Source organism: Silanimonas sp. (genome assembly GCF_027530345.1).
In the GTDB taxonomy this organism is placed as follows: domain Bacteria; phylum Pseudomonadota; class Gammaproteobacteria; order Xanthomonadales; family Xanthomonadaceae; genus Silanimonas.
The window spans coordinates 111,652-169,322 of record NZ_JAPZQK010000008.1; the positions used below are offsets into that span (position 1 = coordinate 111,652).

Annotated in this window: 43 protein-coding genes (2 of these 43 only partly in view); 22 read left to right on the top strand and 21 right to left on the bottom strand. The window is 70.3% G+C overall.

The features are described from left to right. Positions 1–270: the final stretch of a glycosyltransferase gene (locus O9255_RS05110; RefSeq protein ID WP_297865764.1), read on the top strand. 897 nt of this gene lie to the left of the window's left edge; the window shows 270 of its 1,167 coding nt (coding positions 898–1,167); the start codon falls outside the window, past its left edge; the stop codon is at positions 268–270. A 52-nt stretch (positions 271–322) separates the two neighbouring features. Here O9255_RS05110 and O9255_RS05115 read toward each other — a convergent pair whose 3' ends face one another. The 4 genes from O9255_RS05115 to O9255_RS05130 all read right to left on the bottom strand — a co-directional run bounded on the left by O9255_RS05115 (position 323) and on the right by O9255_RS05130 (position 5,305). Further along, on the bottom strand, positions 323–2,284 hold the full coding sequence (locus tag O9255_RS05115; RefSeq protein WP_297865765.1) for a hypothetical protein: 1,962 nt from the start codon (positions 2,282–2,284) through the stop codon (positions 323–325). Next, positions 2,281–4,164, bottom strand: a complete 1,884-nt coding sequence (locus tag O9255_RS05120; protein ID WP_297865766.1) for a hypothetical protein — start codon at positions 4,162–4,164, stop codon at positions 2,281–2,283. Before O9255_RS05120 ends, O9255_RS05115 begins: the two co-directional genes overlap by 4 nt. Before the next feature lie 54 nt (positions 4,165–4,218). Further along, positions 4,219–4,656: a pilin gene (locus O9255_RS05125; protein ID WP_297865767.1), complete on the bottom strand. Its 438-nt coding sequence runs from the start codon at positions 4,654–4,656 to the stop codon at positions 4,219–4,221. A gap of 217 nt (positions 4,657–4,873) precedes the next feature. Continuing rightward, complete coding sequence (locus O9255_RS05130) at positions 4,874–5,305, bottom strand: pilin (protein WP_297865768.1); 432 nt, start codon at positions 5,303–5,305, stop codon at positions 4,874–4,876. 125 nt (positions 5,306–5,430) lie between these two features. Here O9255_RS05130 and O9255_RS05135 point away from each other — a divergent pair, with 125 nt between their 5' ends. After that, positions 5,431–8,472, top strand: a complete 3,042-nt coding sequence (locus tag O9255_RS05135; protein ID WP_297865769.1) for a fused MFS/spermidine synthase — start codon at positions 5,431–5,433, stop codon at positions 8,470–8,472. Here O9255_RS05135 and O9255_RS05140 read toward each other — a convergent pair. The 3 genes from O9255_RS05140 to O9255_RS05150 are packed head-to-tail and all read right to left on the bottom strand — an operon-like array spanning position 8,429 to position 12,188. After that, positions 8,429–9,127, bottom strand: coding sequence for a hypothetical protein (locus O9255_RS05140; RefSeq protein ID WP_297865770.1), 699 nt, complete (start codon positions 9,125–9,127; stop codon positions 8,429–8,431). The genes O9255_RS05135 and O9255_RS05140 overlap by 44 nt on opposite strands. A gap of 8 nt (positions 9,128–9,135) precedes the next feature. Then, positions 9,136–10,557, bottom strand: a complete 1,422-nt coding sequence (locus O9255_RS05145; protein WP_297865771.1) for a sigma-54 dependent transcriptional regulator — start codon at positions 10,555–10,557, stop codon at positions 9,136–9,138. Continuing rightward, the gene (locus O9255_RS05150) at positions 10,554–12,188 is read right to left on the bottom strand and encodes a HAMP domain-containing sensor histidine kinase (protein WP_297865772.1); all 1,635 of its coding nucleotides are present in this window, start codon (positions 12,186–12,188) and stop codon (positions 10,554–10,556) included. The genes O9255_RS05145 and O9255_RS05150 overlap by 4 nt, the downstream gene beginning before the upstream one ends. A gap of 169 nt (positions 12,189–12,357) precedes the next feature. Between O9255_RS05150 and sucC the strand changes: the two genes are divergently transcribed. The 3 genes from sucC (at position 12,358) to O9255_RS05165 (ending at position 16,201) form a co-directional block, all read left to right on the top strand. Further along, positions 12,358–13,518, top strand: a complete 1,161-nt coding sequence (gene sucC, locus O9255_RS05155) for an ADP-forming succinate--CoA ligase subunit beta (protein WP_297865773.1) — start codon at positions 12,358–12,360, stop codon at positions 13,516–13,518. A 22-nt stretch (positions 13,519–13,540) separates the two neighbouring features. Then, a complete protein-coding gene (gene sucD, locus O9255_RS05160) occupies positions 13,541–14,416 on the top strand; it encodes a succinate--CoA ligase subunit alpha (RefSeq protein ID WP_297865774.1) in 876 nt (291 codons plus the stop codon). A gap of 147 nt (positions 14,417–14,563) precedes the next feature. Continuing rightward, positions 14,564–16,201 carry an NAD+ synthase gene (locus O9255_RS05165; RefSeq protein ID WP_297865775.1) on the top strand — a complete coding sequence of 546 codons (1,638 nt, stop codon included), beginning with the start codon at positions 14,564–14,566 and terminating at the stop codon, positions 16,199–16,201. Positions 16,202–16,268: 67 nt separating this feature from the next. Here O9255_RS05165 and O9255_RS05170 read toward each other — a convergent pair whose 3' ends face one another. Further along, entirely contained in the window at positions 16,269–17,108 is an 840-nt protein-coding gene (locus O9255_RS05170; RefSeq protein ID WP_297865776.1) for an outer membrane protein assembly factor BamD, read from the bottom strand. Between the two features lie 84 nt (positions 17,109–17,192). Here O9255_RS05170 and rluD point away from each other — a divergent pair, with 84 nt between their 5' ends. From rluD to clpB, 5 genes are all read left to right on the top strand, one after another. Beyond that, on the top strand, positions 17,193–18,215 hold the full coding sequence (gene rluD, locus O9255_RS05175) for a 23S rRNA pseudouridine(1911/1915/1917) synthase RluD (RefSeq protein ID WP_297865777.1): 1,023 nt from the start codon (positions 17,193–17,195) through the stop codon (positions 18,213–18,215). Between the two features lie 28 nt (positions 18,216–18,243). Beyond that, a complete protein-coding gene (pgeF, locus tag O9255_RS05180; RefSeq protein WP_297865778.1) occupies positions 18,244–19,032 on the top strand; it encodes a peptidoglycan editing factor PgeF in 789 nt (262 codons plus the stop codon). 170 nt (positions 19,033–19,202) lie between these two features. Beyond that, positions 19,203–21,311 (top strand): S8 family serine peptidase, encoded by a 2,109-nt coding sequence (locus tag O9255_RS05185; RefSeq protein WP_297865779.1) that lies wholly within the window; start codon positions 19,203–19,205, stop codon positions 21,309–21,311. A gap of 115 nt (positions 21,312–21,426) precedes the next feature. Further along, positions 21,427–22,404 (top strand): tetratricopeptide repeat protein, encoded by a 978-nt coding sequence (locus O9255_RS05190; RefSeq protein WP_297865780.1) that lies wholly within the window; start codon positions 21,427–21,429, stop codon positions 22,402–22,404. Between the two features lie 161 nt (positions 22,405–22,565). Further along, on the top strand, positions 22,566–25,148 hold the full coding sequence (gene clpB, locus O9255_RS05195) for an ATP-dependent chaperone ClpB (protein ID WP_297865781.1): 2,583 nt from the start codon (positions 22,566–22,568) through the stop codon (positions 25,146–25,148). 18 nt (positions 25,149–25,166) lie between these two features. Here clpB and O9255_RS05200 read toward each other — a convergent pair whose 3' ends face one another. After that, positions 25,167–26,903 carry a 3-hydroxybutyrate oligomer hydrolase family protein gene (locus O9255_RS05200; RefSeq protein WP_297865782.1) on the bottom strand — a complete coding sequence of 579 codons (1,737 nt, stop codon included), beginning with the start codon at positions 26,901–26,903 and terminating at the stop codon, positions 25,167–25,169. Between the two features lie 85 nt (positions 26,904–26,988). On the opposite strand from O9255_RS05200, the gene O9255_RS05205 reads away from it, so the two are divergent. Both O9255_RS05205 and O9255_RS05210 read left to right on the top strand, forming a co-directional pair. Beyond that, positions 26,989–27,783 carry a 3-hydroxybutyrate dehydrogenase gene (locus O9255_RS05205; protein WP_297865783.1) on the top strand — a complete coding sequence of 265 codons (795 nt, stop codon included), beginning with the start codon at positions 26,989–26,991 and terminating at the stop codon, positions 27,781–27,783. A 17-nt stretch (positions 27,784–27,800) separates the two neighbouring features. After that, entirely contained in the window at positions 27,801–28,442 is a 642-nt protein-coding gene (locus O9255_RS05210) for a response regulator transcription factor (protein ID WP_297865784.1), read from the top strand. 7 nt (positions 28,443–28,449) lie between these two features. Here the strand turns inward: O9255_RS05210 and O9255_RS05215 are convergent, their stop codons facing one another. From O9255_RS05215 to O9255_RS05225, 3 genes are read right to left on the bottom strand one after another with little or no spacing between them, the layout of a single operon-like run. Then, positions 28,450–31,770 (bottom strand): PAS-domain containing protein, encoded by a 3,321-nt coding sequence (locus tag O9255_RS05215; protein WP_297865785.1) that lies wholly within the window; start codon positions 31,768–31,770, stop codon positions 28,450–28,452. 37 nt (positions 31,771–31,807) lie between these two features. Then, positions 31,808–32,830 carry a PHB depolymerase family esterase gene (locus O9255_RS05220; RefSeq protein ID WP_297865786.1) on the bottom strand — a complete coding sequence of 341 codons (1,023 nt, stop codon included), beginning with the start codon at positions 32,828–32,830 and terminating at the stop codon, positions 31,808–31,810. An 8-nt stretch (positions 32,831–32,838) separates the two neighbouring features. After that, positions 32,839–35,106: a TonB-dependent receptor gene (locus O9255_RS05225; protein ID WP_297865787.1), complete on the bottom strand. Its 2,268-nt coding sequence runs from the start codon at positions 35,104–35,106 to the stop codon at positions 32,839–32,841. Positions 35,107–35,258: 152 nt separating this feature from the next. Here O9255_RS05225 and O9255_RS05230 point away from each other — a divergent pair, with 152 nt between their 5' ends. After that, positions 35,259–36,572: a hypothetical protein gene (locus O9255_RS05230; protein ID WP_297865788.1), complete on the top strand. Its 1,314-nt coding sequence runs from the start codon at positions 35,259–35,261 to the stop codon at positions 36,570–36,572. 316 nt (positions 36,573–36,888) lie between these two features. Here the strand turns inward: O9255_RS05230 and O9255_RS05235 are convergent, their stop codons facing one another. Together O9255_RS05235 and O9255_RS05240 are read right to left on the bottom strand one after the other, a co-directional pair. Then, on the bottom strand, positions 36,889–38,199 hold the full coding sequence (locus O9255_RS05235) for an amidohydrolase family protein (RefSeq protein WP_297865789.1): 1,311 nt from the start codon (positions 38,197–38,199) through the stop codon (positions 36,889–36,891). Then, the gene (locus O9255_RS05240) at positions 38,199–39,560 is read right to left on the bottom strand and encodes an amidohydrolase (protein ID WP_297865790.1); all 1,362 of its coding nucleotides are present in this window, start codon (positions 39,558–39,560) and stop codon (positions 38,199–38,201) included. Before O9255_RS05240 ends, O9255_RS05235 begins: the two co-directional genes overlap by 1 nt. 139 nt (positions 39,561–39,699) lie before the next feature. Here O9255_RS05240 and O9255_RS05245 point away from each other — a divergent pair, with 139 nt between their 5' ends. Further along, complete coding sequence (locus O9255_RS05245) at positions 39,700–40,473, top strand: AMP nucleosidase (protein ID WP_297865791.1); 774 nt, start codon at positions 39,700–39,702, stop codon at positions 40,471–40,473. 39 nt (positions 40,474–40,512) lie between these two features. On the opposite strand, the gene O9255_RS05250 is transcribed toward O9255_RS05245, so the two are convergent. The 4 genes from O9255_RS05250 to gltB form a co-directional block, all read right to left on the bottom strand. After that, complete coding sequence (locus O9255_RS05250; RefSeq protein WP_297865792.1) at positions 40,513–40,818, bottom strand: hypothetical protein; 306 nt, start codon at positions 40,816–40,818, stop codon at positions 40,513–40,515. A 198-nt stretch (positions 40,819–41,016) separates the two neighbouring features. Next, complete coding sequence (gene grxD / locus O9255_RS05255) at positions 41,017–41,943, bottom strand: Grx4 family monothiol glutaredoxin (protein WP_297865793.1); 927 nt, start codon at positions 41,941–41,943, stop codon at positions 41,017–41,019. 51 nt (positions 41,944–41,994) lie between these two features. Further along, positions 41,995–43,410 (bottom strand): FAD-dependent oxidoreductase, encoded by a 1,416-nt coding sequence (locus tag O9255_RS05260; RefSeq protein WP_297865794.1) that lies wholly within the window; start codon positions 43,408–43,410, stop codon positions 41,995–41,997. Beyond that, positions 43,410–47,882: a glutamate synthase large subunit gene (gltB, locus tag O9255_RS05265; RefSeq protein ID WP_297865795.1), complete on the bottom strand. Its 4,473-nt coding sequence runs from the start codon at positions 47,880–47,882 to the stop codon at positions 43,410–43,412. Before gltB ends, O9255_RS05260 begins: the two co-directional genes overlap by 1 nt. Before the next feature lie 194 nt (positions 47,883–48,076). Between gltB and O9255_RS05270 the strand changes: the two genes are divergently transcribed. Continuing rightward, entirely contained in the window at positions 48,077–48,643 is a 567-nt protein-coding gene (locus tag O9255_RS05270) for a GNAT family N-acetyltransferase (protein WP_297865796.1), read from the top strand. A gap of 10 nt (positions 48,644–48,653) precedes the next feature. On the opposite strand, the gene O9255_RS05275 is transcribed toward O9255_RS05270, so the two are convergent. Both O9255_RS05275 and O9255_RS05280 read right to left on the bottom strand, forming a co-directional pair. Continuing rightward, a complete protein-coding gene (locus O9255_RS05275) occupies positions 48,654–49,280 on the bottom strand; it encodes a GDSL-type esterase/lipase family protein (RefSeq protein WP_297865797.1) in 627 nt (208 codons plus the stop codon). Between the two features lie 4 nt (positions 49,281–49,284). Then, the gene (locus tag O9255_RS05280; protein ID WP_297865798.1) at positions 49,285–50,529 is read right to left on the bottom strand and encodes an aminotransferase class I/II-fold pyridoxal phosphate-dependent enzyme; all 1,245 of its coding nucleotides are present in this window, start codon (positions 50,527–50,529) and stop codon (positions 49,285–49,287) included. Between the two features lie 237 nt (positions 50,530–50,766). Here O9255_RS05280 and O9255_RS05285 point away from each other — a divergent pair, with 237 nt between their 5' ends. Both O9255_RS05285 and O9255_RS05290 read left to right on the top strand, forming a co-directional pair. Continuing rightward, positions 50,767–50,952, top strand: coding sequence for a hypothetical protein (locus O9255_RS05285; protein ID WP_297865799.1), 186 nt, complete (start codon positions 50,767–50,769; stop codon positions 50,950–50,952). A gap of 104 nt (positions 50,953–51,056) precedes the next feature. Then, positions 51,057–51,941, top strand: a complete 885-nt coding sequence (locus O9255_RS05290; protein WP_297865800.1) for a hypothetical protein — start codon at positions 51,057–51,059, stop codon at positions 51,939–51,941. 10 nt (positions 51,942–51,951) lie between these two features. Here O9255_RS05290 and O9255_RS05295 read toward each other — a convergent pair whose 3' ends face one another. Further along, on the bottom strand, positions 51,952–52,362 hold the full coding sequence (locus O9255_RS05295; RefSeq protein WP_297865801.1) for a DUF4345 domain-containing protein: 411 nt from the start codon (positions 52,360–52,362) through the stop codon (positions 51,952–51,954). A 37-nt stretch (positions 52,363–52,399) separates the two neighbouring features. Here O9255_RS05295 and rsgA point away from each other — a divergent pair, with 37 nt between their 5' ends. From rsgA to aspS, 5 genes are all read left to right on the top strand, one after another. Further along, positions 52,400–53,482, top strand: a complete 1,083-nt coding sequence (gene rsgA / locus O9255_RS05300; protein WP_297865802.1) for a ribosome small subunit-dependent GTPase A — start codon at positions 52,400–52,402, stop codon at positions 53,480–53,482. A gap of 394 nt (positions 53,483–53,876) precedes the next feature. Beyond that, complete coding sequence (locus O9255_RS05305; protein WP_297865803.1) at positions 53,877–55,799, top strand: ABC-F family ATP-binding cassette domain-containing protein; 1,923 nt, start codon at positions 53,877–53,879, stop codon at positions 55,797–55,799. An 80-nt stretch (positions 55,800–55,879) separates the two neighbouring features. Next, complete coding sequence (locus tag O9255_RS05310; protein WP_297865804.1) at positions 55,880–56,170, top strand: zinc ribbon domain-containing protein; 291 nt, start codon at positions 55,880–55,882, stop codon at positions 56,168–56,170. Beyond that, a complete protein-coding gene (locus tag O9255_RS05315) occupies positions 56,167–56,721 on the top strand; it encodes a hypothetical protein (protein WP_297865805.1) in 555 nt (184 codons plus the stop codon). Before O9255_RS05310 ends, O9255_RS05315 begins: the two co-directional genes overlap by 4 nt. Before the next feature lie 66 nt (positions 56,722–56,787). Beyond that, a protein-coding gene (gene aspS / locus O9255_RS05320) for an aspartate--tRNA ligase (protein ID WP_297865806.1) crosses the window boundary here: on the top strand, positions 56,788–57,671 show its 5' portion. Its footprint extends 880 nt past the window's final position; only the first 884 of its 1,764 coding nucleotides appear in the window; the start codon lies at positions 56,788–56,790; its stop codon lies beyond the right edge, outside the window.

Below are 57,671 nucleotides of genomic sequence, written 5' to 3' on the forward strand. Positions count from 1 at the left end.
GCATTCGCTGCGTGTCGTGCGGTCGTCACACAGGACGATATGGGCTCGCCCGTACTCGAGCGAGCTCCGGTCATAACGAGTCCCAGTGATGGCACGTCTCTTGCTGAGCGTCTTCGATCTTTGGCCAGTGAACCAGAGATGGTTTCGGCATTTGCTCTTGCCGGTCGAGATTTTTTCCAGAGGAACCTGTCAAGCGTGGCTGTTTCGAATGCGTGGTCAGATCTTTGGGTTAAGGTTGAGGCCGTTGAGAGGGTTTCTCGCTCTCCGTAAATGCATTTCCACTTTTCCGATCGCTTCGACTCAGGTTTATTGCAATCATTGGTCAGAGTCTTGGCACTACTGAGGCGCCCTGATTTCGATGCTCTGCTGAGTGGGGGGTGCAATGTCGGGCTTCATCTTCCAGCATTCGTACGCTCTGGCGCTCCCCTTCGGGCATGTCGAGTTCCGCGAGTGTGCTGATGAGTTCAGTTGCTTCGTGGACTCGACATTGTTCCGTTAGTAGCGCCAGTAATGCGAAACGTGAGGCATATTCGGTTTGGCCCTCGTTATTGATTCCACGCCTGTAAGCGGCTTCCGCCGCATCAAGGTCACCGAACACCCGCCAGTGCAAATCGCCCATGGCGCGGTGCACCTCGGAGGGCGCTGAGCGCAGTGCGGCCGTGCGTTCGGCCACGCGCTGCAGGGGCGCATCGTCGATGGGGCAGCGCTGCTCCAGCCGGCAGCGGGCCAGCGTGGTGAGCGCCGTGGCTGACGCGGGGAACATCGGGTCGCGCACGCCGGCTTCGAGCTTCTGCCACCACAGCCCCACCTGCCCGGTGCCGCCGCGCGAGTGCAGGATCACGCCCGCTTGCGCCGGCAGCAGGCTGCCGCGCGGCAGGGCGGCGCAGCGGGCCAGCTCACGGTCAGCCGCGACGAAGGCAGGGTGGGTGGGGTCGAAGCCGCTGGCCACGGTGTAGAGCAGGGCGCGGTCGTAGCAGGCGCGGGGTGAGCCGGGTGCGCGCTCGGCATGCAGCTCGGCGAGGCGCACGGGAGAGCCCCAGTGCCCGGCACGCAGCAGGGCCTGCCCGGCCGAGAGCAGCAGCCAGGCGCCCAGCGCCCAGGGCAGGGCGCGGGCTGCTGCGGGCGGCGTCTGCCGCAGCAGCGCGGCGGCAGCGAACAGCAGGCCGAAAGCCGGCAGGTAGTTGCGGTGCTCGAACACGGGCTCCAGCGGCAGGTAGCTGCTGGTGATCAGGTGCCCGGCAAGGAAGAACAGCACGCCCGCGGCCAGCCCGGGCTGGCTGCGGCGCAAAGCCAGCGCCGCAGAGGCGGCCACCAGCCCGGCCAGGAGCGGCAGCACCGCACCCATCGGGTGGGCGAGGGTCTGCGCCACCGGCCAGTCGTCGTAGTAGAAAACCATCGTCGACTCGCGCGGCAGTAGCACCCAGCCCACGTAATGCCACAGGGCACCGGGCTGGCTGAGCAGGCGTTCGGCCGCGCCGTAGTCGCGGACGGCGTAGGCCTCGCTGCTGAAGTAGGCCGGCGCCAGCCCAATGGCCAGTGCCAAGGCGCCCAGTGCGCCGGCGATGGCCATGCCGCGCAGCCACCGGGCATCGCGCGGATTCGCGGTGTCGAAACGGTACAGCGTGGCTTCGGCCACCAGCACGTAGGCGAAGAACAGGGCCGCACTTTCCTTCGCGCCCACACCCGCCAGCGCGATGCCCCCGGCGCCCACCAGCCAGGCCCAGCCGCGCGCGTCGCCGGCGTTCAGGCCCTCGCGGCCGCGGTGGTAGGCCAACAGGCCCAGCAGCACGGCGGTGGCGGCCATCAGCTCCATCCGCTGCACCACGTAGAGCACGCTGGAGACCTGCAAGGGCAGGGTGGCCCAAGCCAGGGCCAGCAGAACGGCGGCGGTGGCGTGGTCGCGTCCGGGCAGGGCCAGCGCCAGCCAGCGGCGGGCCAACAGGGCGACCAACACGGTGTTCAGCAGGTGCCAGAGCAGGCTGTGCAGCTTCCAGCCCAGCGGGTGCCAGTCGAACAACAGGCGGTCGAGCATGAAGCTGGCCATGGCCAATGGGCGGGCGAAGTCACTGGCTTGCGACGAGAACAGCACCTCATGCCACTGCGCGCCCAGCGTCGCCCACGAGAGCGCGCGCAGGGCCGGGTTGTCGACCAGGTTGGGGAAGTCATCGAACAGGAAGCCGCCTCGCACGCCCGGGGCGAACACGGCGGCCACCACCAGCAGGGCGATGGCGAGCAGGGCGGCGGGCGAGCTGCTGGTGGCAGTGTGCGGAGCGGTAGCACTCATCCGCGGATCATCGCCTCGAGCGCGTCGCGCTCGCGAGCGTCCACGCCCAGCCGATGCCGCAGCCAGCGGTGCACTCGGGGCATGCCTGCCGGGGCGGCAGCGGCCTCGCAGCCCGGGAAGCGGTCGTCGAGCCACGCGAGGGCTTCGGCCTTGGCGCCGTGCTCGGCCAACAGCGCGGCGCCCCGCAGCACCGGGCCGCAAGGCAGAGGTGCAGGCAGGGCATCGAGCGCTGCGGCGGCGGCCTCGATGTGCCCTTGCCTTGCGTGCCAGGCCGCTTGGCTGAAGGCGAGGTCGCGGCGCGCTGCTTCCCTTTGCCAATGGGGGTTGGCCGCCGCGGCCTTCAACATCGTCGACGCACTCGGCGCGCTTTCGCTGCAGCGGGCATAGCGCTGGTCGTGATGATCGATGGCGCCGAGGCTGATCTCCAAACCGCGCTTGTCGGCGCCCATGGCTTTCGGAACGGCCGCGCGCACCTCGGTGGATACCGCGCCCATCGCGCACTCCAAGTCGAGCAGGGTCAGGGCGAGTTGGGTGCTGCTGGCCATGTTTTCTCGCCACGAAGCGAGCCGAGCGAGCCCGCGCGCCGGGTCTTCGTACCAGAGGTCCCAGGTGGCGGCGTTCACCTGCGCCCGCTCCGAGGCCGGGCTGCGTTGGGCCCACACCTCGGCCAGCAGGCGCGGCTGTCCCCACAGCCGCGCTTCGCTGTGGAGCACGAGAGCGACGACAGCTACTGCGCCGATGCTGATGGCCGCGCGCAGCGTGGCGGCCAGCGGCAGCCGGGCCAGGCCCACCGCCACCGGCAGGAAGAGCAGGGCGCTGGGCAGGTAGTTGCGGTGGGCGAAGGCCAGTTCGAGGTTCACCGGGCCGGCTTCGATCAGGTGCCCGCCCAGGTAGAACAGGCTCGCGCTGGCCAGCACCGGCGCCCGGTGGCCGAGGGTCACGGCTGCGAGGAGAGCGCCTCCCAGCAGGCCGGCAGGTGCCCAGAAGCGCGGGTCGGCCAGCCCGTCGGGCACCGCGGGCGGGTTGAACATGAGGTCGCCCGAGTGCGGGGCGACGGTGAGCAGGTCGCCCAGGTAGCCCACGAGGATGCCGGGCTGCGCCAGCAGGCGTCCGGCCAGACTGAAGTCGCGGAACTGCTCGGCGCCGGCCATGGCGCCCGGGACCTGCAGGGCCAGCAGCAGCACGAGGCCCAGGGCCGGCAGGGCAGCCAGCGCCGCCACCCATGGTGCTGGCGCGCCGTGCGGCAGGTTTTCGCGCCGCAGCAGGGGCAGCAGCGCCAGGGCCAGCATGGGCAGCAGCAGGCCATTGAGTTTGCAGGCCACGGCCGCGGCGCCGGCCATCAGGTACAGGGCGGCGAACACGGGGCGCCGCTCGGGCGCGGCGCGCCACAGGGCCACGAAAGCGAGCAGGCCCAGCAGGCAGAAGGTGGCGGCCAGCAGGGCGTGACGCTGCACGATGTAGAGCGCGGTGGTGCCCTGCATGGGGTGCAGGGCCCAGAGGGCGGCCGCAACGAACGGCGCCCAGCGCAGGGGGCCGGCCTCGGCGCGCAGCAGGCGCGCGCCCAGCAGGGCCACCAGCACGGCGTTCAGGCCGTGGATGAGCATATTGGTGCGCAGGAACGGGCCGGGCGCGGCCGGCCAGCCTTGTGCATCGATCAAAAAGCTCGCCATGGCGAGCGGCCGGCCCACTGGGTCGGCGATGCCGCTCGTGAGGTAGAGCAGCAGCGGTTGCCAGCCGTCGATGGGGCCGAAGGCGCCCAAGGCCGGCAGGTTGGCGTAGTCGTCGAACAGGAAATCGCCGCTGAGTCCCGGCCTGAGCGCGGCCCCGACCAGCAAGGGCAGAAAAACAAAGGCCGCCCAGAGGGCGGCCTTTGTTGACATCCAATGACGCATGCGAGGGACCGTGCCGCGGGGCCCGCGGCCCGGCGCCTACGCTTAGCGGCAGGAGGTCGGCAGGTACTTGGCGTCGACGGTGCTGGTATTGAGGCAGGTCCACTGAATGGCGCCGCCGTTGTCGCTGGGGGAGAGGATCAGCGTCTCAGTGTCGATGGCTTTGTTGGCCGTGAACGGAGCGGTGGAGGAGAAAGTTGCCGTGATCACGCCAGCGTCAACTTCAACCGACTCGACGTACGTGCCCGCAATGCTGGCCGGGGCAGAAAGGCCGGCCTCTGTGTTGTCGGCCGGGAAATCACCGCGGTTCGCGAAGAACTCCGCCACGGCGGTGCGCGAACCCGAGGCGAGGCTGAGGCCTTCCGAGACCTGGCCGCGGATGGTGTAGTCCTGGTAGGCCGGCAGGGCGATGGCGGCGAGGATGGCGATGATCGCGACGACGATCATCAGTTCGATGAGGGTGAAGCCTTTCTGCTGCGTCATGACGGTGTTCCTTGTTGCGAGGGTGGATAAAGAGGCGCCGGAGGGCGCGTGTGGATGGGGCTAGCCTTCCACGGCCACAGGCCTGTTTCCGGCCCGGGGATTAAAGCACGTGGCGTGCCAGCCCAGCGAGGTGAAGCCGTGTCAACGCCTGTGACGCAGGTCCGGTTGGTGGGGCGGTTTACGCCCGCCGCACCGCTGCTAGGGCAATTTGTGACGCTTAGCGGCAGATGGTGGCGCGGTAGCGGGGCGGCAGGTCGCCGCCGGTGCAGGTCCAGCGCACCGAGCCTTGACCCGCGGCGAAGCTGGGCTCCACCACCACGGTCTTGCCCTGCAGCAGCACATTGGCCTTGCCGCCGTAGGTGATCTCGATGCCCACCGGGATGACCTCGACCTGCGTCACGTATTGGCCAGCGATGCTCGTCTCGGCAGGCAGGCCGGCCGAGGCGTTCGAGGTCGGCAGGCGCCCATAGTTCGCCACGAACTCCCATACGGCGGCGCGGGCGCCCGAGGAAAGCGACAGCCCCTCGGCCGCCTGACTGCGGATGGTGTAGTCCTGGTAGGCCGGCAGGGCAATGGCGGCGAGGATGGCGATGATCGCCACGACGATCATCAGCTCGATCAAGGTGAAGCCGGCGCGGCGATTGGGCATGTCGGTTGATCGCGAAGAAAGCCGAGGCGGCTCAAGCAAGATTGATGCCGATGCCGCCCCCGCGCAACCCGTGCCGAGCGATCCGCTACGCTGCGCGCACTCTTTCAATGCTTGGACGCCGACCCATGCTGGACCGCCGGTGGTTTTCGCCCGCCCTTCTCGGGCTCTTCGTGCTCTCAGGCTTTGCCGGCCTGATCTACCAGTCGATCTGGTCGCACTATCTTGGGTTGACCCTGGGCCACGCGGCCTACGCACAGACGCTGGTGCTGGCCATGTTCATGGGCGGCATGGCGCTAGGTGCCTGGCTGGTGAGCCGCTACGCGCACCGGCTGAAGCGATTGATCCTTGGCTACGCGGTGATCGAGGGTGTGATCGGTGTGATGGGGCTGGTGTTCCATCCGCTCTTCCTCGCCTACACCGGCGTCTCGCAGGAATCGGCCCTGCCTTTCTTCGGCGGGCTGGGCATGGCGTGGCTGTGGCAGTGGGGCTCGGCGGCGGCGCTCATCGCCCCGCAAACGATTCTGTTGGGCGCCACCTTCCCGCTGATGAGCGCCGGTCTGATGCGCGCACGTCTCGGTGAGGACGGCGAGGTCCTCGGCGGGCTGTATTTCACCAACAGCATCGGCGCGGCCTTGGGCGTGCTGGCTGCCACCTTTGTGCTGCTGCCGAGCATTGGCATGCCGGGGGCCATGGCGCTGGCCGGCGGCCTGAACCTGCTGGTGGCTGTGCTGGCTTGGGCCTTGGCCCGCGGCTTGCGCGAAGAGACCCTGCCGCCGCTGCCAGCGCCGGCCGCCGCGACTGAGGCGGGCGGACACGCCACGCCGGAGCTGGCCCATCTTTACCGCGTGCTGCTGGGCGCGACCTTCCTGTCCAGTGCGGCCTCGTTCGTCTACGAGATCGGCTGGGTGCGCCTGCTCAACCAGGCCCTGGGCACCACCCTGCACAGCTTCGAGCTGATGCTGGCCACCTTCATCGCCGGCCTCGCCTTCGGTGGCCTGTGGGTGCGGAAGCGCGCCAAAGCCGTGAAAGACGTGGTGCAGTACGCCGGCTTCGTGCAGGTGCTGATGGGCGTGGCGGCTCTGGTGTCGGTGCCCTTGCTGTCGTCCAGCTTCGAGTGGGTGGGCTGGACGATGCGCGCGCTGGCCCGCACCGAGGAGGGCTACACGCTCTACACGCTGGCCACGGCCGGCATCGCCATGCTGATCATGTTCCCGGCGGCGTTCTTCGCCGGCATGACCCTGCCGCTCTTCACTTCGGCCCTGCTGCGCAAGGGTAGTGGCGAGGCGGCCATCGGCCGGGTGTACGCCGCCAATACCCTGGGCGCCATCGTGGGCGTGATGCTGGCGGTGCACGTGCTCATCCCGATCATCGGCATCCGCCTGACGGTAACGACGGCCGCGCTGGTCGACGCCCTCATCGGCCTCTACCTGCTGCGTGCCGTGAGCCCGGGGGTGTGGATGCCGCGGGTGGCCGTGGCCGGCGTGGCCACGCTGGCCTTCTTCGCGGCCAGCGTGCAGTTCGGCCAGCTTGACCCGCGCGAGCAGATGGCCGGGGTGTTCCGTACCGGCAACGTCAGCGTGCCGGAGTCGGCCGAGGTGACCTTCCTGCGCGACGGTTCCACCGCAACGATCGGCGTCATGGTGGACGGCTCAACGAAGATGATCTCCACCAACGGCAAGCCGGACGCGTCGCTGACGCCCGCCGACCAGGCCCCGACGATGGACGAGATCACCATGCTGATGGCCGCAGCCCTGCCGCTGGCCACGCACCCGGCGCCGGAGCGCGTGGCCATCATCGGCTGGGGCTCGGGCCTGACCACCCACACCATGCTGGGCAGCTCGGTGCCGAAGGTGGTCGACAACATCGAGATCGAGCACGCCATGTGGGAGGGGGCGAAGTTCTTCGCCGAGCGAGTGGACCGCGCCTACCTCGACCCGCGCTCGGAGGTGCACTTCGACGACGCGCGCACCTTCTTCGCGGCCGGCGGGCGTCGCTACGACGTGATCATCTCCGAGCCCTCGAACCCCTGGGTGAGCGGCGTGGCCAGCCTGTTCACCAAGGAGTTCTACCGCTTCCTGCACGGGCACCTCGAGGACGACGGCCAGCTGGTGCAGTGGATCCAGAGCTACGAGATCGACGACCCGATGGTGGCCACCATGGTATCGGCCCTGCTGGAGGTCTTCCCGCAGTCGGAGCTCTACGTGACCAACACCGCCGACCTGCTGATCCTCGCCCGCAAGACGCCGGGGGCTGGCTATCTGCCGGAGCCGTGGGCCACCGAGCCGCTGGCCTCGGAGCTCCGCCGCGTGGGGCTGGGCTCGCCGGCCGACCTTGCGATCCGCCGAATCGGCGGCCCCTCGGTGCTGCGCACTCTCGTGCGCCTGTACGACGCGCCGCCGCACTCCGACTTCTACCCCACGGTGTCGCTGCGCGGGCCGGAGACGCGTTTCCGCAACGCGAGCTCGATGATCCTGCAGCGGCTGGTGTGGTCGGGCCTGCCCGTCCTGGATGCTTTGGAGTGCCGGCGCCCGCCGGCCGAGGCGGCCGGTGTGCTGCCCACCGACATGTCGGTGGCGGTACGCGACCTGTGGCGCGCCGACGCCATCGCCGAAGCGATGGCGGGCCGCGGTACCGGCACGTTTGCCCAAGAGGAAGGCGTGATGCCCCCGATGTTCGCCTACCTGCGCACCGCGCCGCAGGGGCCCGGCGACGCCCGCGAGACCTCGCGCATGCTCGCCGCGATTGCCGAGCATTCGGTCGGCATCCTGTCTGCCGAGCGCATCGGCCCGCTGTGGGCGGAGGCTGTGTGGATCGAGCCCGGTCGGGCGGCGCTGCCCGGCGTGGCTGCGCAGCGCGCCGTGCTGGCGGCGGCGGCGGCCCGCGACTGGCCGGCGCTGGGTCGTGAGGCCGAGGCCCTGCTGGGCGGCGAGGATTTCGCGGGCCTGCATCCTGGGGCACGCGAGCAGGTGCTGGTGCTGGCCATGGTGGCGGCGCTGGCCGAGGGCCGCAGTGAGGCCGTAGCCGAGCTCGAAGCCGAGTATGGCCCCCGCGTGGGGGTGGCAGCGCTGGGCGACCTGCGCGGCTTCCTGATGGCCTTTGCCGACGGCGAGACGGCCTGCGCCTTTACCGCAGCCGGATCGCCAGCACCCGCGCGTCCTGCAGGCTGAACCACACTTCAAGCTCCTGATCGCGGGTGATCAGGGGCAGGCGGCGCACGTCGCTGGGCACGCCGGCGGGAAAGTCGGCCGAGCGCAGCTCGGCGGCCGTCACCGGTTCGGCAGTAGCGTGCACCGCGGCCAACGCCGGATCGCTCAATGGGCGGTGGTGCTGCGGCCGGTACTCGATGTCCGGCTTGCCGTCGACGACCTCGAAAAGCAAGGACTGTCGCGCTTCGGCGTCTTGAGGCGCCACAGCGAGCATTGGCTCTGCGCCCCAGGCCGGGGCCTTGTGTGCTTGGTCGGCGGGGTAAAGCTCGTTCGCGGCCACCAAGGTGGCCCGGTAGGGACTCAGCACGAGGTAGGCCGGCCGGCTGACCCAGGTGGTGTGCAGGCCGTAAGCGAGGGCAGAGGCCTGCAGCAGGGCGATCACCGTGAGGTCGAAGGCCAGCCCCGGCTTGCCCTTCTTGTAGATGAGCAAGGTGATCAGCGGGCCGGCGACGAGGTCCACCGCCGCCACGATCAGCACCAGCCGCATGCCGCCCGCACCCTGCAGCAGCGGGGGCGGGTACCACACGCTGATGACCAGGGCGAGGAATGCGCCCACGACGAGGGCGCTGAGGGCGAGGTGCACGGCCGCGGCCCGCGCGGCGCCTTCACGGATCATGCGGACTCCTATTCGATCCCGTACTTCTTCAGCTTGTAGCGCAGCGCCCGGAAGGTGATGCCCAGGGCTTCGGCAGTCTTGGTGCGGTGCCAGCGGTGCGCGTCCAGCGCGGCGATCAGCGCTTCGCGCTCGATCTGGGCCAGCGTCTCCGGCAGGGCGCCGTCTGCCCGGGCGCGGGCCAGGGCTTCGACGGTGGCCGGCAAGGGCGCATCGGGGGGCTCGGGGGTGTCGGTGTCTGGCGGCAAGGTACGGCCCGTCGGCACGACGACGGCGTCGCCGTGAGCGCCCGTCGCTGGCAGGCCGAGGTCGGTGGCGCGGAGGCTCGGGCCGTCAGCGAGCGCCACGGCGCGTTCCAGCACGTTTTCGAGTTCGCGGACGTTGCCGGGAAAGGGGTAGGCGGCCAGGGCGGCGCGGGCGTCGTCGGCAAGGTCGAGCGCAAGGCCCTGCTCGCGGGCGATGCGGGCCAGCACGGCCTCGGCGATGGCCGGGATGTCCTCGCGGCGCTCCCGCAGCGGCGGCACGGGCAGGGCGATCACGTTGATGCGGTAGAACAGGTCGTGGCGGAAGCGGCCGTCGTCGACCAGTTTCGCCAGGTCCTTGTGGGTGGCCGAGAGGATGCGCACGTCGACCGGCACCTCGCTCGGCGCGCCGACCGGGCGCACGGCCTTCTCCTGGATGACGCGCAGCAGCTTCACCTGCATGTGCAGGGGCAGCTCGGCGATCTCGTCGAGGAACAAGGTGCCGCCCTGCGCGGCCTGGAACAGGCCGTCCTTGTCGGCGTGGGCCCCGGTGAAGCTGCCCTTGCGGTGGCCGAACAGCTCGCTTTCCATCAACTCCGCGGGGATGGCGCCGCAGTTCACCGGCACGAAGGGGCCGTCCTTGCGCGGGCTCTGGGCGTGAACCAGGCGCGCCACCAGCTCCTTGCCGGTTCCGGACTCGCCGCAGATGAAGACCGGGGCCTGGCTGCGCGCCACCTTGACGGCGGTCTCGCGCAGCTGGCGCATGGCCGGGGAATCGCCGATCAGCCGCGGCGTGTGGGCCTGCGCGGCGGCACGGCGCTGCACGCCGAGGTTCAGCGCGTGGGTGACGAGCTGGCGCAGCACGGCCAGGTCGACCGGCTTGGTGACGAAATCGAAGGCGCCGGCCTTCAGCGCGGCGACGGCGGCTTCGACATTGCCGTAGGCCGTCATCATCGCCACCGGTGTGTTCGGGTGACGCGCGGCGATGTGTTCGACCAACTGCGTGCCGTTGCCGTCGGGCAGGCGCATGTCGGTGAGGCAGAAGTCGAAATCGTGCGTCTGCAGCTGGGCGCGCGCTTGGGCGAGATCACCGGCGGTTTCCACCCGCAGGCCCATGCGCCCGAGGGTGAGCGCCACCAGCTCGCGGATGTCGCGTTCGTCGTCGACGATGAGGGCGCTGCGCGAAATCATGGGGTCCCGGGGCGTCCTGGCCGTTCGCTAGCGTAACGGCCCGGCAGCCGGATGCGGAAACAGGCGCCGCCGCCGGGCACGGCCACGAAGCGCAGGCTGCCCTGGTTGGCTTCACAGAGCTGGCGGGCGATGTAGAGGCCGAGGCCGGTGCCGTGCTCGCTGGTCGTATAGAAGGGCTCGAACAGCCGGGCGGCGACGGCCGGTGGGATGCCGGGGCCATGGTCGACCACGTCGAGATCGACAGCGCCAGCTTCGGCCGAATCGCCTGTGGCGGGCTGGGCGCGCAGCAGCACGCGGGCCGGTTGGCCGGGCAGGCGGCCGTAGGCGCGGGCGTTGTCGACCAGCACGGTGAGCACCTGCAGCAGGTGGCGCGGGTCGACCATCGCGCTCAAGGGCCCGCCGCTGCGCTCGTCGAGCTGGTCGGCGCCCAGCGGGTGCATGGTGCGGTACTCGCCAACGAAGCGCTGCAGGAGACGGGGCAGGTCCACCACTTCGGCCTGCGCGCTCTCGCGGCGGGCGAGCCCGAGCACGCTGTCGACGATGCCATCCATGCGCTGGCACTGGCCCTGGATGATCTCCAGCAGTTGGCGGTCGGCCTCGGGCATGCCGGGGGATTCGTCCAGCAGTTGCGCGGCGTGGAGGATGGCCGAGAGCGGGTTGCGGATCTCGTGGGCGATGCTGGCGCCGAGCCGGCCCAGCGTGGCGAGAGTGAGCTCCTCGGCGCGGCCGCTGTAATGGCGCGCATCGTCGAGGAAGCAGAGGTACAGCTCATCGCGGACGCCGGTGGCGGCGAAGCGCGGCAGCAGTTCGGGGCCGTCTTCGCCCACCCGCAGGCTGCGCGGCTGCACTTCGCCGGTGCTGCGCCAGCGCCGCAGCAGGGCATCGAGCGGCGGGTGCAGGTCGGCGAGGCGCTGCGCTTCACCCTTCGCCCCGAGCAGGGCCCAGGCGGCCTCGTTGAACAGCCGGATGCGGTGCTGGCCGTCCACCACCAGCACGCCGGTGCGCATACGGCGGATGACCAGTTCATTCAATTGCGCCAGTTGGGCCACTTCGCTGCCGCGCTCGTCGGCCAGCGCCTCGGTGCGGGCGAGCTCGCGGCGCAGGAACTGCGAGAAGGCCGCGCCGGCGAGGTAGCAGACGGCGAACATCGCCGGTTCCACCAGCGGGCGGTCGTCGCGGGCGGCCAAAGTGCTGATGGCGAATTCGCCGAACACGGCGCCCGCGGCCAGCAGGGCCAGCGCCATCGACAGCCGGAAACCGACGATCAGGCTGCCGATGGTGATGTTGAACAGCAGCAGCAGGCCGATCGCGGCGTCGAGGCCCTGCTGGGCGGAAAGCGCGGTCGCGGCAATGATGATGTCGAGGGCCAGGCCCCAGCCGCCCTGGATGGGCAGGGTCGCGCCCTCGCGGCGGCTGGCCCAGAGCAGGCCCAGCGAGAGCAGCAGGTACAGCGTGCCGGCCCCGCGCAGCAGAGGGCCGTCGACGGCGCTCAGCAGCCCGAGGTGCTCGGGGGTCCAGGCCAGCGTGGCCAGCAGCACCGCCTCCAGCACGCGGTAAAGGGCGAAGCCGAACAGCTCGCGCTGCTGCACGCCGCCTTGGGGCAGTTGGCTGGTCGAGCGGACGAAGGGCATGGGCGCACTGTAGCGGCCCGGCGCGGCCGGCGGGCCGGTGCGGGCGCCGCGTTTTGCCTTCCCCGCCCCGAGCGACGACAATACGCGCCCCGTCGGCGGGCGCATCCCGAATCGCCACCCCGATGGCCCTCATCCCCGCGGCACCGTGCCGCCCTGACCCAGGTGTCCCATGAATTTCCACGAGTACCAGGCCAAAGAGCTGTTCGCCGAGGTCGGCATTCCCGTTCCCGCCGGCCAGATCGCCCGCACCGCCGATGAAGCCGTCGAGGCCGCCAAGGCGCTCGGAGGCGACTTCTGGGTGGTCAAGGCGCAGATCCATGCGGGCGGCCGCGGCAAGGCCGGCGGCGTGAAGCTCTGCAAGAGCCTTGACGCCGTCAAGGAAGCCGCTGCCGGCATGCTCGGCCGCAAGATGGAGACCTACCAGTCGGGTGGCCGCGCGCTGCCGATCGACGTGGTGCTGGTGACCGAGGCCTCGGACATCGCCAAGGAGCTCTACATCTCGGCGCTGGTCGACCGTTCGACCAAGTCGATCACCTTCATCTGCTCGGCCGAAGGCGGCGTGGAGATCGAGAAGGTCGCGGCCGAGACGCCGGAGCTGATCCACACGGTGCATGTGAACTTCGTCGAAGGCCTGCAGCCCTACCAGTGCCGCCAGGTTGGCTTCGCGATGGGCCTGAACGCCAAGCAGTGCGGCCAGCTCACCAAGATCATGATGGGCCTGTTCACCCTCTTCAACAAGTACGACCTGTCGCTGATCGAGCTGAACCCGCTCGCGATCAACAACCACGGCGACCTGATGGCGCTCGACGGCAAGGTGAACTCGGACGACAACGCCGAATTCCGCCAGCCGAAGACCACGGCCATGCGCGACATCGCGCAGGAAGACGAAGCCGAAGTGCTGGCCGTCAAGTACAACCTCAACTACGTGACGATGGACGGCAACATCGGCTGCCTCGTCAACGGCGCCGGTCTGGCGATGGCCACGATGGACGTCATCCAGTTGAACGGCGGCGAGCCGGCCAACTTCCTCGACGTCGGCGGCGGCGCCACCAAGGAGCGCGTGACCGAGGCCTTCAAGCTCATCCTGAGCTCGGACAAGGTCAAGGCGATCTTCGTCAACATCTTCGGCGGCATCGTCCGCTGCGACATGATCGCGGAAGGCATCATCGCCGCGGTCAAGGAAGTGGACGTCAAGGTGCCGGTGATCGTGCGTCTCGAAGGCACCAACGTCGAGAAGGGCAAGGAACTGCTGAAGAACTCGGGCCTCGCGATCCAGCCGGCCGACGACATCAACGACGGCGCGAAGAAAGCCGTCGCCGCCGCTGCCTGATCACGACACCAAGGAATCGAACATGAGCGTTCTCGTCAACAAGAACACCAAGGTGATCGTGCAGGGCTTCACCGGCCAGCAGGGCACCTTCCACGCCGAGCAGATGCTCGACTACGGCACCAAGGTCGTCGGCGGCGTCACGCCCGGCAAGGGCGGCACCACCCACATCGGCCTGCCGGTCTTCAACACGGTGCAGGACGCGGTCGACGAGACCGGCGCCGACGCCTCGGTCATCTACGTGCCGCCGCCGTTCGCGGCCGACGCCATCCTCGAAGCCGCCGCCGCCGGCATCCGCCTGATCGTCTGCATCACCGAAGGCATCCCGGTGCTGGACATGCTGCGCGTCAAGCACGTGCTGGCCCAGTACGACGACGTCGTGCTGATCGGCCCGAACTGCCCCGGCGTGATCACGCCCGGCGAGTGCAAGATCGGCATCATGCCGGGCCACATCCACATGCCGGGCAAGATCGGCATCGTGTCGCGCTCGGGCACGCTGACGTACGAAGCCGTGAAGCAGACCACCGACGCCGGCCTCGGCCAGTCGACCTGCATCGGCATCGGCGGCGACCCGATCAACGGCACCAACTTCATCGACGCCCTGCAGCTGTTCCAGGACGACCCGCAGACCGAAGGCATCATCATGGTCGGCGAGATCGGCGGTTCGGCCGAGGAAGAAGCGGCCGAGTTCATCAGCGAGTACGTGACCAAGCCGGTCGTCGGCTTCATCGCCGGTTCGTCGGCCCCTCCGGGCAAGCGCATGGGCCACGCCGGCGCCATCGCTTCGGGCGGCCAGGGCACGGCGGAAGGCAAGTTCGCTGCGCTCGAGAAGGCTGGCGTCGTCACCGTGAAGTCGCCCGGCGACCTCGGTGCCGCCATCGCCAAGCTGCTGAAGAAGTAAGGGCCGCGGCGCGCAAGCGTCGGGGTTCGTGGAACGACGAAGGCCGCCCGCAGGGGCGGCCTTCGTGTTTTCGGGCCGGCCTGCGGCACGCGACTTCCACCGCGACGACGCGCGACACTATGGCCCCCGGATGCCCGACGCCCCTCGATGACGCTGCGCCTCGCTCTCGCCCAGTTCGACTGCCCCGTCGGTGCCGTCGCCGCCAACGCCGACCGCGTGATCGCATGGATCACGCAAGCGCGTGACACGCATCGCGCCGACCTCGTGGTGTTCCCGGAGCTGACGCTCTCGGGCTATCCGCCGGAAGACCTGTTGGAACGGCCCGGTTTCCTGGCCGAGTGCGCCGCGCAGCTGCAGCGGGTGGCGCTGTCCTGCACCGGCGGCATCACCGCGATCGTCGGCTGGCCCGAGGCCGTGGGCGGCGTGGTGTTCAACGCGGCGACCGTGCTGCGCGATGGCCGCGTCGAAGCGACGTATCGCAAACGGAAGCTGCCGAATTACGCCGTGTTCGACGAACGTCGGCACTTCGCCCCGGGTCACGAGGACTGCGTGGTCGAAGTCGCCGGCGTGCCGGTGGGCGTGATCGTCTGCGAAGACCTCTGGCACCCCGAGCCGATCGCGGCGACGGTGGCCGCAGGTGCGCGGCTGGTCGTGGTGCCGAACGCTTCGCCCTTCGAACGCGACAAGCTGGCCGACCGCGATGCCCTGCTGGCGATGCGCACCGCCGAGTCGCGCACGGCGATCGCCTACCTCAACCTCGTCGGCGGGCAGGACGAGCTGGTCTTCGATGGGGCTTCGGTGCTGGCCGATGCCGACGGCCGCCTGCATCCGGCCGCGCGTGCTTTCGAGGATCAGTGGCTGATCACCGATTTCGATGCGGCCAGCGGCCGCTTCGCGCCCTTGCTTTGGCCGCCGGAAGACGACGAGTCGCGCGAGTCGCTGGCGTATCGCGCGGCCGTTCGCGGCCTGCGTGACTACTGCGGCAAGAACGGCTTCAAGACGACGTGGCTCGGGCTCTCGGGCGGCATCGACTCCGGCCTGGTGCTGGCGATGGCGGTCGATGCGCTGGGGGCGGCGAACGTCACCGCCGTGCGCCTGCCCTCGCGCTACACCTCCGACCTGTCGAACGACCTCGCCGCCGAGCAGGCCGCGGCACTCGGCGTGCGGCTGGAGACCGTCGCGATCGAAGCGCCGTTCGAGGGCTTTCTCAAGGCCCTCGGGCCGCTGTTCGACGGCCTCGCGCCGGACGTGACGGAGGAGAACCTGCAGTCGCGCTGCCGCGGCGCGCTGATGATGGCCTTGGCCAACAAGAAGGGCGGCCTGCTGCTGACGACCGGCAACAAAAGCGAGTACGCGGTCGGCTACGCCACCATCTACGGCGACATGTGCGGCGGCTACGCGCCGATCAAGGACCTCTACAAGATGGAAGTCTTCGCGCTGGCGCGATGGCGCAACGCGCGGCAGCCGGCGGGCGCGCCGCCGGCCATCCCCGAGACGGTGATCACCCGGCCGCCGTCGGCCGAGCTGCGCGAGAACCAGACCGACCAGGATTCGCTGCCGCCCTACGCGTTGCTCGACGCCATCCTCGAAGCGCACATCGAAGGTCGCGAAGGCCGTGAGGCCCTGCTGGCCCGGGGCTTTCCGATCGAGTCCGTCGATCAGGTGCTCCGCCTGGTCCGCATCAGCGAGTGGAAGCGCCGGCAGGCCGCGCCGGGGCCGAAGCTCTCGCGCCGCGCCTTCGGCCGCGAGCGGCGCTACCCGATCACCAACGGCTGGCGAAGCTGAGGCCGGAAACGCGAAGACCGCCCGGAGGCGGTCTTCGTGGGTCGAGCGATGCTGCTTGGGCCTGCCGTCAGCGGCCCGCGCCGAACGGGTTGAGCTGGCCCCAAAGGCCACCGCGCTCCGGCCAGTCGCCGCTCAGGTAGGGGTGCTCGGGGTAGTTCTTCTCCAGCACGCGGCGGGCGTCGGCGGCGAGGTCGTCCTGGCCGAGCGCGGCATGGCTGGAGGCCAGCAGGGCGATGCCGTCGGCCTCGAACTCGCTCTGCGGGTAGGTTTCCAGCAGGTACTTCGCGCGATTGATGGCCGACACGTAGGCGCCGCGACGGTGGTAGTACAGGCCGGTAGTCGCTTCGTGGCGGGCCAGGAAGTTCTTCAGGTAGACCATGCGCTGCCGTGAATCGGCGGCGTAGCGGCTGCTCGGGTAGCGGCGCAGCAGCTCCGCGAAGGCCTCGAAGCTGGCCTGCACGCGGGTCAGGTCGCGGGCCGACATGTCGGCGCGGGCGATCCGCTGCAGGAAGAAGCTGTCGCGATCGAAGCCGTTCAGCGCACGCAGGTAGTACGCGTAGTCGATGGCCGGATGCGTCGGGTAGGTGCGGACGAAGCGGTCCAGCGTCGAGGTGGCGTCCTCGTGCTTGCCCTGCTTGTACTGCGCGTAGGCCAGGTCGAGCTGGGCCTGTTCGGTGTACGGGCCGAAGGGGAAGCGGCCGGTGAGGCGGGTCAGGTAAAGCTCGGCGCGCGAGTAGTTTCCGCCTTCACGCGATTCGCGGGCTTCGGCATACAGGGCCTCGACCTGGAGGGTCTCGGTGTCCGGTTCGCCACCGCCGAACCAGCCCTTCATGGTCTGGCAGCCGGTGGTGCCCAGGGCCAGCAGCGAAAGGAGGGCGAGGCGGGTCAGGACGCGCGTGGACGGCATGGACGGCACGGAACGGGCACCAGCGGGGTTCAGGACGGTCGATAATAGCGGAATCCCCTGAATCGCCGCCGAGCCGTCCTGCCCATGACCCTTCCCCAATCCGGCCGCCCGGACACCGACGACGCGCGCGCCGAGGACGAACGTGAACTGCTCGAGGCCGTGGTGCCGCTGGAACACGCCGGCCGCCGCTTCGACCAGGTCCTGGCTGACCTGTTCCCGGACTTCTCGCGCTCCCGCCTGACCAGCTGGATCAAGTCGGGTGAGGCCCTGCTGGACGGCGCGGAAGCCAAGCCCAAGCAGGCCCTGCGCGGCGGCGAGACCGTCACCGTGTGGGTGACGCCCTCGATCGAGACGACGGCCGAGCCCGAGGCCATCGCCCTCGACCTCCGCCACGCGGATGACGAAGTGATCGTGCTGAACAAGCCGGCCGGCCTCGTGGTGCACCCGGGCGCGGGCAACCCGCGCGGCACGCTGGTGAACGCGCTGCTGCACTTCGACCCGAAGCTGGCCGAGCTGCCGCGGGCCGGCATCGTGCACCGCCTCGACAAGGACACCTCCGGCCTGATGGTCGTGGCCCGCAGCCTGCGGGCCCACGCGTCGCTCGTGGAGCAGCTCTCGAACCGCGAGGTGCACCGGCAGTACCTCGCCGTGGCCTGCGGGGCGATGGTGGCCGGCGGCACGGTCGATGCGCCCATCGGCCGGCACCCGACCGACCGCATCCGGCAGGCGGTGAACGAGAGCGGCCGCGAGGCCGTGACCCACTACCGCGTGCGCGAGCGCTTCCGCAGCCACACGCTGGTGGAATGCCGGTTGGAGACGGGCCGCACGCACCAGATCCGCGTCCACATGGCGCACGTGCGGCATCCGCTGGTCGGCGACCCGCTGTACGGCGGCAACCTGCGCCTGCCGAAGGGCGCGACCGAGGCCCTCGTCGAAGGCCTGCGCGGCTTCAAGCGCCAAGCCCTGCATGCCGAATCGCTGGCTTTCGTGCACCCGGCCAGCGGCGAGACGCTGCGCTTCGAGGCCGGCATGCCCGACGACATGCTCGCCCTGCTGGCGCAGTTGCGCGAAGACACCGTCGAAGCGGCGGCCAAGGGCATCAAGTGATGGCGACGGTCGGCACCGTGCGGCGCTGATGGACGTCGCGCCGCCGTTCTTCGAGTGGGCCAACTGGCCGGCGCCGCCCGGCGTGCGCGGCGGCTCGACGCGGCGCCGCGGTCTGGGCGCTTCGCAGCCGCCGTTCGACACCTTGAACCTCGGCGGACATCGCAGCGCCGACGGTGACGCGGGGGAGCACGTGCTCGCAAACCGCGTGGCCCTGCGTGAGGCGCTTGAACTGCCTTCCGCGCCGCGCTGGTTGCGTCAGGTGCACGGCACGGCGGTCTTCGACGCCGATGCGCGAACGATCGATGGGGTGTTGGTGCCGGCCGACGCCGATGAACCTGAGGCCGACGCCGCGGTGACGCGTTCTCCCGGTGTGGTGCTGGCGGTGCTGCATGCCGATTGCCTGCCGGTGCTCCTGTGTTCCGATGACGGCGCGGTGCTCGGCGCTGCGCATGCGGGATGGCGGGGACTCGCCGCTGGCGTCGTCGAAGCCACGTTCGACGCGATGCGCGTGCCGGGCGAGCGCGTGATCGGGTGGTTCGGCCCGGCGGCCGGGCCCGCGAACTACGAGATTGGCGAGGAGGTGCGCGCCGCCTTCGTCGATGGCGATGCCGGCGCGGCCGCCGCGTTCACCGCAACGCGCCCCGGGCATTGGCGCGTGGATCTGTATGCACTCGCGCGGCGTCGTCTCGCGGCGATCGGCGTCACGCGCATGCACGGCGGTGGACGCTGCACCATCGGCGAGCCGAACGGGTATTTCTCGCATCGCCGCGATGCGCGCACCGGCCGCATGGCCAGCCTGATCTGGCGCGCTTCCTGAGCGAACGCATGGTGCGCCGCACACGGCCCGTGCGCGCCATCGCAGAAAAAGCGTGATGGCGGGCGCGCCGCGACCTGCGAACTGAGACGTGGCGCCGCAGTTGACAGCGCTTGGCTTTCGCGCGGCGGGCGGAAGCGCAGCCTGCGCGGCATCCGAAACGGAGTCCCGCCATGCCCGTCGTCCGCCCTGTCGCCTTCGCCCTTGCTGCCCTGTTCGTCGCGGCGGGAGCCTCCGCGCAATCGGCCGCGCCGACGCCGGAGATCGCCGGCTTCATCGTCACCTACGCGCCCGGCACGGCGGAGGCCGCCAATGCGAATATCGCGGCGCGGCGCCTCTCCGACGCCAGCCGCCAGGTCGCGCGCTCCGGCGTGATGGCGAAGCGGGGTCCCTCGGTTGGCCTCGGTTACCAGCGCCGGCTTTCCGTGGGTGGCGATGTGTTGCGGGCCACGCGCTTGCTGGCCCTCGACGAAGCCGCGGCTGCGCGCGCCGCACTCGCGGCCCAGCCGGGCGTGGCGCGGGTCGAGTACGACTACGTGCTGCAGGCCAACCTGCGACCCAACGACACGCGTTACGCCGAGCAGTGGGCGATGACCGACGCCGATGCCGGCCTGCGCGCTGAAGCAGCATGGGACCTGTCGACGGGCACCGGGGTGATCATCGGCGTGCTCGATACCGGCATCGCGCGGCACACCGACCTCGACGCCAACGTGGTGCCGGGCTACGACTTCATCACCAGCGTGACCACCGCGGGCGACGGCAACGGCCGTGATGCGGACGCCAGCGATCCGGGCGATTTCGCCAACGGCCGCAACTCGAGCTGGCACGGCACGCACGTCGCCGGCATCGCCGCGGCGCGCGGCAACAACGCCGCCGGCATCGCCGGCCTCGCCTTCAACGCGAAGGTGATGCCGGTGCGCGTGCTGGGCCGCGGCGGCGGCACCACCTCGGACATCGCCGACGCCATCGTCTGGGCCTCGGGCGGCGCCGTCGCCGGCGTGCCCACGCTCTCCGCCGCGAACGCGGCCGACGTGTTGAACCTCTCGTTGGGCGGCCCCGGCACGTGCACCAGCGCCCTGCAGTCGGCCATCGCCAGCGCGGCCTCGCGCGGCGTGCCGGTGGTGGTGGCGGCGGGCAACGATGCCCGCGACGCCGGCGCCTACACGCCGGCGAACTGCCCGGGCGTCATCACCGTGGCGGCGGTGGGCGCGAACAGCGCGCGTGCGTCGTTCTCGAATTTCGGCGCGGTGGTGGATGTCGCCGCCCCGGGCGTGTCGATCCTCTCGACGGCGAATGCCGGCACGCAGGTGCCGGGCGCCGAGAACTTCCTCGCCTTCAGCGGCACCTCGATGGCCGCGCCCTACGTCAGTGCGACGCTCGCCCTGGTGCAGGCCCGCCGCACGGCGCTGCGTCTTTCGCCGCTGACCGTGGCCGACCAGGAAGCCCTGCTGAAGCGCAGCACCTACGCCGCGGCCGCCGGCTGCAGCGGCTGCGGTGCCGGCCTGCTGAGCGCGCAGGCCGCCGTGCAGGCGGCGGGCGGCGCGAGCACGACGCCGACGACGCCCACCAACCCGACCACGCCGACGAACCCCACCACGCCGACGAACCCGACGACGCCGGGCACCACCTTCACCCAGACCTTCCTGAACCTGACGGCCAGCACCGGTACGCAGATGCGCACCAGCCTCAACGTGCCGGCCGGCGCGCGCGACCTGCGCATCGAGACCAGTGGGGGCACCGGCAATGCCGACCTCTTCGTCAGCCAGGGCACGGCGCCGACGACCGCGCAGGCCACGTGCAAAGCCAACGCTGCCGGCAACGCGGGCCTGTGCGCCTTCGCCACCCCGGTGGCCGGCACCTACCACGTGCTGATCAACGCCACGGCGGCGTTCAGCGGCATGACCCTGAAGATCAGCTACGTGCAGGGCGGCAGCACCACGCCGGCCACCTTCGCGAACGACACCGATGTCGCCATCCGCGACAACGCCACGGCCAGCAGTGCGATCGCGGTCAGCGGCCGCGCGGCGACGCTCTCGGCACCGGTCACGATCGACTTCGCGCTGAGGCACCCGGCCTCCGGTGAGCTGAAGGTCGAGCTGGTGATGCCGGACGGCCTCGTGGTGCTGCTGCACAACCGCGCTGGCGGTGCCACGCCAAACCTCGCGGGCCGCATCAGCCTGCAGGCGCCGGGCCGCGTCGCGAATGGTACGTGGACCCTGCGCGTCACCGACCAGGTGACGGGCAACACCGGCCTGATCGACCGCTGGAGCCTCGCGCTCTGAGGCCGCCCCGGCCCGTGGCTGAACGACGGGTGAAGGTGTGACGAACGGCAGGGCGACGACGACCGGGCCGTGAGGTGATGCTCGCCTCACCGCGCTTGTCCCCCGGAGTGTCGTGATGCGCCTCGCCCCCCTTGCCCTCGCCCTGTGCCTTGCCGGCCTTTCCTCCGCGGCCTTCGGCAATGCCGCCGACATCGAGGGTCTGCTGAAGGTCCGTGACCCTGGGGCACTGGCGAAGGCACAGGCCTTCGTCGAGACCAACGAGGCCAACGCCCGCGCCTGGGTGCTGCTGGCGCGCGCGCAGCTGCAGAAAGGCGAGGCCGACGAGGCCGTCGAGAGCGCCGAGCAGGCGGTCGAACTGGCGCCCAACGATGCCCAGGCGCAGCTCTGGCTGGGCAACAGCCTGGGCGTCCGCATCGGGCAGGTGAACATGCTGCGCAAGATGGGCATGGCACCAGACCTTCGGGATGCGTTCGAAGCGGCCGTCCGCCTTGACGGCAACCTGCTGGATGCCCGCAGCGCGTTGATCGGGTTCTATCTGCAGGCCCCTCGCGCCATGGGGGGCGGCGTCGAGAAAGCCCAGGCCCAGCAGCGGGAGGTCGCGAAGCGCAACCCGGTGCGCGGGCATCTGGAGGAAGCGGCGATCCAGCGCGTCCACTTCGAGGACAACGCGGCGGCGATGCGTGCCATCGATGCCGCCATGGCCGCGGCGCCGGCGCTGCCCGCCGAGGACATCGACACGCGCGTGTCCCTTGGCCGCAACCTCGTCGGGCTCGAGCGCTACGCCGATGCCCGCACCTATTACCTCGCATGGGCGGCGGCGCAGCCGCGCCAGGCCGCGCCGCACTACCAGCTCGGCCGCCTCGCCGCGATCAGCGGCCAGTTCCTCGACGAGGGCAGCGCCGGCCTGAAGCGTTACCTCGATGGCGGGTTGGCGCGTGGCGAGAACGATCCGGACGACACCATCGCCTGGTGGCGCTTGGGCCAGATCCAGGCCAAGCAGGGCGACAAGGCCACCGCGCGCACCTCGTTCCAGACCGCGCTGCGGCTCGATCCCCGCAATGCCGAGGCGAAGAAGGATCTCGAGGCGCTCTGAGGAAGGTCGACGCCCGGGGCCGAGGCAGTCTTCCGGACTGAACGATTCGGTGTGGCCGGCTTGCGCGGGATCAAGCCGGCCTTGAATCACCTCGCCATCATCCGCATCTGGAAGCTATCGCGGCCCGTTCCGTGGGCCGCCGCCCCTTTCGGAGACGACCCATGCGGATGGACAAGCTCACCTCCCGCTTCGCCCAGGCCCTGCAGGACGCGCAGTCGCTGGCGCTCGTGCGCGACCACAACCTGATCGAACCCGCGCACCTTCTGTCGGCCTTGCTGGACCAGCAGGGCGGCGGCACGCGGCCGCTGCTGGCGCAGGCCGGCGGCAACGTGGTGCTGCTGCGCGAGAAGATCGGCGAGGCGCTCGACAAGCTGCCGAAGGTGACCGGCCAGGCCGGCCAGGTGAACCTCGGCAACGAGCTGGCGCGCCTGCTCAACGTCACCGACAAGTTGGCCAGCCAGCGCGGCGACGCCTTCATCGCCAGCGAACTGTTCCTGCTCGCCTGCATCGAGGACGGCGGCGACGCCGGCAAGCTGCTGAAGTCGGCGGGCTTCGACAAGGCCCGGCTCGAAGCGGCCATCCAGAAGATGCGCGGGGGCGAGAAAGTGCAGAGCGAGAACGCCGAAGACCAGCGCCAGGCGCTGGAGAAGTACTGCATCGACCTCACGGCCCGCGCCGAGAGCAGCAAGCTCGACCCGGTGATCGGCCGCGACGAGGAGATCCGCCGCACCATCCAGGTGCTGCAGCGGCGCACCAAGAACAACCCGGTGCTGATCGGCGAACCCGGCGTGGGCAAGACCGCCATCGTCGAAGGCCTGGCACAACGGATTATCAACGGCGAGGTGCCCGAAGGCCTGCGCGGTCGCCGCGTGCTCTCGCTCGACATGGGCGCGCTGATTGCTGGCGCGAAGTTCCGCGGCGAGTTCGAGGAGCGCCTCAAGGCCGTGCTGAACGACCTTGCGAAGCAGGAAGGCAACGTCATCCTGTTCATCGATGAGCTGCACACGATGGTCGGCGCCGGCAAGGCCGAGGGCTCGATGGACGCCGGCAACATGCTGAAGCCTGCGCTCGCCCGCGGCGAGCTGCACTGCATCGGTGCCACCACGCTGGACGAGTACCGCAAGTACGTCGAGAAGGATGCCGCGCTGGAGCGCCGCTTCCAGAAGGTGTTCGTCGGCGAGCCCAGCGTCGAGGACACCATCGCCATCCTGCGCGGCCTGAAGGAGCGCTACGCCTTGCATCACGGCGTGGAGATCACCGACCCGGCCATCGTCGCCGCGGCCACGCTCTCGAATCGCTACATCGCCGACCGCCAGCTGCCCGACAAGGCCATCGACCTGATGGACGAGGCGGCCTCGCGCATCCGCATGGAAATCGACTCCAAGCCGGAGGAGATGGACCGGAAGGAGCGCCGCCTGATCCAGTTGAAGATCCAGCGTGAAGCACTGAAGAAGGAGAAGGACGAGGAGTCGAAGCAGCGGCTCGCCGACCTCGAGGCCGAGATCGCCAAGCTGGAGCGCGAGTTCAACGACCTCGAAGAGGTGTGGAAGGCCGAGAAGGCCATCGTCACCGGCACCACCAAGGTGAAGGAGCAGATCGAGCACCTGAAGCAGGAGCTCGAAGCCGCGCACCGTCGCCAGGACCTCGCTCGCGCCTCAGAGATCCAGTACGGCGCCTTGCCGAAGCTCGAGAAGCAACTCGCTGACGCGCAGGCGGCCGAGACGAAGGGCTTCACCCTGCTGCAGGACAAGGTGACGGCCGAGGAGATCGCCGAGGTGGTGTCGCGTTGGACCGGCATTCCGGTCAGCAAGATGCTGGAAGGCGAACGCGAGAAACTGCTGAAGATGGACGAGGTGCTGGCGGCCCGCGTGGTCGGCCAGCGCGAGGCCGTGCGCGCGGTGTCCGATGCCATCCGCCGTTCGCGCGCGGGCTTGAGCGACCCGAACCGCCCCAACGGCAGCTTCCTGTTCCTCGGCCCCACGGGCGTCGGCAAGACCGAGCTATGCAAGGCGCTGGCGAGCTTCCTCTTCGACACCGAGGAGGCCATGGTGCGCATCGACATGAGCGAGTTCATGGAGAAGCACTCCGTGGCCCGCCTGATCGGTGCGCCCCCGGGCTATGTCGGCTACGAGGAAGGTGGCTACCTCACGGAGGCCGTGCGCCGTCGCCCGTACAGCGTGATCCTGCTCGACGAGGTCGAGAAGGCGCATCCGGACGTGTTCAACGTGCTGCTGCAGGTGCTCGACGACGGCCGCCTCACCGACGGCCAAGGCCGCACGGTGGACTTCCGCAACACGGTGATCGTGATGACGTCCAACCTCGGCAGCCAGCACATCCAGGAGCTGAGCGGCGAGGGCGATGCCGCCTACATCCAGATGAAGGCGGCGGTGATGGGCGTGGTGCAGTCGCACTTCCGTCCGGAGTTCATCAATCGCCTCGACGAGATCGTGGTCTTCCACCCGTTGGGCCGCGAGCAGATCCGCGAGATCGCGCGCATCCAGACGGCCTACCTCGCCAAGCGCCTTGCGGAGCGGCAGATCAAGTTCGCCATCGATGACAAGGCATTGGACGTGCTTGGCAACGTCGGCTTCGACCCGGTCTACGGTGCGCGGCCGCTGAAGCGTGCGATCCAGCAGCAGATCGAGAACCCGCTGGCGCAGAAGATCCTCGGTGGCGAGTTCGTCGCTGGCGACGCGCTGCAGGTGAGCAGCGACGGCGGGACGATCACCTTCCGGAAAAACTGAGGCGCACGCGCCGGCGGCTTAGCGCCCCGGCGCACTGATCCTGCGGTCGCCCGGCAGCGGCGCATCCTCGCGCAGGTGCGCCAGCATCGCGTCGAGTGCGGCGTAGGCCTGCGGCATCAGGGGCACGTAGCGGGCGGCCAGCGCCGGATTGCCGAGGAAGGCGTCGAAGTGCTGTGCGCGCTCGATACGCCAGTAGCCGAGGCGCGCGCCGTGCTCGCGGGCGAACGCGGCGTAGGGCGCACTGGTCTCCCACTCGGGCACGAGGCCGTCGTCGAGGCCGTGCAGCAGCAGGATCGGCAGGCCCTCGCGTGGAAGCAGGGCACGGGTGGCGGCGATGGCGTCGCGCACGGTGGGGTCGTCCGTTGCCAGTGCGCGCAGGCCGAGCAGGCCCTCCAGGCGCCCGTCGTCGCCGGGTGGATCGAGCAGCACCACGCCATTGCCGGGAGGAATGCCGCTGCTGTCGCTCCACCACAGCGCGGCTTCGGCGGGCAGGGCCGCGACGGGCGCGCCCTGCGCATCGCGCACGGCGTAGCGGTAGCCGAGCGGCATGGCCTCGGCCGGAGTGCGCCGATAGGCCGAGGCGTAGCCCGACGCGACCGCGCGCCACAGATCGAACGCAACGCTCAAGCTGCCCGCGCGCATCGCCGCGTCGGTCCAACCTGTCGCCTGCATCGTGGCCCAGGCGTTCGAGGCTTGCGTGGCGACGTCGTCGCCGTCGATTGCTCCGCGCGCGGCGAGCGCCGCGCAGCTTGCGGCGTAGGTGGGCGGCATCGCCGCGCCCGGCCGCAGCAGGGCATCGCCATCGAAGCGCGGTGCGGCCAGCGCGCAGGGCATCAGCAGCGCGGCCTTCGTCGCGACATCGAACAGCGGGCGCGCGCCCTCGACATGGATGTTGGGCGAGACGGCGACCACGCCGTCGATCCGCGGTGCACCCTCGATGCCGCGTTCGCTGGCCGCTTCGTCACCGGCCGCGCGCAGCACGGCACCCGCCCCGTTCGAGACGCCGGCCGCGATGACGATCAACGCGTCTGGGTCGATGCCAGTTTCGCGAACCAGTACCTCGCGACCGAACGCGGCGGCCTGCAGCACGTGGCGGCCCCAGTCGGCTTCCGGTTGGTCGCCGGAATGGGCGTGCGGCACGTGCACCGCATCGTCGCCGCTTCCGATCGGAACGCGCCGCCAGTCGGTGCCCGCGCCCTTGTCGGTGTAGGCGACGGCGCAGCCTTTCGGCAGGCCCCAACCGCCGGCCAGCGCGATGGCGCCGTACACGCCGCGCGAGCCGGAAGAGGCGGTGACGACAAGGCAGGGGCGTTCGCGGTCGAAAGTGTCGGGCAATTGCAGCAGCAGGCGATGCGCATGCGTCGCTCCCGGCACGGTCGCACTGCCGTGGAACTCGCGGCCCGGCACCGGCCGGAGATCACCGTAGGCCGTGCCGAGGCCGCCGGTGGAGCTCACGTCGGCGATGCCTCGCCAATTGGTCCAGAACGCGCGGCGACGCAGTTCGGCGAAGGTCGGTGCGTCCGCGTCCGCCAGCGGGGGAATGGGGCCGCGCAGGCCGTCGATGCCGAGGCCAGCGGTGAGCAGGTCGTCCCCGTCGCGATGGGTGCTCGTGGTCGGCACCGCCACGCTGTTCGCGATAGCCGGCGCCTCGGCCCGCGCCGCGCCAACGCCCAGCAAGGCCAGCAGCGCGAGCGTCATCGGCTGGATCGCGGCAAAGGCGCGCGGACGGAAAGGCGAGGGCGAATCGGCGTTCATCGCGGCAGTCTGCGGTCCGGGGTTGGCGTGGCCATCGTACTTTCGTCCAAAGGCCGGCCGGCCGCGCGCGCGGCAAGCTGGCGCCATGACTGATCGATTCCTCGAAGGCCGCATCGCGCTCGTGACCGGCGCCACCTCCGGCATCGGCTTGGCCGTTGCTGAAGCCCTGGGCGCCGCCGGCGCACACGTGCACATCAATGGCCTCGGCAGCAGCGGGCAGATCGCGGCTGCGCTCGCCGCGGTCCGCATGGCCGGTGCGCCGTCCGCTTCGCACCACGATGCCGACCTGCGCGACCCCGACGCCATCCGCGCGATGATGGCGGCCGTCGGCTCCGTGGACGTGCTCGTCAACAACGCCGGCATCCAGCACACCGCGTCGCTGGCCGAGATGCCCGACGAGCGCTGGGACGCGCTGATCGCCATCAACCTCAGCGCCTGCTTCCACACGATGAAGGCCGTACTGCCCGGCATGGCCGAGCGCGGCTTTGGTCGCGTCATCAACATCGCCTCGGTGCACGGGTTGGTTGCTTCGGTGAACAAGGCGCCCTACGTCGCGGCGAAGCACGGCCTGATCGGGCTGACCAAGGTGGCCGCGCTGGAGATGGCCGCGCAGGGCTCGCGCGCCTCGGGCGGCGTCACCGCCAACTGCGTCTGCCCGGGCTGGGTGGAAACGCCGCTGATCGAACCGCAGATCGCCGCGCGCGCCGTCGATGGAGACCGCGACGCCGGCATCCGCGCCCTGCTGGCCGAGAAGCAGCCCAGCCTGCGCATGACCCTGCCAGCGGAAATCGCCTCCTTGGTGCTGTGGCTCTGCCGCCGCGAAGCCCACAACCTCAACGGCGCGGCGTTGCCGGTGGATGGCGGGTGGACGGCGCAGTGAGCGGCTAAGCTGCCGCCATGCACCACCTGCTGATCGTCGACGACCACCCGCTTTACCGCTTGGCCCTGCGGCAGACGCTGGCCGCCGGCTTGGCCGGCGCGCGCATCGACGAAGCGGGCGACCTCGCCGGGGCGCAGGGCCTGCTGGCCGAATCCCCGGACACCGACCTCGTGCTGCTCGACCTGCAACTGCCCGGCACGCATGGCCTGCTCGCCTTGGGCGAACTGCGCGCCGCGCATCCCGGCGTGGCGGTGGCGATCCTGTCGGGCCAGGACGATCCGGCCATCGTGCGTCGTGCCCTCGCCATGGGCGCCTGCGGCTACCTGACCAAGCACGCCGGCACCGAGGAGCTGCATGCCGGCGTGCGTGCGCTGCTGGCCGGCGAAACGTGGATGCCGTCCGCCTTGCGCGAGCTGCTGGCGCGCACGCCGCGCGACAGCGAGTCGGAATCGCTCGCCGCGCGGCTTGCTACGCTCTCGCCGCAGCAGTTGAAGGTGCTGCAGCGCGTCGCGGAAGGGCGGCTCAACAAGCAGATCGCCGATGAGCTCGGCATCCAGGAGCGCACGGTGAAGGCGCATCTGACGGTCGTGTTCGAGAAGCTCGGCGTGCGCAATCGCACCCAGGCCGGCGTGCTGCTGAGCGGCTTGGCTGGGGAATAGCGCCGACTCAGGCTCGCGCCATCGCAGCCAGCAGGGATTTCAGGCGCAAGGGCTTCAACGGTTTGGTCAGCGGCGTGGCCCCGACGGCCAGCACGGCCTGGCGAACGGTCTCACCGTGGTCGGCGCTGACGATGATCCCGATGCCGCGCGGGTGACGCAGCGACAGGGCCTGGTGCAGCGCGTCGCCGGTGGCGCCGTCGTCGAGGTGGAAATCCAGCACCCAGGCCTGCGGCGACAGCGCGGCGGCCGCGCGCAGGGCATCGTCAGGCGTGGTCGCGGTGTGCACGGTGGTCCCCCAGCTTTCGAGCCACTGGCGCGTGGCCTCCAGCACGACGGTGTCGTTGTCGACCACGAGCACGCGCAGCGGCAGGTCGGTCGCGGCCTCGGCGGGGCGCGTCGCCACGTCGGCCGTCGTGGATCGCGCGGCGACGCGGGGAACGGTGATCGCGAACACACTGCCGCGCCCGGGCCGCGAGCGCAGCGCCAGAGGGGCATCGAGCAGGCGCGCGAGACGGTCGGCGATGGCAAGGCCGAGGCCAAGGCCCTGGCCACCGCGCTGCAGGCGGCGGAACTCCTCGAACACGAGGCGCTGCTGCTCGCGCGCGATGCCGATGCCGCTGTCCCAGACCTCAATGGTCAGAGCGTCCTTGCCGCGTCGACGCACGCCGATCACGATGCCGCCGCGCGACGTGTAGCGCACCGCGTTGGCGAGGAAGTTCTGCAGCACGCGGCGCAGCAGTTGCGGGTCGCTGTGCACCCAGGCGGCCGTCGGCACGCAGCGCAGCGAGAGGCCTTTCGCTTCCGCCATCACGCCGGCTTCCCGCGCCAGCCCGTCGAGCAGCGGCTGCAGCGGCATGTCGATGGGCTGGGCTGTGAGGCCGCCGGCATCGAGCCGTGAGATATCGAGCAGGCCACCGAGCAGGTCTTCCGCGGATTCCAGCGCGCCGGCAATGCGCGCCACTTGCGGTGCGACGCCTGCGTCTTCGCTGCGCTGTGCCAGCGCATCGGTGAACAGTCGCGCGGCGTGCAGCGGCTGCGTGAGGTCGTGGCTCACGGCGGCGAGGAAGCGCGTCTTCGCCTGGTTCGCGCGCTCGGCTTCGGCTTTGGCCTCCGCCAGCTCGTGCGTGCGCTCCCCGACGCGGGCCTCCAGCGTCTCGGCATCGCGGCGCAGGGCATCTTCGCTGCTGCGGAACACCGTGACGTCGGTGAAGGTGGCGACGAAGCCGCCGCCGGGCATCGGTTCGCCTCGGATCTCTATGACCGCGCCGCCGATGCGACGTTCGCTCAAGTACGGCGTGCCGGCGCGCATGTGCGCGAGGCGCTGCTCGAGGCCGTGCGCGACGTCGATATCGCCCGTCAGCCCGCGGCGCAGGTTGTGTTCCACCAGCGCCGCGACGGGCAGCCCGACCTGCAGCAGGCCCTCGGGGTAGCCGAAGATCTCGCGATAGCGCCGGTTCCACACCACCAGACGCAAGTCGCGGTCGACGACGCTGATGCCTTGGCTCATGTGCTCGAGCGCCACTTCGAGCAGCTGCTGGTTGAAGCGCAGGCCCTGCGTGGCCTCGTCGACGAGCTCCGCCACCTGCTCCGGCGCCGGGCCGCTGGGCTGGCGCAGCGCATCGAGCAGCAGGCGCGCGGAGGAGGCGCCGACGACGGCGGCCAGTTCGCGCTCCACGCGGGCCAACTGCGCCGCGGGCAGCAGCCCGGTGGCGGGCGCATCGCGGAGCGCGGCGTCGAGGCGATCCGTGGCCAGGAAGCGCGAGGCCAGACGCTTCACCGCTGCGACATCGAGCGGGCCGTCGCGACGGTCGTCGGCCGCGCCGCGCCAGCTGGCCAGCAGCAGCGGCAGCGCGGTGCCGACCAGCAGACTGGCGGCGACGCCGCGGCTCAGCGGGCTCCAGCCCTCGAGGCCGAACAGGCCCTGCGGCGACAGCCACGCCCATCCGAAGGGCGCGCTGTGCCGGTCGATGAGCGTGAAGCCCATCGGCTCGGCCACGCCGGGCAGCAGCACCCAGGCCCAGGTGAGGAAGCCCGCCAGAAGACCGGCGATCACCGCCCACGGCGGCGTCTGCGGCCGCCACAGGGCGAATCCGACGGCCGGTGCCAACGTGCCGAGGCCCGAGAACGAGAGCGCGCCGAGGTCGGCGAGCGCGCCGTCGTCGCCGAGCACGCGGCTGTAGCCCCAGGCCAGCGCCAGCACCGCAGCGATGGCGAAGCGACGCTGCCGCAGCACCGCGCCGCGCAGGTCGCTGTCGCCGGCATACCAGCCGCCGCGCAGACGCAGCGGCGTGACCCAGTGATTGCCGATCATCACGCTCAGCGTGAGTGTCGCGAGGATCAGCATGCCGGTCGCCGCCGACAGTCCGCCGAGGAAGGCGAGCAGGGCCATGCCGGGCGCACCGTCGGCCAAAGGCAGGGCCAGCACGTAGAGGTCGGCCGGTACGCCCATGGCGCCGAGCGTCGCTTCGCCCGCCATCGCCAGCGGCAGCACCGGCAGCGCGATCAGCACGAGGTAAAGCGGGAACAGCCAGCGCGCGGTTCGAAGGTGGCGCTCGTCGCGCGCCTCGACGATGCCGACGTGGAACTGGTGGGGCAGTGTCAGCATCGCCAGCGCGCCCAGCAGCACCAGGGCGGGGAAGCCATCGGTGCCGCCTTCGACGTGGGGCAGCGGCGTGTCGGGCCAGCCGCCGGGCCGCATCAGCAGCCACAGTCCGAGGCCGAGCATCGCGGCGAGCTTCAGTAGCGATTCCGCCGCCATTGCCAGCACGAGGCCGCGGTTGTGCTCGACGGCCGAGGCCCGGCGCGTGCCGAACAGCATCGCGAATGCCCCGAGCGCGATCGCCACGTAGAGGGCGCTGTCCTGTTCCGGCGGCGCGGCGAGGTCGCTGCCGCGCGTCACGAGGCCATGGCTCATGGCCACGGCCTTCAGCTGCAGCGCGAGGTAGGGAACCATGCCGATCACCGCGATGGCGGTGACGGTCGCGGCCAGCGCCGAACTTCGGCCGAGCCGCGTGGCGATGAAATCGGCGAGCGAGGTGCTGTTGAGCTCGCGTGCGAGGCGGAACAGCTTCAGCACGACGGGGAAGGCCAGCGCGTAAAGCAGCAGCGTGCCGAGGAAGGTGGGCGTCAGCGCCCAGCCGGAATCACGCGCCTGCTGCACCGTGCCGAAGAAGGTCCAGCTGGTGCAGTACACCGCCAGCGAGAGCGAGAACACCACGCCCCAATGCTTCGACAGCGCCTGCGGATGGCGTTCGCCCCACACGGCCGTGCCGAACAGCAGGCCCAGCCACAGCACCGCGGCCAACAGCACGCCCCATTCGTTCAACATGCCGATGGGCCCTCGCGCCGCGAGGTGGCGTTCGTGTTCAGCGCGTGCCGGCGAGGCGGTCGAGCACGGCCGCGACGAAGCGGAACTGCCCGCCGGTCTTCAGGTCGTAGTCGGCACCGCCGTAGCCCCACCAGTCCCAGCATGCTTTCGGATTCAGCGGCATGTAGCTCGATTGCGTCTGAGGATAGACCACGACGACGCGATACACGTCGGCCCAGCGGTTGAAGCCGGCTTCGCGCACGAAAGCCTCGCCCACGATTTCCTCGTTCTGTTGGCAGCCGTGGAACACCACCAGAACGCCGCAGGCCGCACCGGCGCAGGCCTTCGGTGTGTAGACGAAGCCAGTATCGGCCAAGCCCGCAGCGCCCTCTGGCGCCAGCTCGCGCTGGTCGAAGCGGGCCAACGTGCCGTCGCTGGTGGCAGCGGCGGCCTTGGGCGGTGAAGCTTCGACGCCGAACAGCGCATCCATCGCTTCGCCGGCGGCATCGATGTCGCAGTCGAGCAGCCACGGGGAAGCGGGCTGCTCGCACGGGGCACCGGCATCCAAGGTCGGCCAGCCGTGGCCGAAGGCCCGCTGGTCGTCGAGCGTCACCGAGGCCGAATCGCCCGCGAGGGCGCGGACCACATCCGCTGTCACCTTAGCGAGCGACGGCGCGACGATGGCATCGCGCGTGCCGTGCATCACCAGGATGCGATCACCGTCGAACGCCGAGAGCGGATCGATCGTTCCCGCCGCGGCGCGCTGCTTCGCACTCGCGACGAGCGTCGCCGTATCCGGCAGGGCGGGCTGCGCCGTCATGCACGGCCCTAACGCCGTCTCGAGCTGGCCCTGCGCGCAGCCGTAGGGCCCGCCGGCCACGAGCGCCGCACCGTGCACGCGCGTGTTCAGCGCGACGTGCACCTGCGTGGCCATGTAGGCGCCGGACGACAGGCCGGCTACGGCCACGCGCGAGGGATCGAGCGTGATCGCGGGCAGCGGTGGGGCCGGTTCGCCGCTGCAGCCCGCGAGGCTTCCGAGCATCACGGCGAAGGCCATCGCGAGCGGGCGGCGGTGGGTCATCGACGCGCTCAGAAGTCGTAGCGGACCGACAGGCTGTACTGGCGCGGCGCGCCGTAGAAGCCGGTGTAGACGCCCAGGGCCTGCGCGAGGTTGTAGCCCGTCGTCAGGTATTCCTTGTCGGTCAGGTTGGTGCCCTGCAGGGACACCGACCACGGGCCGCCGCTCTGCCAGACGACGCCGGCCGTCACGAGGCCGTAGCCGTCCTGGCTGATCGGCGGGCGGCCGAACGGTGCCGCCGGCGGCACGTTGCTGCGGATGATCTCGGTCGTCGCGATCACCTCGCTCTGGTAGCTGTAGCCGACGCGTGCGGTGAGCTCACCGGCGTCGCCAACGGCCGTGCGCCACTCGAGGTTGATCGCACCGGAGAACTCCGGGGCGTTCGTGAACTGCTGCTCGTTGGCGATGTCGACGCCGGCGAACAGGAACTCGTCGTACTCGGCGTCCAGCCAAGCGAGGTTGCCGCTCACCGTGAAGGCATCGCTCAGCAGCCACTGGTACTCGGCTTCGAGGCCCTGCACCGTGCCCTTGCCGGCGTTGGTGAAGTCGCCGAAGAAGCCGCCCGCCGGATTCGCGGTGAACACCGAGAGCTGGATGTCCTCGTACTTGTTGTGGAAGGCGGCGAGGTTCAGGAACAGGCGCTGGTCGAGCAGGCCCATCTTGGCGCCGACCTCGAAGCTGTCCACCACCTCGTCGTCGAAGGGCAGGGCGGAGCGTGGCACCAGCGTGGCCTGGGCGCGGATGTTGTAGCCGCCGGACTTGAAGCCGCGCGATGCGAGGCCGTAGACCATCACGTTATCGCTGACGTCGAAGTTCAGCGCGATCTTCGGCGAGGTGTTCTTGAAGTTGATGGTGCGGTCGAAGTTCGCCGCGGCCGGGTCGTCGGTGAGCACCGCCGGCGTGCAGTCGCGAAGGGTGGTGAACGCCGCGCTGGTGTAGCAGCGGTTCAGCACCTTCGCGCGCTTGTCCTCGTCGGTGTAGCGGGCGCCGACATCCAGCGACAGCCGTTCGCTGAGGTCGAAGGTCCAGTCGGCGTACAGGGCGACGCTCTCGGTGAACACCGTGCCCTGCGTGTCGCCGAAGCTCAGGTTGAAGAAGTTGTTGAGCACTTGGCCGCCGGCCTCGCCATCGAAGGCGTAGAGGCCGATCACGCCGCGCGAGCGGCCACCGCCGTCCCAGTTCGCCTGCAGCTCGTGGCTCACCTGCTCGTCGGCATAGAGGGCCCTCACGTCGGCGATCTGGGCGGGCGTGGTGTCGAAGTCGATGTTGGTCTCGGTGTCGCTCTGGCGCTTGGCGAGCACGTACTTCAGCGTGAGGTCTTCGGTGGCGCGCCAGTTCAACGTCGCCGACGCGCCCTCGAGGGTCGTGTCGTTGACGTTCGGCATGCCGTTGCGGACGTCGTAGCGGTCGGCGAGCGGCGGGAAGGCCCCCAGCGCCGGGAAGAACACGCCGTTGAAGCGGTTCGCTTCGAGCATCTGGGCGCCGCGCACGCCGCTCTGGTCGTCCACCATGTCGAAGGCGAACTGGATGTCGAGGTTGTCGTTGACGAAGGCGCCGAGCTGGCCGCGCACCGCGAACACGTCCTTGTCGCTGACGTCGGCACCGGTGACGCGGTTCTCGCCGAAGCCGTCACGGTCGAGCTTGGCGACCGCGAGGCGGGCGCGAAGGCCACCGTTCGCGGCGATCGGCCCGCCGATGGCGGCCTTGACGTCGAGCTGGCCGTAGTTGCCGACGGTGACCGAGGCGCTGCCGTCGAACTCGGTGGGCAGGCCGCGCGAGATGTACTTGATGGCGCCACCGATGGTGTTCTTGCCGTACAGCGTGCCCTGCGGGCCGCGCAGCACTTCGATGCGCTCGACGTCGAACACATCCAGCAGAGCGCCCTGCGGACGGGCGATATAGACGTCATCGAGGTAGAGGCCGACGCCCGGGTCGACGCCCCACAGCGGGTCCGCCTGGCCGACGCCGCGGATGAACGTCGTCAGCGTCGAGCTGGAACCGCGGGCCGCGTAGATCGTGAGATTCGGCACCTGCGCGTCGAGGTCGGCGATGTCGCGCGTGCCCAGGCGGTCCAGCGCGTCCGCCGTGAAGGCCGTCACCGCGATCGGTACCTCCTGCAGCGTTTCCTCGCGCTTGCGCGCGGTGACGGTGACGGCATCGAGCGTCTTCGCTTGCGACGCGTCTTCGGCCGGAGCCGACTGCGCGAAGACGGCCGGCGCGGCAAGACTGCCGGCGACGAGGGCGGCATGGATGGCGGTGCTGAGTGCGCTGCGGAACATCGGTGTACCCCTAAAGGTGTGGAGCGCGCCCCCCGGCGCGGTTGCCGAGCAGACTAGGCCCGGGCCCCGGGGCGGGCACCTGTACGTTCGTCCAATCACGCGCCTCGGAGGCCGCCGCGCATGCTGCCGCCGTCCCGTCCGGAGCCTTCCCGATGCTGAGCGCCCTCGGCCTCGCCCTCGCCCTCGCCCTGCTGATCGCGCTCACCATGCGGGGTTGGAACCTGTTCGTCGCCACGCCGTTGTGCGCGCTGATCGTTGCGCTGACCTCCGGAATCGCCCTGCTGCCGCCGCTCGCCCTCGAAGGCGCGCCGAACCTGGTCGGTGCCTACATGGGCGGCTTCACCGGTTTCGTGACCAACTGGTTCTTCATGTTCCTGCTCGGCTCCATCTTCGGAAAGCTGATGGAGGACAGCGGTGCCGCCGACGCGATCGCGACCGCGGTGATGCGTCATCTGGGCCCGTCGCACGCGGCGCTGGCCGTGGTGCTGGCCTGCGCCATCCTCACCTACGGCGGTGTGAGCCTCTTCGTCGTCGCCTTCTCGGTGTACCCGGCGGCGCTCGCCCTGTTCCGTGCCGCCGACCTGCCGCGCCGCTTCATCCCTGCGGCGCTCGCCTTCGGATCGGTCACGTTCACCATGACCTCGGCGGGTTCGCCCGAGATCCAGAACTGGATCCCGATCCCCTACCTCGGCACCACGCCGTGGGCGGCCTGGGAGGCCAGCCTCGTCACGGCGCTGTTCATGGCGGTGGTCGGCCAGCTCTGGCTGGGCTGGATGCTGAAGCGTGCGAAGGCCCGCGGGGAAGGCTTCGTGGCGCGCGACGGCGATCCCGGAGAGCTGCGCGCCGACCTCCCGCCGCTCTGGGCCGCCTTGCTGCCCACGCTGGTGGTGCTCGGCGTGTCCTTCGCACTGCACGATGCGTTCGGCGTGTCCGCACTGATCGTCGCGCTGCTCTCGGGCTGCGCCGCGGTGGGCCTGCTCTGCCTGCGCACGCTGCGGCAGCCTGGCAAGGCCATCGGCGAGGGCAGCACCGGAGCCCTGATCGCCATCGGCAACACCGCTGCCGTGGTCGGGTTCGGTGCCGTGGCGAAGCTGTCGCCCGCCTTCGGCGTGGCCGTGGAAGCGATCACGCACATGCCGGGTTCCGGCGTGGCGACCGCCGCCATTGCGGTGAGCCTGATCGCGGCGATGACCGGCTCGGCCTCGGGCGGCCAGGCCATCGCCCTGCCGATCATCGCGCCGATCTTCCTCGCCCAAGGCGTGAATCCGGACCAGCTGCACCGCTCCGTGGCGATCAGCTCGGGCGTGCTGGATTCGCTGCCGCACAACGGCTACGTCGTCACGACCATCCGCGCCATCTGCGGCGAAACCCACAAGGACGCCTACCTGCCGGTGGGCGCCCTGACGGTCATCGTGCCGGGCCTCGGGTTGCTGCTCTGCCTCGGGCTGTTTGCGCTGGGGTTGTGACGGGTTTGCGTTGCGAGGGTCGGCCTGTGGGCGACGCTCTCCCGCCCCATCACCATGAATGTGATCGACCCGGCGGCCCGCTCGAATGCGACGTCCATGTCGCTCGAGCGGCGGCTCATCCCTGAGCCGCCCTTCGGGCCATCGCCTGGCCATCGCGCTGGGGCTCCTTATTCGCGTCGCCCGCAGGCCGACCCTCGAATGCCGACCGTCGCGGCCGAGCTAAAGCTCGCAAGCTTGCGCCGGTGTCGCGGCCCCAACTCAGCTAGTGCGGCGTGTGCGATAGATTCCAGACGTCGCTCTTGCCCTCGAAGGCGCGTCAGCGCCCCGTCGGATACAGCCGCGAACGCTCGCCCTTTGGCGCGAGGTAGCGGTCGCGCAGCAGCGTCTGCCGTGACTGCATCGGCACCGCGCGGCCGCCCACGAACACCTGCGTGGCGGTCGTCGTCACTTCGAGCGGATCCCCGTTCCACAGCACGAGGTCGGCGGCCTTGCCGACTTCGATGCTGCCGATCTTGGCGTCGATGCCGAACACCTTCGCCGGTGCCGAGGTGAGCCCCGCGAGCGCGGCCTCCCACGGCAGGCCATTGGCCGCGGCCACGCCGGCGAGCTGGCGGATCTTGCGGGCGTTGTGCGTGGCATCGCCGGCCTGCGAGAAGGCGATGGTGACGCCGGCCGCGTGCAGCTTGGCGGCGTTGTCGAGGCGCGCACCGAGCTGGTCGAAGCTGCCCGGCAGGTTGACCAGCGCGTCGAGCAGTACCGGCACCTTCGCCGCGGCCAGTTCGTTGGCCACGATCCACGCTTCGGCACCGCCGTTGATCACGGGCTGGAAGCCGTAGCGCTGGCCCAGCGCGATCACCTGGCGGATGTCGGCGGCGCGGTCGACGGTGAACACCACGCGGCCGCCGCGGAGGTAGCGGCTCATCGCGTCGCGGCCGGCGGGCGTCAGCAGGCCGTGGCCCGGCGAAACCATCATCATCGGCGACGCCGGCGGCTTGGCCTCGCGGATCGCCTGGTCGAGCAGCATGTACTGGCCCGCGCGACTGCCGCCGGACATGGCCACGGCGCCATTGGAGAGGTCGACGAACAGGCTGCGGCTGCCGTCCACGAGGGCGTCGAAGCCGCCGTCGAAGCGCACCGCGCCGCCCTGGCCGGCGACGAAGCTGCCTTCCTCGAGCGCGCCCGGAGCGAGTACGGTGAAGGTGAGGCCTTCGATGCGGTTGACGCCGATCACCTGCGAGCGCGGGTTGTAGGCGGGCAGCACGTCGAACTCGGGACGCCAGCGGGTCTCGCCCGGGTGCACGTGCGGGGTCGCGGCGCCGAGGTTCTGGTGCACCGTGCTGGATTCCGCGCTGATCTCCTCGAGGCCGAGCGCGGTGAGGCCGGCGAACAGGCCCGGCGTCAGCGGCTGGCCCTTGGCGTCGATGCGCGTGGCGCCAGCGGGCGCGGTGAGTTCGGCGCCGACGGCGCTGATGACGCCATTGGTGATGACGACGTCGCCATTGGCCAGCGTGCCGGCGGCACCGGCGGTGTGGACCTTGGCGTTGTCGATGAAGACGACCGACTGCGCGGAAGCGAAGCCGGCGAGGGCCAGCGCGACGGCGCCGGCGAGGACGGAGAGGGCGCGCATCAGAGGGGCTCCTGGCCGAGCGTGAAGTCGGAGACCGGCTGCAGCGCCGGGTCGTTGCGGTCGAACATCAGCGCGCCGTCGATCCAGACCTTCTCGGCCTTGGCGTAGACGCTGAAGGGGTTCTGGTTCCACAGCACCACGTCGCCCATCTTGCCGCGCTCAAGCGTGCCGACCTGCTCCTGGATGCCGAGCGTCTGCGCGGCGTTCTGGGTGATCCAGCGCACCGCGTGCTCGGGCGCGATGTCGATGCCGGCGCGACGGCCGACGCCGATGACCTTGCCGGCCTCCTGGTTGAGGCGCTGGATGCCTTCGGCGGAATCCGAATGCACCACCGCGCAGCCCTTGCCTTCGTTCGCACGGTCGACGATCAGGATGTTCTCCTGCACGGCGTCATAGGCCTCGGCCTTGAAGCCCCACCAGTCGGCCCAGAGCGCGCCGCAGGTGCCGGCCTCGGCGAGGCTGTCGGCGATCTTGTAGGCCTCGGTGCCGTGGTGGAACGCGGCCACCTTGAAATCGAACTCCTCCGCGAGGTCGAGCATGATCGCCATCTCGTCGGCGCGGTAGCAGTGGATCTGCACCTGGATCTCGCCATTCATCGCCGCGGCCAGCGTCTCGAGGCGCAGGTCCTGCTTCGGGGGTTCGTCGCCATCGAGCTTCTCGAGGTACTCGCGGGCATCGATGAAGGCGTTGCGGTAGCCGGCCACGTTGCCCATGCGGGTCATCGGTGCGGCGCCCTGCCCACCATAGAAGCGCTTCGGGTTCTCGCCGCAGGCCATCTTCAGGCTCCACGGCGCGCCGGGGAACTTCATCTGCTGGTAGGTCTCGCCGGGCACGTTCTTCAGCACCACGCCGCGGCCGCCGATCAGGTTGCCGCTGCCCGGCAGGATCAGCATCGAGGTGACGCCGCCGGCGAGCGCCGTGCCGAAGCCCGGGTCCTGCGGCCACACGGCGTGCTCGGCCCATACCTGCGAGGTGACGGGGTTGGTCATTTCGTTGCCGTCGCTGTGGGCGTCGAGGCCCGGCGAGGCGTACACGCCGAGGTGCGAGTGCACGTCGATCAGACCCGGCGTGATCCACTTGCCGGTGCCATCGACCACCGCCGCATCGCGCGGCGCATCGAGGCCCTGGCCCACGCGAGCCACCTTGCCGTCGCGCAGCAGCACGTCGGCGTTGTCCAGCCGGGTGCCGTCGCCCACCAGCACGGTGGCGTTGCGGATCAGCGTGTCCGGCGCGGCGACGCGTTCGTAGGTGCTGGGGTACGGATCGTCCTTCAGCACGGTGACCCGGGCGTCGGCGGTGGCACCAAGGCCGAGCGCCAGAGCGGCGGCAAGGGCGGTGGTTCGGAGATCAAGCGGTCGCATCGCGGGCTCCAGCAAGGGAAGCCGACACCCTAGCCCGGCCCCAAGGCCCATCAACTAGGCCGAAGGTCATGGTTCCCGGCGCGGGCGAGGGCGGCCCGCGTGGCAAAATCCCCCGGCGAACGAGAAGAGAAGGACACCCATGAAGGACAAGAACGAGATCGTCTCCAACTGGCTGCCGCGCTACACCGGCGTACCCTTGGAGGAATTCGGCCCCCACGTGCTGCTGACCAACTTCGGCGGCTACCTCGACGTGTTCTCGCGCCTGACCGGCGCCGAGGTCGTCGGCCGCGACCGCCCGATGCCGAGCGCGACGTTCGACGGCATCACCATGATCAACTTCGGCATGGGCAGCGCCAATGCCGCGACGGTGATGGACCTGCTGAGCGCGATCTCGCCGAAGGCCGTGCTGTTCCTCGGCAAGTGCGGCGGCCTGAAGCGCAAGAACCAGCTCGGCGACCTCGTGTTGCCGATCGCCGCGATCCGCGGCGAGGGCACCAGCAACGACTACCTGCCGCCGGAAGTGCCGGCCCTGCCGGCGTTCGCGCTGCAGCGCGCGGTGTCGACGATGATCCGCGACCTCGAGCACGACTACTGGACGGGCACGGTCTACACGACCAACCGCCGCGTCTGGGAGCACGACGAAGCGTTCAAGGAATACCTGCGCAAGCTGCGCTGCATGGCCATCGACATGGAGACAGCCACGGTGTTCGCCGCCGGCTTCGCCAACAGCATTCCCTCGGGCGCGCTGCTGCTGGTCTCGGACCAGCCGATGATCCCGGAAGGCGTGAAGACCGAAGCCTCGGACAAGGTGGTCAGCGCGAACTTCGTCGAGCGCCACATCCAGATCGGCATCGAGGCGCTGAAGCTGGTGCGTCGCCACGGGAAGTCGGTGAAGCACCTGCGCTTCGACTGAAGCGCGGCGGGCTCAGGGGCGGCCATGCCGCCCCGCGGTTCACCAGATGAAGCGGACGTTGAGGACTTCGGCGCTGGTGTTGTCGGCACCCATTCGCACCGTGCACTCGAGGGTCTGCACCGTCTGGCTGGCGAGACCGGCGTCCACGGTGACCTGCGAGGCGAGCAGGAAACTGCCGCGGCCGTCGTCCTTCATCGTTTCCGCCAGCATCTCCAGATCCAGCGTGTAGGGCTTGGCGCCCAGCTGGGTGCGCACCTGCGCGTCGCAGGCCTGGGCCGCCACATCCGCTGGGGTGGCGCCGCCGCCACAACCGACCAGCAGGCCGAGGGCCGCCGTCGGGACCATCCAAAACGTTCCACGATTCATCGCCATCTCCGTGCCACCGCACCGGGGTTTTTCCCGACTTTTCGGGGCGTCACCCCGTTGTTTAGCGCAAAAACTCTACACGCGCCATGAACGGAAGGGTGGATCGCGCCCGGGTCGCCCTTCGTTGACGTGGATTGACCATGAACCGGGCGCCTTGCGCCCGGCGGGCCGTTCGCCTCAGTAGCGGGGGACCGAGCCGTCGACGTCCGTCGACCAGGCGTCGATGCCGCCTTCCACGTTGTAGATCTGCGTGAAGCCGAGGCCCCGGAAGTGCTCGGCGGCCTGCCGGCTGCTGTTGCCGTGGTGGCAGAGGAAGGCCAGCTTCGTGTCCTTCGGCAGCGCCGCGAGGTCGTCGTGCGTGGTCTCGTCGAGTACCGCGTGCGACGCCGGGAATGCGGCCAGGGCGCGGGCCTGCGGCGGGCGCACGTCGATGACGGTGAACTCGGCGAGCCGCGCGGCAAGGTCTTTCACCGACAGCGGGCGCACTTGGGCCGGAGCGTTCGGATTGGTGATCGACAGGCCCGCGCCGCGGACGCCGTTGTCCACCCAGTCGATGGCGATGCCGTTGGCGCGCGGCGCGCTGGCGAGGTCGAAGTGCACGGTGATGCCGTTCGCGTTGGCGCTGATTTCCTGCCCGGTGGCCGGCTTCAGCTCGAAGCGGCTGTTGAACTTGGCGTCGACCGCCATGTGCAGGGCGAGGCCTTCGCCCTGGTCGGCCATGGCCTTGCGGATCTGCGCAGCGGCCTCGTCGGTGATCGTGATCGCCGGCGGCGTGCGGTCCGGCGTGGCGCCGCCCAGCAGAGCATGCAGCTCACCGGAGTTCATCATCTGCTCGATGATGTCCGAACCACCGACCAGCTCGCCCTTCACGTAGAGCTGCGGGATCGTCGGCCACTGGCCATAGACCTTGATGCCCTCGCGGATTTCCGGGTCCTGCAGCACGTCGACGTGGGCGTACTCGGCGACGATGCCGCCCACGATGCTCGAGGCCTTCATCGAGAACCCGCACTGCGGACGCTGCGGGCTGCCCTTCATGAACAGCACCACCTCATGCGAGGTGAGGATGGATTCGATGCGGGCGCGGGTGTCGGCGGAGAGGCTCATGGCGGGCGGGAGGTCGAAACGGGAAGGGCGGCATTGTACGCCGCCCCTCCGTCACGCCGCCGTGCGGATGGCGATGCCCTTGAACTGCCGCAGCATCGCCGCCGCCGCGTCGCGACCATCGCGCACGGCCGTCACCACCAAGTCGGCGCCGCGCAGCGCGTCGCCGCCGGCCCAGAGCTTGGGCACCGAGGTCTGGTACGGGGAGGCGCCGCCGCCCACGATCAGGCCGCTGTCGGCGAGGCGCACGCCGTGTTCGGCCAGCCAAGACGGCGGGCTGGCGCGGTAGCCGAAGGCAAGGATCACCACGTCCGCAGCCAGCGTTTCCGATTCGCCTTCGACGATCGAGAAGGCCCCGCGGCCCGCGGCTTCCGTGCGGGCCACGCGCAGCGCCTGCACGCGGCCCTCGCCCTCGATGGCCAGCGGGGCGCGGTGGAACAGGAACTCGACGCCCTCGTCGCGGGCGTTCTTCACCTCGCGGCGCGAGCCCGGCATCGATTCGGCGTCGCGGCGGTAGACGCAGCTGACCTCGGCGGCTCCGAGGCGGCGCGCGGTGCGCACGCAGTCCATGGCCGTGTCGCCGCCGCCCAGCACGCGCACGCGCTTGCCCTTGAGGTCGAGCATGGCCGCATCGTCGGCATCGAGCGTGCGGCCGAGCACGCGGCGCGCGTTGGCGATCAGGAAGGGCAGGGCCGGCAGCACGCCGGGCAGCGATTGCCCGGGCAGGCGGGCGCCGACCGGCGTGGTGGCGCCGGTGCCGACGAACACCGCGTCGTGTCCGGCCAGCAGCGCGCCGAACTCGATGTCGCGGCCGACGTCGGTGGCGAGTTGGAAGCGCACGCCCATGCCTTCGAGCACCTGCCGACGCGTCGCGATCACCGACTTCTCGAGCTTGAAGGGCGGGATGCCGAAGGTGAGCAGGCCGCCGATCTCGTCATGGCGGTCGAACACAGTGACGCTCACGCCGGCGCGCACGAGGCGGTCGGCGCAGGCGAGCCCGGCCGGGCCGGCACCGACGACGGCCACGCGCTCCTTGCGCGGCTTCACCCGCGACAGGTCGGGGCGCCAGCCCTGCTTGAAGGCCTCGTCGACGAGGTACTTCTCGATGCTGCCGATGGTGACGGCATCGAAGCCGGTCTCCAGCGTGCAGGCGCCTTCGCAAAGGCGGTCCTGCGGGCAGACGCGGCCGCAGATCTCCGGCAGCGGGTTGGTTTCGTGCGCCAGCGTGGCGGCTTCGAACAGCCGGCCCTGCCGCACCAGTTCCAGCCACTGCGGGATGGCGTTGCCCACCGGGCAGCCGTTGCTGCAGTAGGGGTTGCCGCAGTCGAGGCAGCGCCCGGCCTGGGCCTTGGCTTCGGCGGGTTCGAACTTGCCGTAGATCTCGACGTCGAGGCCCAGCCGCGTGGCGATGGCCAGTTCCTTCGGCATCTGCCGGGGCAGGTCGAGGAAGTCGAATTGCGCGCGTGGCATCAGGCGGCCCTCTTCAATGCGGCGACCAGCGAATCGAGGCTCGCGGCCTTCGGCTTCACCAGCCAGAACTTGCCGATCACCTCGCGGAAATCCTCCAGCAGCTCGCGCGCTTGTGCGCTGCCGGCCAGCTGCGCGTGGGTGCGTAGTAGGTTCCGCAGGTGCTGCAGGTGGTTCTCCATCGATTCGGCTTCGAGGCGATGGATGTCCACGAGTTCATGGTTGTAGCGGTCGACGAAACCGCGATCGATGTCGAGCACGTAGGCGAATCCGCCGGTCATGCCAGCGCCGAAGTTCAGGCCGGTGCGGCCGAGCACGAGCACCTGGCCGCCGGTCATGTACTCGCAGCCGTGGTCGCCGATGCCTTCGATCACCGTGGTGGCGCCGGAATTGCGTACGCCGAAGCGCTCGCCGCCGCGGCCCACGGCGTAGAGCTCGCCGCCGGTCGCCCCATACAGCGCGGCGTTCCCAAGAATGGTCGCGTGCTGTGCGGTGTAGCGATGCCCCGCGGGCGGCGCGATGACGATACGGCCGCCGGCCATGCCCTTGCCGACGCCGTCATTGGCTTCGCCATGCAGGTGCAGGTGCACGCCCTTCGCATTGAACGCGCCGAAGCTCTGGCCGGCACTGCCGTGGCAGTGCAGTTCCAGCGTGCCGGGCGGCGCGGCGTCGCCGAAGGTCTTGGCCAGCGCACCAGCGAGGCCGGCGCCGAGGCTGCGGTCCTGCGTGTCGATGCGTACCTCGCGACGCACGCTGCGGCCGGCCTTGAGCTCCGGGAAGGCTTCGTCGAGCAATTGCTGCGCGAGCGGGCTGGGCGGTGCGGCAATCGGCGGCGCGGCGCGGTGCGAGGCCGGGCCCGGCAGCAATGCACTCGCTTTCAGGCGCGACAGGTCGAGCAACTGCTGGCGGTGCGGCGCGTCCTCGCGCTCGACCAGCAGGTCGGCGCGGCCGATCAGTTCCTCCAGCGAGCGCGCACCGAGCGCCGCGAGATGCCGGCGCACGTCCTCGACGAGGTAGGTGAAGTAGGCGATGACGCGCTCGGGCAGGCCCTTGAAGTGCTGCGCGCGCAGCCGCGGCTCCTGCGTGGCCACGCCGGTGGCGCAGGTGTTGAGGTGGCAGATGCGCAGGTACTTGCAGCCCAGCGCCATCATCGGGACGGTGCCGAAGCCGAAGCTGTCGGCGCCCATCAGCGTGGCCTTGATGACGTCGAGGCCGGTCTTCAGGCCGCCGTCGGTCTGCAGGCGCACGCGTTCGCGCAGGCCGTTGCGGCGCAGCGTCTCCTGCGCTTCCGCGAGGCCCAGCTCCCAGGGCGAGCCGGCGTAGCGGATCGAGCTGATCGGGCTTGCCCCCGTCCCCCCGTCATGACCAGAGATCGTGATGAAGTCCGCCTGCGCTTTCGCTACGCCGGCCGCGATCGTGCCCACGCCGGCGTGCGCGACCAGCTTCACCGAGATCAGCGCCTCGGGGTTGATCTGCTTGAGGTCGTAGATCAGCTGCGCGAGGTCTTCGATCGAGTAGATGTCGTGGTGCGGCGGCGGCGAGATCAGGCCGATGCCGGGCTTGGCATGGCGCAGCCGCGCGATCAGCGCGTCGACCTTGTGGCCGGGCAGCTGGCCGCCTTCGCCGGGCTTCGCGCCCTGGGCCACCTTGATCTGCAGCACTTCGGCATTGACGAGGTAGTGCGGCGTGACGCCGAAGCGGCCAGATGCCACCTGCTTGATCTTGCTGCGGCGTTCGGTCCCGTAGCGCGCAGCATCTTCGCCGCCTTCGCCGGAATTGCTGCGGCAGCCGAGGCGGTTCATCGCCGTGGCCAGTGCCTCGTGCGCCTCCGGCGACAGCGCGCCGAGGCTCATGCCGGCCGAATCGAAGCGCGAGAGGATCGCGCTCGCCGGCTCGACCTCATCGAGCGGCACGGCGGGGCCCAGCGGCTTCAAGGCGAACAGGTCGCGCAGCGCCGAGGGCGGACGATCGTCCACGGCACGGCGGAAGGCCTCCCAGTCCTCGGGCGCTTCGCTCATCACCGCGCGCTGCAGGGCGATGACCACGTCCGGGTTGGCCATGTGGTACTCGCCACCGGGCCGGTACTGCATCAGGCCGCCGATCTCCAGCGGCGCGGCGTCGTCCGCGGCCAGCTCGGCGAATTCCGCCGCGTCGGCGTCGAGTTCGGCGAAGCCGGCGCCACCGATGCGGCTCGGCGTGCCCGGGAAGCACAGCGCGACCACCTCAGGCGCGAGCCCAACGATCTCGAACAGGCGCGCCCCGCGGTAGCTCGACAGGCAGCTCACGCCCATCTTCGACAGGATCTTCAGCAGGCCCTTCTTCACGCCGCGGCGGAAGCGACGGCCCGGTTCCTTCGCATCGCCCGGCAGGGTGAGCTGGCCGTGGCGCTGCATCGCGTGCAGGGTCTGATAGGCGAGGTAGGGGTAGACGAAGGTCGCGCCCACGCCAACGAGGCAGGCCACGTGGTGCGCGTCGCGCACCGTGCCGGTCTCGATGATCAGGTTGCAGGCGCAGCGCAGGCCGGCGTCGACGAGGCCGTGGTGCACGGCGCCGGTGGCGAGCAGGGCGTGGATGGCGCGCGCGCCGTCGGGCGGGTAGCGGTCGGAGAGCAGCAGCACCACCGCGCCGTTCTGGACGGCCGTGATCGCTTCGTCGCGCACGCGGCGGATCGCTGCCTCCATGCCCTCGCCCTCGCGGCAGTAGAGGTGCAGCAGCGCGTGCTTCTCGGCGTAGTCGGGCAGGGCGAGCAGCTCGCGCAGCTTGCGCTGCGACAGCAGGGGCGAATTCAGCTGCACCTGCCGAGCGTGTTCGGGCTTGGCCTCGAACACGTTCTTCTCCGCACCGATCTGCGTGACCAGCGACATCACCACCGTTTCGCGCAGCGGGTCGATCGGCGGGTTGGTCACCTGCGCGAAGGCCTGGCGGAAGCTGTCGTAGAGCGAGCGCAGGCGCTGCGACATCGCCGGCAGCGGCGTGTCGTCGCCCATCGAGCCCACGGCTTCGCCCTCGGTCTCGGCCAGCACCTTCAGGATGCCGTCGCGCTCCTCGCGCGTGAGGCCGAAGCGGCGCTGGAAGCGTGCGAGCACCAGGTCGTCGAAGGGTTCGGCGGCGAGCGCAGGGTCGATCAGGTCGGAGACGAGGTAGCTGACGCCGTCCTTGAGCCAGCGCTTGAACGGGTGCCGCCCCGCGTTGATGCGGTCGATGGCGCCGCTGTCGAGCACGCGGCCCGATTCGAGTTCCACGGCGATCATCTCGCCCGGCCCCAGGCGCCCCTTGGCGATGATCTGGTCCTCGGCGATGCGGAAGGCGCCGGCCTCGGAGGCGATCACCAGCGCGTCGTCGGTGCGCGCCCAGCGCGCCGGGCGCAGGCCGTTGCGGTCGAGCAGGCAGCCGGCGTAGCGCCCGTCGTTGAACGAGACGGCGGCCGGGCCGTCCCACGGTTCGGTGTGCAGCGCGTAGTACTCGTAGAACGCGGCGAGGTCGGGGTCGAGCGTGGAGAGCGTGTGCGCCGCCGGCGGGATCAGGATGCGCAGCGCGGCCAGCGCGTCGAAGCCGCCGGCCAGCATCACCTCGAGCATGTCGTCGAGGCTCTGCGAGTCCGAGCCGTGCTCCCCCACCAGCGGGCCGAGCGTGGCGAAGTCGAGGCCTTCGGCCTTCCACAGCGCGCGGCGCGCGCGCGCCCAGCCGCGGTTGCCGGAGATGGTGTTGATCTCGCCGTTGTGCGCGAGGTGGCGGAAGGGCTGGGCCAGCGGCCAGCGCGGCGAGGTGTTGGTGGAGAAACGCTGGTGCACGATGACGCAGGTGCTCGCCATCGCCGGGTGCATCAGGTCCGGGAACAGCTGCGGCAGTCGCTCCGGGATCACCATGGCCTTGAAGCCGAAGCTGTCGGCCGACAGTGTGACGATGTAGCCGGCGTCGTCGTGGCCGAGTGCCAGCGCGGCGCGGCGGCGGGCGACGAACAGCGCGCGGCGGAACTCGGCGTCGGTGAGCGTGGCGGCCGGCGCGACGAACAGCTGCTCGATGTGCGGACGGCGCGCGTCGGCGATCGGCCCGCAGGCGTCGAGGTTCAGCGGTACGCGGCGCCAACCGGCGACGATCAAGCCGCTTTCGCGCGCGGCATCGGAGATCTTCTGCCGGGAAGCCTGCGCCTGCGTCACGTCGCGCGGCAGGAACACGAGCCCGGAAGCGAACTGCGGCGGCAGGGCCACGCCGATATCGGCGGCGCAGGCCGCGAGCCACGCGGACGGGCGCTGCAGCAGCACGCCCGCGCCGTCGCCCGAGGCGCCGTCCGCGGCGATGGCGCCGCGATGGGACATGCGCTTCAGCGCATCGAGGGCCAGATCGACATGGCGGCGTTTCGGCACCCCATCCAGCGACGCGATGAGGCCGAAGCCGCAGGCGTCATGTTCGAAGGACGGATCGTGGAGCCCGCGAACCGTGTCGGTTCGCTGGTCCGGCTCCTGTGTCGAAGTCACGCACTCGCGCATGCTGTCTGCTCCCCTCGCAGTCGTCGCGTCGATGGTTGGTCCCCGACTTCACCACGCGGGTTTAGAGCCGGGACTTCAATCGAACACTGAATAGCCGAACGCTAGCAACGGCGCGGCTTCGCGCGGTTTCCCTGCATTCGTATTCACCTCGCGACTGCGCGGGATGGTTGCGCGTGCAACGGATGGGCGGCGCTGCTAGCCTCGACTTCGAACCGAACCGCGAGGACGCGACCACCGTGATCACCTTGCGCCGTGCCATGGCTTCCGACGCTCTCGCGCTGTCGCGCGTCGCTGAAGCGACGTTCCGCGCCGCCTTCTCGGCAGCGAGCACCGAGGCCGAAATGGACCGTCACTGCGCGACGAGGTTCGGCGAGCGCCATCAGAGCGAGGAGATCGCTGCCCGATCCCTCGAGACGTGGTTGGCCATGGACGGCGATGCCATCGCGGGGTTCGCCCAGCTGCGGATCCGCGTGCGGCCGAGCTGTGTCCGGGCGGCGTCAGCCTGCGAGGTGCAGCGCCTTTACGTGGACGCACGCTTCCACGGCAAGGGTGTGGCCGCCCTGCTGATGGACGCCTGCATCGACTCGGCGCGCGGGCACGGCACGGCGGCGCTCTGGCTCGGCGTGTGGGAGCGGAACCTGCGCGCGATCGCCTTCTATGCGAAGTGCGGCTTCGTCGAAGTGGGCGAACAGGTGTTTCCCTTGGGCCGCGATCTGCATCGCGACCTGGTCATGGCTCGCCCGATCTGAAGGGGACCGCTCAGCGCGCTCCGATCGCGTTTTCGGCTGAATCCAGGGCCGCCTCCGCCCACAGCGCATACATCGCACCGGACGGATGCAGCCCATCCTCGGCCAGCATCGCCACCTCGCCGCCGCGCTCGCGGCTCACCGGCGCGGTGTCGACGAAGCGCGCACCGCGGGCTTCGGTCATGCGTTGCGCCGCGAGGTTGAAGGCGTCGAGCTGCGTGGCGATCTGCGCGCGGTCGCGGCCGGACTGGATGGCGAAGGGCGTGACGCCCCAATCGGGGATGGCGAGCACGATCACCCGCCCCGGCTCGCCACCGGCGAACTCGATGGCGCGTTCGAGCAGGCCAGCGAACTGCACCTCGTATTCGGCGAGCGGCCGGCCGCGGTACTGGTTGTTCACGCCGATCAGCAGCGACACGAGGGCGTGGTCGGTGGCGATCGGCGCGGCGGCGTGGGCGGCGTCGATGCCCGCGTCCAACTCGTCGGTGGTCCAGCCGGTGTTGGCGATGATTCGCGGCGCGTCGAGCGAGATGCCGCGCGCGTGCAGAAGGGCTGCGAGCTGCACCGGCCAGCGGCTGGCCTCGGGCACGCCTTCGCCGATGGTGTAGCTGTCGCCCAGGGCGAGGAAGCCGCGACGCATGGGCTCAGGCGCTCTGCCGTGCGCCGCCGCGGTCGGCGTACTGCGACAGCGAGCGTTCGATGCGGCGGAACACCTCGCTGATCTCGTCGGCCTGCGGCAGCAGGGTCACGCGGAAGTGGTCGCGGTAGGGCACGTTGAAGCTGCTGCCCGGCACGATCAGCACGTGCTCGGTTTCGAGCAGGTCAAGCGCGAAGCGGTAGTCGTCGAATTCCGGCAGACGCGCGGTGTCGATCCTCGGAAAGGCGTACAGCGCGCCTTGCGGCGCGACCACCGACAGGAAGGCGCTTTTGGCGACCGCATCCAGCACGGCCTGGCGCGAGGCGTGCAGGCGGCCGCCCGGCGCAGTGAGTTCGGTGATGGTGTCGCCGCCCTTCAGCGCCGCTTCGATGGCGAACTGGCCCGGCACGTTGGCGCAAAGGCGCAGCGCACCGAGCAGATCGAGTGCGTGGTGGTAGTCGCCGGTGCGGAGCGGATCACCGGACAGCACTGCCCATCCCACGCGCCAGCCGCAGGCGCGATGCACCTTCGACAGGCCGCTGAAGGTCAGGCAGGGCACGTCGCCGGCCAGAGGGGCCAGCGGCTGGAAGGTGTTGTCGTCGTAGAGGATGCCGTCGTAGATCTCGTCGGCCATCAGCAGCAGGCGGTACTTCGCCGCGATCGCGACCAGCTTTTCCAGCAGCGGCTTCGGGTAGCTCGCGCCGGTCGGGTTGTTCGGGTTGATCAGCACCAGCGCGCGCGTCTTCGGCCCGATCATCCGCTCGATTTCTTCCGGATCGGGCAGGAAGCCGTTCTCGGCGCGGCAGCTGTAATAGCGCGGGATGCCGTCGTTGAGGATGGTCGCGGCGCTCCACAGCGGGTAGTCCGGGCTGGGCAGCAATACTTCGTCGCCGAGGTTCAGCAGGGCGCGCAGGGCGATGTCGATCAACTCCGAGACGCCATTGCCGACGAAGATGCGCTCCGGCGTGACGTGCGGCGTGCCGCGGGCTTTGTAGTGCGCGGCCAGCGCTTCGCGCGCCTGCGGCAGGCCCTGCTGGTGCGTGTACGGGTCGGTGTCGTGGATGTGGTCGGCGATGGCGCGCTGCAGGTGCTCGGGCGCGCGGAAGCCGAAGGCGCCCGGGTTGCCGATGTTCAGCTTGATGAGCTTGTGGCCGTGGCCTTCGAGCTCGCGGGCGCGGCGGGCGAGGTCGCCGCGGATCTCGTAGCGGACTTCGCGCAGGCGCTCGCGGGTTGGCAGGGTGTTCGACAGCATGGGCGTAGGGGAGGTGGAAAAGCCGCAAGCCTACCCCGAGCAGGCGTTTCCGGGCACTCACGCCGCCTTGAGCCCGGCCTGCGCAGGGTTCTCGGCCGGAACGAAGGCGGCGTTGGGAACCCAAGGATGAAGGCATTGGCTCGTTGTCCCTGGTGTCGCGTCGCGCTGGGCTCAGAACAGATCCGTCGCGCCCACAGCGAGGTGGGGCACTGGGTCTGCCCTCACTGCTTCGGGCGCATGAAGCCCTCGCTGGTCGGACGCATTCCGCTGATTGTCCCAGCGGCGGTGGCGTCCACCAGCATTACGCTGGAGCTCGGACTGCATGGCTACGCCGCGACCGGCTTCGGTGTCATCGCTGCGGTCATGATCGCCGATGCGGTCTGCCGTCGCGGCTGGATCTTCCACTTCCGGAAGGCGGAGTAGCCGCCCGTGAGGGCGGCTGATCCCAGCGAAGCGCACCTCGACGAGTGATCCGATCATTGGGCAGTGTTGGCCTCGGGCGCGGTTGAGCGCCGAAGGAGATCTCTATGGGATGGCGGTTTTTCGCCGGGTTCCTTGCGATGGTGGCCGGGCCATGCTGGTCGGCGGCCCATACGACCGCGCGCCACGATTTCATGGTCGGTATTGATCGCGCGGCGTGGGTGGATCCTTCGCCCACGCGATGGCCGGGGTCGCATGAATCGGTGCGCTTTGTCGTGGGGGACAGCATCGAGGTGACCTGCCTGCCACAGCCGGGCAAACGGCAGATCACGCCCCCCCTGTTTCTGGGCCTTCTGTGTGGCGAGCCGGTTGTGCTGATGGCGCCCGCGGCATCCCTGGCGCCTGACGATGTGGCGCGATACGTCGCCCACCATGAAGCCTTCCATCTGGTCATCCAGAGAATGACGGCCCGCATCCCGATGAACGCGCTTTCTCCCTGGCCGCCAGACGCTGAGCTGTTGGGCATGGCGGCGTTTTCGGAGGACGTGCAGGCAGCCATGACACACACCAGCGAAGTGGCATGCCTGCGCGTTCGCCACGCCATCAACCGGCTCTCGCCGACAGAGCGGGTCTACCTCATGAATGTGTCGCACAACGAATGGCCCGCCGATGCCTACGCGACCTTGGTGACCTGGGGCTCGCTTGACGTGGCGAAGTCACGGGCGCTCCGCGGCCGCATCTCTGCAGATCCCGAGGACGATACACCGGGTTATGCGCCGGGTGTCGCGGTGGTTCGTCGCATCGAGGCGGAAATCGGGCGGGCGGAGTGGCAGCGCCGCTACCAGTCCGGCCAGCACCTGCTGAACATCTTGGCCGATGCACTGGGGTGCGAGCCCTGGGTGGAGTCGGTGGGTTCGGGCAAGGTCGCAAGGCTCAGCGATTTCGCGGGGGGATCGTTCCATCTGCTGCGACGCACCCGGGAGGCGCGGTGACCGGCGCAGGTCATCGGTCCACAGCGGTCCTCGGACGCTCGCCGGCAGCCTGTCGCAAGCCAAGCGCCGCCAGCGCGGCGAAACCCACTTCCCACACCAGCGCGTAGGTGAAGAAGGGCACCCAGACCCCGTCGATGGCCACGCCGATCAGGCGCCCGGCGGCGATGCCGCCATTGGTGGCGATCACCAGCCAAAGCCCGGCCGAACGCCAGTCCGGCTTCGCAGCCGCCACCAGCATCAGCGCGCCGAGGCCCACCTCCAGCCCGCCGTAGAAGGCGCGGAACTCGGTCGCCGCCGGCGCGCCGGTCGCGGTGATGCCGATGGCGGCCAAGGGGCCGATGGGGTCGACGAGGAACCACAGGCCGAAGCCGAGGAAGCCGAGGCCGGCGAGGGCGAGCACAGCGATGCGGAAGGCGTTCATGGGGCGAGGGTCGCAGCGCACGCGTACACTCCGCGCGATGACGTGGACCCCCGACGATTTCGCCGCCGTGCGGCCGATGGGCTGGCGCGACGACGCGCCCGCCGCGCTCGCCTTGGCCGAGCTGCCGCGGGCTGCGCTGGCCCGCGTGGTGGGACAGCACCGCAACGCCTACGTGGTCGCGACGACGCTGGACGAGGCGCGGCGCGTGCAGCCGCCGGCCGCGTGGACGCGCCCGCGCTTCCGCGCCGAGGACCGCGCCGTGGTCGGCGACTGGGTGCTGCTGGACGCCAAGGGCGAGGCCATCACCCACCTGTTGCCCCGCCACGCGCTGCTTCGCCGCGCCGCCGCCGGCGAGCACTACCAGCAGCAGCCGATCGCCGCGAACATCGACCACGTGCTGGTGGTCACCGGCCTCGATGGTGACTTCAATCCGCGCCGCATCGAGCGGTACCTGCTGCTGGTGCAGGCCAGTGGCGCGCAGCCGGTGCTGGTGCTGTCGAAGGCCGACCTCGCGGGCGAGCTCGCCGGTGACGCCGCCGAGCTGCTGCAACCGCTGGTCGATGCCGGCTTCCCGCTGCACATCGTCAACGGCAAGGACGCGGCCAGCGCCGCCGTCCTGCAGCCCTACCTCGGCGCGGGCCTCAGCTGCGTGCTGGTGGGCAGCTCCGGCGCCGGCAAGTCCACCCTGACGAACACGCTGCTCGGCCGCGAGAAGATGAAGACGGCCGAAGTGCGCGAGACCGATTCCCGCGGCCGCCACACCACGACGTCGCGCGTGCTGATCCCGCTGCCGCAGGGCGGCTGCCTGATCGACACGCCCGGCATGCGCGAGCTGAAGCTGGTCGGTGAGGAGGACCTGGCCGACAAGGTCTTCGAGGACATCGAGGCCCTCGCCACGCAGTGCCGCTTCCGCGACTGCGCCCACCTCAACGAACCCGGCTGCGCCGTCCAGGCGGCGCTCGAGGCCGACGAGCTCGACGAGGCCCGCTGGGCGCACTACGTGAAGCTGCGCGACGAGCGCGACGCCGCGGCGACCACGCTGGCTGCACGCCGGGCCGAGACCAAGCAGGCCCACAAGGGCTTCCACGCCCGCCTGAAGGACAAGTACGGCCGGCGCTGAGCCGAATTTGCGTCGACGCGAGGCGCGTGCACTCGGCTGGCCCGCCCCGTCACCCTCTTGGCGTTCTGCCCGGCGGCCCGCTCGAAGGGTACGTCCCTGTACCTCGAGCGGCGGCGCATCCATGCGCCGCCCTCCGGGCTGACGCCTGATGATCCGGCCTGGGCTCCTTAATCGCCTCGTGCCCGCGCCTCGCCTCGACGACCTCCGCCGCGCCGCAGACGCGCCGCGCCCGCGGGGCGGTGGGTCAGCGACCAGCGAGCCATGGATGGCGAGCGCGCGGCTCGGGGCAGGACAGCCCCGAGTCCGCGGAAAGCGGCCTACCGAACCGCGTGGCAGGCGCTTCCACCCGGACCGCTGAGCCGCCGCTCAGGCGGGCTCCGGTAGACTCCGCGCCATGCTCGCCTTCAAGAACCTGGCCCTCCGCCGAGGGCCCCGCCTCCTTTTTTCCGATGTCGACCTGACCCTGCACGCCGGCTGGCGGGTGGGCGTGATCGGTCGCAACGGCTGCGGCAAGTCCAGCCTGTTCGCGGCCGTGCGCGGGGAAATCGAGCCGGACAAGGGCGACATCGACCGGCCGAACAAGCTGCGCATGGCCTCGGTGGCGCAGGAAACCCCGGCCCTGCCGGACCCGGCGCTGGACTTCGTGCTCTCCGGCGATGCCGCCGTGCACGCGGCCATCCGCATGGAGGCCGAGGCGATGGCCGCCGAGGACTACGAGAAGGTCGCCGAGGCGCACACCCTGCTGGCCGAGCTGAACGGTTACGACGCGCCCTCGCGCGCGGCCAAGCTGCTGCACGGCCTCGGCTTCCCGTCGCACACGCACGACACGCCGGTGGGCGAGTTCTCCGGCGGCTGGCGCGTGCGCCTGAACGTCGCGCGGGCGCTGATGACGCCCTCCGACCTGCTGCTGCTCGACGAACCCACCAACCACCTCGACCTCGACGCCGTGCTCTGGCTCGAGGAGTGGCTGCGTTCGTATCCGGGCACGCTGCTGGTGATCTCGCACGACCGCGAGTTCCTCGACGGCCTGTGCACCCACACGCTGCACCTGCACGAGGGCAAGGCCAAGACTTATGTCGGTGGCTACACCGCCTTCGAGCGCCAGCGCGCCGAGCACCTGCGTCTTCAGCAGATCGCGCACGAGAAGGAGCAGGTCGAGCGCGCGCACCTGCAGGCCTTCATCGACCGCTTCAAGGCCAAGGCCAGCAAGGCCAAGCAGGCGCAGAGCCGCATGAAGCGCCTCGAGAAGCTGGCGGGCACCGAAGCGGTGCGCGCCGAGCGCGAGGTGCGCATCGATTTCCCGGTGCCGCTGAAACAGCCCACCACCCTCATCCAGATCCGCGACGCCGACTGCGGCTACACGGCGAACGAGAAGGGCGAGGGCGGCGTCACCAAGATCCTCGGCAACGTCGGCCTGTCGATCGAAGCCGGCGACCGCCTCGGCCTCCTCGGCCCGAACGGCGCGGGTAAATCCACGCTGGTGAAGACGCTGGTCGGCGAACTGCCGCTGCTGTCGGGTGAGCGCACCGGCCACCCGGATCTCGTGATCGGCTACTTCGCCCAGCACACGGTGGAATCGCTGCACGAAGGCCAGACGCCGATCGACCACCTGAGGATGATCGCGCCGAACACCGCGACGCAGGATTTCCGCGATTTCCTCGGCAAGTGGAACTTCCCCGGCGACCGCGCCTTCGAGGTGATCGACGGCTTCTCTGGCGGCGAGCGTGCGCGTCTGGCCTTGGCCATGATCGCGTGGCGCAAGCCGAACGTTCTGCTGCTCGACGAACCGACCAACCACCTCGACCTTGAGATGCGCGAAGCGCTGGCCGAGGCCTTGGCCGACTTCGACGGCGCCATCGTGATGGTCTCGCACGACCGGCATCTCATCGGCCTCGTCTGCGACCGCTACGTGCGCGTCGCCGACGGCATCGTCGAGCCCTACGACGAGGACCTCGACGCCTACGCCACCTGGCTCAAGCAGCGCGGCAACAACGCCAACGCCAAGGCCCGAACGGTCGAGGCCAAGCCCGCCGCCAAGGCCGAGCCGGTCGCCGCCGCCAAGCCCCCGGCGAAGCCGGGCAAGCCGGTCGATGGCGCCACGAAGAAGCGCCACGCCGCCGTCGAGGCCAAGCTGTCCTCGCTGGCCGCCGAAGCCGAGGTGCTCGATGCCGAGCTCGCGGCCGCGTCGTCGAAGGGCGGCGCGCAGGCGGCGCAGGCGCTGGCCGCGCTGGGCCAGCGGCGCAGCGCCCTGCAGACCGAGCGCGAGACCCTCGAACTGGAGTGGCTGGAGCTCGCCGAGCGGATCGAGGCGGGCTGAGCTCGCCCCGGCCCGACTTGAATTCCGGCCCCGCCAACCCAATCGCTGCCCGCAGCGAACTGCCACGGAACCCGCCCGCCATGCCCATCTACGCCTTCGCCTGCTCGGCCTGCGGCCACGATTTCGAACGCCTGCAGAGGCTTTCCGACGCCGATCCGACCACCTGTCCCGCGTGCGGCGCGGAAGGCACGATCGGCCGCCAGTTGACGGCACCGCAGTTCCGGCTGGCCGGCGGCGGCTGGTACGAGACCGACTTCAAGAAGGACGGCGACAAGAAGCGCAACTTGGCCGATTCGGGCTCGGGCGCCTCCGCGGCGTCCAGTGCGCCGGCCAGCCCCGCGCCGGCGCCCACCAAAGCCTCGTCCGAATGAGCGCCACCGCCTTCTTCACCGGCCTGCTGGCCTTGTGCGGCCAGGCCTTCGAAGGCCGCATGACCACCAACGACCCGGCCGACGCCGCCATGGGCGCCCAGCGCCTGGTGATGCACGTGCGCGAGTGCAAAGGCGACGAGATCCGCATTCCGTTCCACGTCGGCGCCGACCGCTCGCGCACCTGGGTCGTCACCCGCACCGCCTCGGGCCTGCGCCTGAAGCACGATCACCGGCACGACGATGGCTCGTCCGACGTGCTGACGATGTACGGCGGTGACACCGCGGCCCCGGGCAGCGCCAGCCGCCAGGACTTCCCGGTCGATGCCGAGTCGATCGCCCTGTTCATCCGCGAGGGTCGTGCGGTCTCGACCACCAACACCTGGACGATCGAGCACCGCAAGGGCCGCCTGTTCGCCTACGGGCTCGCGCGCCCGGCCGCCGGCAACAACCCGGCCCGCCGCTTCCGCGTTGAGTTCGACCTCACGAAGCCCGTGCCCGCCCCGCCGGCCCCGTGGGGCGCGGAAGCCCCGGCCACGGCCGCCGCCCGCTGACCGCCGGTACAATGGCCGGCTTGCCGCCGCGGCACCGCGGTGGCCCCTGATTCCTGTGGAGTTCCCATGCGTAGCCACTACTGCGGCCAGCTCGGCGAAGCGCTGATCGGCCAGACCGTCACCCTTTGCGGCTGGGCCGATGTCGCCCGCAACCTCGGCGGCGTCTGCTTCATCGACCTCCGCGACCACGAGGGCATCGTCCAGGTGGTCGCCGAACCGGACAACGCCGCGTACGCGACCGCCGCACAGGTGGGCTACGAGGACTGCCTGAAGGTGACCGGCGTCGTGCGCGCCCGCCACAGCGTCAACGACAAGCTGAAGACCGGCCGCATCGAAGTCGTGGCCGAGCGCATCGAGATCCTCAACAAGGCCGAGACGCTGCCCTTCTACCTGCACGAAACGCCCGGCGAAGACGTGCGCCTGAAGTACCGCTACCTCGACCTGCGCCGCCCGGCGATGCAGCGCACGATGCGCACTCGCGTCGCCCTCGTGCAGGCCCTGCGCCGCTACCTCGACACGAAGGGCTTCCAGGACATCGAGACGCCGATCCTCACCAAGGCCACGCCGGAAGGTGCGCGCGACTACCTGGTGCCGAGCCGCGTGCATCCGGGCGAGTTCTTCGCGCTGCCGCAGTCGCCGCAGCTGTTCAAGCAGCTGCTGATGATGGCGGGCTTCGATCGCTACTATCAGATCGCGCGCTGCTTCCGCGACGAAGACCTGCGCGCCGACCGCCAGCCGGAATTCACCCAGCTCGACATGGAGTTCGCCTTCATCACCGAGCAGGACATCCAGGATTTCGTGGAAGGGATGATCCGCCAGGTGCTGAAGGAAGTCGGCGGCATCGAGCTCGCCAACCCCTTCCCGCGCATGACCTACGCCGAGGCCATGCGCCTGTACGGCTCGGACAAGCCCGACCTGCGCATCGCGTGGGAATTCACCGATATCGCCGA

Excerpts from the sequence above, each read along its gene's own strand:
- O9255_RS05215 (WP_297865785.1), bottom strand. The coding sequence starts at position 31,770 with ATGTTGAACGAATGGGGCGTGCTGTTGGCCGCGGTGCTGTGGCTGGGC.
- O9255_RS05310 (WP_297865804.1), top strand. The coding sequence starts at position 55,880 with ATGCCCATCTACGCCTTCGCCTGCTCGGCCTGCGGCCACGATTTCGAA.
- O9255_RS05140 (WP_297865770.1), bottom strand. The coding sequence starts at position 9,127 with ATGATCCGTGAAGGCGCCGCGCGGGCCGCGGCCGTGCACCTCGCCCTC.
- O9255_RS05115 (WP_297865765.1), bottom strand. The coding sequence starts at position 2,284 with ATGAGTGCTACCGCTCCGCACACTGCCACCAGCAGCTCGCCCGCCGCC.
- O9255_RS05150 (WP_297865772.1), bottom strand. The coding sequence starts at position 12,188 with ATGCCCTTCGTCCGCTCGACCAGCCAACTGCCCCAAGGCGGCGTGCAG.
- O9255_RS05205 (WP_297865783.1), top strand. The coding sequence starts at position 26,989 with ATGACTGATCGATTCCTCGAAGGCCGCATCGCGCTCGTGACCGGCGCC.
- O9255_RS05190 (WP_297865780.1), top strand. The coding sequence starts at position 21,427 with ATGCGCCTCGCCCCCCTTGCCCTCGCCCTGTGCCTTGCCGGCCTTTCC.
- O9255_RS05185 (WP_297865779.1), top strand. The coding sequence starts at position 19,203 with ATGCCCGTCGTCCGCCCTGTCGCCTTCGCCCTTGCTGCCCTGTTCGTC.
- O9255_RS05240 (WP_297865790.1), bottom strand. The coding sequence starts at position 39,560 with ATGCGACCGCTTGATCTCCGAACCACCGCCCTTGCCGCCGCTCTGGCG.
- O9255_RS05235 (WP_297865789.1), bottom strand. The coding sequence starts at position 38,199 with ATGCGCGCCCTCTCCGTCCTCGCCGGCGCCGTCGCGCTGGCCCTCGCC.
- sucD (WP_297865774.1), top strand. The coding sequence starts at position 13,541 with ATGAGCGTTCTCGTCAACAAGAACACCAAGGTGATCGTGCAGGGCTTC.
- O9255_RS05270 (WP_297865796.1), top strand. The coding sequence starts at position 48,077 with ATGGGCGGCGCTGCTAGCCTCGACTTCGAACCGAACCGCGAGGACGCG.
- O9255_RS05305 (WP_297865803.1), top strand. The coding sequence starts at position 53,877 with ATGCTCGCCTTCAAGAACCTGGCCCTCCGCCGAGGGCCCCGCCTCCTT.
- O9255_RS05120 (WP_297865766.1), bottom strand. The coding sequence starts at position 4,164 with ATGTCAACAAAGGCCGCCCTCTGGGCGGCCTTTGTTTTTCTGCCCTTG.
- O9255_RS05250 (WP_297865792.1), bottom strand. The coding sequence starts at position 40,818 with ATGGTCCCGACGGCGGCCCTCGGCCTGCTGGTCGGTTGTGGCGGCGGC.
- O9255_RS05200 (WP_297865782.1), bottom strand. The coding sequence starts at position 26,903 with ATGAACGCCGATTCGCCCTCGCCTTTCCGTCCGCGCGCCTTTGCCGCG.
- sucC (WP_297865773.1), top strand. The coding sequence starts at position 12,358 with ATGAATTTCCACGAGTACCAGGCCAAAGAGCTGTTCGCCGAGGTCGGC.
- O9255_RS05315 (WP_297865805.1), top strand. The coding sequence starts at position 56,167 with ATGAGCGCCACCGCCTTCTTCACCGGCCTGCTGGCCTTGTGCGGCCAG.
- O9255_RS05165 (WP_297865775.1), top strand. The coding sequence starts at position 14,564 with ATGACGCTGCGCCTCGCTCTCGCCCAGTTCGACTGCCCCGTCGGTGCC.
- O9255_RS05170 (WP_297865776.1), bottom strand. The coding sequence starts at position 17,108 with ATGCCGTCCACGCGCGTCCTGACCCGCCTCGCCCTCCTTTCGCTGCTG.
- pgeF (WP_297865778.1), top strand. The coding sequence starts at position 18,244 with ATGGACGTCGCGCCGCCGTTCTTCGAGTGGGCCAACTGGCCGGCGCCG.
- grxD (WP_297865793.1), bottom strand. The coding sequence starts at position 41,943 with ATGAGCCTCTCCGCCGACACCCGCGCCCGCATCGAATCCATCCTCACC.
- O9255_RS05290 (WP_297865800.1), top strand. The coding sequence starts at position 51,057 with ATGGGATGGCGGTTTTTCGCCGGGTTCCTTGCGATGGTGGCCGGGCCA.
- clpB (WP_297865781.1), top strand. The coding sequence starts at position 22,566 with ATGCGGATGGACAAGCTCACCTCCCGCTTCGCCCAGGCCCTGCAGGAC.
- O9255_RS05285 (WP_297865799.1), top strand. The coding sequence starts at position 50,767 with ATGAAGCCCTCGCTGGTCGGACGCATTCCGCTGATTGTCCCAGCGGCG.
- O9255_RS05230 (WP_297865788.1), top strand. The coding sequence starts at position 35,259 with ATGCTGAGCGCCCTCGGCCTCGCCCTCGCCCTCGCCCTGCTGATCGCG.
- O9255_RS05280 (WP_297865798.1), bottom strand. The coding sequence starts at position 50,529 with ATGCTGTCGAACACCCTGCCAACCCGCGAGCGCCTGCGCGAAGTCCGC.
- O9255_RS05295 (WP_297865801.1), bottom strand. The coding sequence starts at position 52,362 with ATGAACGCCTTCCGCATCGCTGTGCTCGCCCTCGCCGGCCTCGGCTTC.
- O9255_RS05225 (WP_297865787.1), bottom strand. The coding sequence starts at position 35,106 with ATGTTCCGCAGCGCACTCAGCACCGCCATCCATGCCGCCCTCGTCGCC.
- O9255_RS05275 (WP_297865797.1), bottom strand. The coding sequence starts at position 49,280 with ATGCGTCGCGGCTTCCTCGCCCTGGGCGACAGCTACACCATCGGCGAA.
- O9255_RS05125 (WP_297865767.1), bottom strand. The coding sequence starts at position 4,656 with ATGACGCAGCAGAAAGGCTTCACCCTCATCGAACTGATGATCGTCGTC.
- O9255_RS05210 (WP_297865784.1), top strand. The coding sequence starts at position 27,801 with ATGCACCACCTGCTGATCGTCGACGACCACCCGCTTTACCGCTTGGCC.
- O9255_RS05135 (WP_297865769.1), top strand. The coding sequence starts at position 5,431 with ATGCTGGACCGCCGGTGGTTTTCGCCCGCCCTTCTCGGGCTCTTCGTG.
- rluD (WP_297865777.1), top strand. The coding sequence starts at position 17,193 with ATGACCCTTCCCCAATCCGGCCGCCCGGACACCGACGACGCGCGCGCC.
- O9255_RS05245 (WP_297865791.1), top strand. The coding sequence starts at position 39,700 with ATGAAGGACAAGAACGAGATCGTCTCCAACTGGCTGCCGCGCTACACC.
- rsgA (WP_297865802.1), top strand. The coding sequence starts at position 52,400 with ATGACGTGGACCCCCGACGATTTCGCCGCCGTGCGGCCGATGGGCTGG.
- O9255_RS05220 (WP_297865786.1), bottom strand. The coding sequence starts at position 32,830 with ATGACCCACCGCCGCCCGCTCGCGATGGCCTTCGCCGTGATGCTCGGA.
- O9255_RS05260 (WP_297865794.1), bottom strand. The coding sequence starts at position 43,410 with ATGCCACGCGCGCAATTCGACTTCCTCGACCTGCCCCGGCAGATGCCG.
- O9255_RS05145 (WP_297865771.1), bottom strand. The coding sequence starts at position 10,557 with ATGATTTCGCGCAGCGCCCTCATCGTCGACGACGAACGCGACATCCGC.
- O9255_RS05130 (WP_297865768.1), bottom strand. The coding sequence starts at position 5,305 with ATGCCCAATCGCCGCGCCGGCTTCACCTTGATCGAGCTGATGATCGTC.